Genomic DNA, 45,133 nt, shown 5'->3' with positions numbered 1-45,133 from the left:
GGGCATGTTTCTCTCCTTGTTCTTTTCCTCACACCTTTTTGGCTGTAGGGATGTCCTCATAGAAGCGACAAACTGCCTACCTCAACAACGAGCCTGGCAATCGCGGACTCTGGGAAGACATGATACAGCCGAAGTCCACATCGTCTACCACTTTACACACTTTCTGCGCGAGACTCAATGCGAGACCCAACTGCGGTAGATGATCGAGGCTCGATATCCACTACTCTACCTCAGGGATCCGGCTCTGGCTAGCGGGTGTATCTCAAACTGAGACAGAGCTCTCAAGCTGCAAGCTCCGGTGGGGATGGGCGGTACCGGACTCGAACCAGTGACATCCTGCTTGTAAGGCAGGCGCTCTACCGCTGAGCTAACCGCCCCCGAGGGATCCCAGTCCACCGAGTTTAGCATTCCCAAAGGACTATTTCCCCATACCCAAGCTCTGCGCCTTCTGGTACACCTTGCCCTCGGTCAGGAGGGAGGGGGCGATGCAGATCTCCACCTGCTGCATTTCTCGGAGATTGGCAGCCCCCAGGGTGGCCATGCTAGTGCGCAGAGCACCCCAGAGGTTGTGGGTGCCGTCGTCCAGGCGGGCGGGGCCGCACAAGATCTCTTCCAGGGTGCCGGTGGATCCCACGCGGATGCGGGTGCCGCGGGGCAAAACGGGGCTGGGGGTGGCCATGCCCCAGTGAAAGCCGCGACCCGGCGCCTCCTGAGCACGGGCCAAGGGAGATCCGATCATCACGGCGTCGGCTCCGCAGGCGATGGCCTTGCAAATATCCCCGCCGGTTACCAAGCCGCCGTCGGCAATGATGGGAACGTAGGTGCCACTTTCCGTCAAGAACTGGTCGCGGGCGGCTGCACAGTCGGCGATGGCGGTAGCCTGAGGTACTCCCACCCCCAGCACGCCGCGGGAGGTGCAGGCAGCGCCGGGGCCGATGCCCACCAGGACTCCTGCGGCTCCCGCTTGCATCAGCTCCAGGGCGACATCATAGGTGACGCAGTTGCCGACCACCACGGGAATGGGCATGGAGCGGCAGAAGGCGGCCAGATCCAGCTTTTGCATGCCTTCAGGCACCTTGTGGTGGACGGAAACCACGGTGGCCTGGACGAAGAACAGATCCCCGCCTGCTTCCGCCACCAGGGGGCCATATTCAGCTGCGTGGGCGGGCACACAGCTAGCGGCCGCGATGGCGCCGGCCGCTTTGATTTGGCGGATGCGCTCTTGGATCAGCTCCGGCTTGACCGGCTCGCTGTAGAGGCGCTGCATCAGGGGAACGAACTCGTCTTTGCCGACCGCGGCAATCTGATCCAGCACCTCGTCGGGATCGGCGTAGCGGGTTTGGATCCCGTCCAGGTTGAGCACGCCCATTGCCCCCAGCTTGGAGAGCAAGATGGCCATCTTGACGTCCACCACGCCGTCCATGGCGCTGGCGATGATGGGGATGGGCCGTTGGATCCCTCCCAGGGTGAAGTGGGTATCCACCAGGCTGGGATCCAGGGTTCGCCTGCCCGGCACCAGCGCGATCTCATCCAGCCCGTAAGCGCGTCTTGCCTGCCGATTGCGCCCCAGTTGTGCGTTCATTTCCCTCCCCTCTGACAGGATCCCTTCTTCCTATCATGCCGCCAACGTGTGATTTGAGACTAGCAAGAGCCGGGTTTTCCCTCCGGTTTAGCTTCGCTTGTCTCTGCCTCAACGGAAGTCTGGCCGGTCTGGCAGAAGCCATACCCTCGCCCGAGTTAAAGCCCTTGTGGAGTTTCCGGCGAGGAAACAGGGCTCTTCCCTTGCAATGAGGGGGGCAGGGGAGTGAAAATGTGGCCTTCTTGCAGGTTGCCGAAGCTGTGGCAGCGCTCGGATCCCCAGCGGAAGCCGTAGAGGGCGATGTAGGCGCACATTAAGGCATCGACTTGGTCTTCGTAGTTTTTGAGTTGGCGGCCCCTAAGGGATCCCACCTCCACTTGGAGCAGGGGCTCGTGGCCTTGCAGAGACGGATCGGCGCTGGCCAAGGCGCGCAGATGTTGCTGGTACAGCCGCCACGCCTGTTCTCGTTGCAGCCAGGTGCGGCGGGGACGCGCTTTGTAGGGGAGGCTGCGGCTGAGGCCAAACAGGCTCACCATGGCGCTGTGGGGGAAGACTTCGGTGATCTGCCGGGCCAGGGATCCCTGCTCGATGCTGGCCTGCTCGCGAAAGCCATAACGGGAGAGAGCTTGCACCAGGGCCTCCCCTCGCACCTGGCCGTTTTTGGCCAAGAGGCGGCGGTTGGCCGGGTGGGCGCCAGCGGCATAGGCGCGAAACACCCGGTTCAGCTCGGCTTCCGCCCGCCGCTGGCCGCTGGGGTTGGGGACGCGCAGGGGGGCATCCACCGCCACCAGGCAGGGATCCCCTCCCGCTTGGGCTTGGATGAAGTCCACAATCTCCTGGTCGGTTTGCAAGAGGCGGTTGTCCCGCAGGTGGCCCGTCAGGTTCGGGGCTTGGGGATCCCCGCTCTCAACCTCCAGCGTTGCCACGCCAGAGGGGTTGCGGGCCGACCAGGCCAGGTCTAGGCCAATGCAGATTAACCGTGCCACGCCGCCTTCTCCTTCCGTTAGTAGGATGGCTCGCCCTCACCCCCCGGACGCCTGGGAGAGGGAAATGCCCAAGAATAAAGGGATCCCAGCCGGGATCCCGGAAGATGGTTGCTCTGACAAGGCAGCAGACTTTCCGCTAGCTGGCGAAGCCTCTGCCTCTTCCTGCCCGAAGATTAGTAGTCGTAGTCATCCACGCCGCCGCCACCGCCAGCGGGCTTGTTGCTCTTGGGCTCCGGCTTGTCTACCACGATGGCCTCGGTGGTGAGCACCATGCTGGCAATCGAGGCGGCGTTTTGCAGGGCAGAGCGAGTGACTTTGGCCGGGTCAACGATGCCCGCCTCAAACATATCCACATAGGCGTCGTTCTGGGCGTCGTAACCCACCGTGAAGGGTTTCTCTTTCACCCGCTCCAGCACGATCGAGCCGTTCTGGCCGGCATTCTCGGCAATGCGGCGCAGCGGAGCGCCCAGCGCGCGGGCAACCAGCATGGCCCCTACCAGCTCATCGCCGGACAAGTTGGCCTGCGCCCACTCCGTTACCGCCGGCATCAGGTGCGCCAGGGTAGTGCCGCCGCCGGGGACGATCCCCTCTTCCACCGCCGCCTTGGTGGCGTTGATGGCGTCCTCCAGGCGCAGCTTGCGATCCTTCATCTCAGTTTCGGTGGCCGCGCCCACTTTGATCACCGCCACACCGCCGGAGAGCTTGGCCAGGCGCTCTTGCAGTTTTTCTTTGTCGTAGGTGGAGTCGGTTTCTTCAATTTGGCGACGGATTTGCTCACAGCGGGCTTTGACAGCCGCTTCGTTGCCTTCCGCCACGATGGTGGTGTGGTCTTTGGTTACCGTGACGCGACGGGCCGAGCCGAAGGAGTCGAGACGGGCGTTCTCTAGCTTCAGGCCGCGCTCTTCGCTGATGACCTCACCGCCAGTGAGGATGGCGATGTCTTCCAGCATGGCCTTACGGCGATCCCCAAAGCCAGGCGCTTTCACCGCCACCACGCTCAGCACGCCCCGCAGCTTGTTCACCACCAGAGTGGCCAGGGCTTCTTTCTCGATGTCTTCGGCGATGATCAGCAGCGGACGACCGGCGCGGGCCACTTGCTCCAGCACCGGCACCAGGTCTTGTACCAGGGTGATTTTCTTATCGGTAATCAGGATGTAGGGGTTTTCCAGAACCGCCTCCATCCGCTCCGTGTCGGTGACGAAGTAGGGGGAGATGTAGCCTTTGTCAAAGCGCATCCCCTCCGTCACTTCCAGCTCAGTGGTCATGGACTTGCCTTCTTCCAGGGAGATCACCCCTTCGCGGCCCACTTTGTCCATGGCCTCGGCGATCATGCGGCCCACTTCCTCATCGTTGCCGGCGGAAATGGCCGCCACCTGGGCAATGGCTTTGGAGTCTTCCACCGGGCGGGCATGTTCGGCGATCTTGTCCACCAGGAACTTCACGGCTTTGTCGATGCCGCGCTTGAGGGCAATCGGGTTGGCGCCGGCGGCCACGTTTTTCAGCCCTTCTTTAACCATGGCGTGGGCCAGGACGGTGGCGGTGGTGGTGCCGTCCCCAGCCGTGTCATTGGTCTTGGAAGCCGCCTGACGGATCAAGGAGACGCCAGTGTTTTCAATGTGGTCTTCCAGCTCGATCTCTTTGGCGATGGTTACCCCATCGTTAACAATTTGGGGTGCGCCAAACTTCTTCTCCAGGACGACGTTGCGCCCTTTGGGGCCGAGAGTAACGGCTACAGCTTCCGCCAAAATGTCCATGCCGTGTTCAAGGGCACGACGGGCTTCTTCGCTAAAAATGATCGACTTGGCCATACTCAACCTCTCAGACGTGAATGAACTAAGGGCGATGTAGAGGATCGATCGCTGAATGAACTAAGGGCGATGTAGAGGATCGATCGCTGAAGGACTGAAAATTACTGAACGATAGCGAGAATATCCCGCTCGGCCAGCAGCACGTACTCATCGCTGCCCAGCTTCACTTCCGTGCCGGCGTACTTGGAGTAGAGCACTCTGTCGCCGGCTTTCAGTTCCATCGGGATCAGCTTGCCCTCGTCGTTGCGCTTGCCAGGGCCAACAGCAACCACTTCCCCCACCTGGGGCTTTTCCTTGGCAGTGTCCGGCAAGAAGATCCCACCTGCGGTTTTCTCGTCCTGCTGAGCGATTTTGACCAGCACGCGGTCGCCCAGCGGCTTCAGGGTAGAGACGTTAAGAGCCACTGCAGCCATGACGAATGTCCTCCTCTTTCCATTAATTCCGCTTCCCGAGGGGAAGCGACTTAGCACTCTCGACTTACGAGTGCTAGTTTATCAGCCAACTTTCTGGCCTGACAATAGCCTTTGTCGGTGGGATCCCGCTTTTGGCGGGTACGGTCGGGGTGCGGATCCCCCTACTTTTGGTGCCGGTGTGGGATCATGGCCTGAGTTGGGCTGGGTTGAGAAGGTGTGGATCCCGTTGTTTCAGGTGGATGCGTTTACGGCAGTGCCTTTTGCAGGTAACCCCGCGGCGGTGTGTCTGCTGCCCCAGGAGTTGCCAGAGGCGCTGATGCAGGCCATTGCCGCAGAGAACAATTTGTCGGAGACGGCTTTTTTACTTCCCCAGGGATCCGAAGGCGAGGTTCCCCACTATGGGCTGCGCTGGTTTACTCCCACCACGGAGGTAGAACTCTGTGGCCATGCCACGTTGGGCAGCGCCTATGTGCTCTTGACCGAGATTCACCCGGAAGCTCAGGGGGTGGCCTTTTCCACCCGCAGTGGCCGGCTGCAGGTGCGGCGGCAGGGGGAGCGGCTGGCGATGGATTTTCCCGCCCAGTTCCCGCAACCCTGGCCGGAAGGCCAAGAGCAGGTGGCTGCGGCATTGGGGATCCCTCCTCTGGAGTTGTACCGCGGCAGCATGGGGGTAGCGGTGCTGACTTCGGCCCAGCAGGTGCAGCAGCTGCAGCCGGATTGGGAGCGGGTTCAGGCACTGCCTGTTTCTGGGTTGATCGTCACTGCCTCGGGAGGGGATCTAGAAGACCAGCCAGATTTTGTCTGTCGTGTTTTTGCCCCCCAGTTGGGGATCCCGGAGGATCCGGTGACCGGGTCTGCCCAGTGCCTGTTGACACCCTATTGGTCGCAGCGCCTGGGCCGGACTGAGCTCAAAGCCCGCCAGCTCTCGGCGCGGGGAGGCGAGCTGTGGTGTCGCGATCTCGGCACTCGGGTGGAGATTGCCGGGCAGGCGGTGCTGGTGATAGCGGGAGAGCTGAGGATTCCCTAAAAAAACACCCCGGCTGGCTCCGAGGTGCTGGGAAGACTCTCGCGAAGAATAAGTGCGCAAGCTAGCCCAAAAGTTCTGCCGCCTGGATGAGCTCCACTTGCTTTTTCTTGAGCACTAGCAGAAGCTGGGTGATGGCCACCGCTGCCAGGAAGGCCACCAACCACTTCACCCGTTCCGGGTTCTGCACCACCAGATCCCGCTCCACTTGGCCAAAGCCGCCCACGTTGGGGTTGTTGGTAACCGGATCCCCTTCTTGGACGCTGTCGCCAATGTTAACCACCAACTCCGGCCCCGGCGGCACCACCAAGTGCTTCAGTCCGCCTTCAGTCTCGAAGCTGAGCACCCGCGTGCCCGGCAACTCGTATTCGGGCGGCACCAGGGCGGCCAGCTCAGGCGGCAGATCGCTGAGGTCAGATTCGATGGTGGCGATGCTTGTCAGACGACCCGTGGCAGGAGCGCGGAAGACGTTGTTGTTGCTGAGGCTGCCATCGGGGTTGATCTGGCCACGACCGCGGTTGGCGCCAATGTAAACCCGATATTTCATGAAGGCCACGGAGGGATCCTCCTTCGGGTCAGGGGCGACCACCGGGAAGACGATTTCCTGGTGCTGCTCGCCGGGCAGGGGACCCACCAGGAGAATGTTGGGCTTCTCGTCGCTGTAGGGAGTGATGTAGGTCTCAGCGGTTTCCTGGCGCTGCTCCTCCGTCATCTCCTCCTCGGTGGCCAGGCGGAAGCCTTCTGGCAACACCACCACAGCGCCAACGTTCAAGCCGCCCTTGCTGCCATCCGCCAACACCTGTTGCTTGCTCAAGTCATAGGGGATCCCGACCTTGATGGTGAACACCTGGCCCGGGGTAACTGCCTGCGGCACTTCGGCACGGGCAGGCATGGCGTTCAGGTGGCAGTTGGCACAGACGATTTTCCCGGTGGCCTCGCGCGGGTTGTCGTAGGCCATCTGGGCGTAGTACGGATAGGCTGCTGCCGGACGGGATCCCGTCCCCAGCAACAGCAGCAGCGCACACAAGGCCAAGTAAATTCGCTTCATAAGTTAGCTCAGAATCTCAATCAAAATTCTCGCAAGCCCTTTGGGGCAATCTCCTCAAAGCTCACAACTCATGCTCTAGCCAGGACTAGCGCAGCAACCTCTCTGGCCTTTTCCCCCACTTCTGACCCGGCTGTGGCCCCTTACAGGGGTCTCTCTGGAGCCTATCGTAACGCCTCAGGCCTCGCGGAAATCGGGGCCTTGCCAGGGGCTGAAGCGAACGTTGTCGCCGTCCACCGTGGCGCTCACCAGCTCCAGGGAGCGGGGAGCCGGCCCCCGGATGACCTTGCCGTTGGCCGCGTACTGGGATCCGTGGCAGGGGCACTTGAACAGGTTTTCCCCCGCGTTCCAGGGCACCACACAGCCGAGGTGGGTGCAAACCGCGTTGAGGCCGTAGTTGGCCACCGCCCCGTTGTCGATCACAATGTAGGTGGGATCCCCCTTCAAGCCTTGGGCCAGCACGCGATCCGTGGCGGCGTGAGTGGCCAACAGCTCACTGACGCTGATGGGCTTGCCGAGAGCATCTTGAGCTATCACACCTTCTCCTGCCCCACCGGAAGAGGGCGGAATAAAATACTTCACCACCGGGTAGAGGGTGCCCACCACCACCACCCCCACCGAGCTGCTGAGGAGGGCATTCAGAAAAACCCGCCGGCTCATGGGGGGTGCCTCGAAGTTGCTAACCGCTTCCGTCATAATGGCCAGTACAAACCTGAGAAGTTTTAATGTTCGTTGACAAACGACATCATCCTAACCGAGCTCCTTGGCTAATATCATTAAGAAATGCAAAGCTAAAGGAAGTGCAAGGGAAGAGGCGGCGGTTTTTCTGCTGCGGCCCAGCTCAGTCCCAACCCAATCCGAGCCAGACCATGACGGGATCCGACTTTCAAGCTTTGCTGCGGGAGAAGTGGGGCTATTCCTACGACGTGCAACTGCGCCGCATGGGGGGCAGGGTGGTTCTGTTGGTGATGTGGCGCTACCTGGAGCAGCCCTCTTTCCCCTTGAGCGAGGCCGAGTATCTGGCTCGCCTGGAGTCTGTCATGGCCCATTTGCAGGCGTGGGGCGTGTGGGAAGCGGTGCAGCGAGAAATTGAGGCTACCCGTCAGAAACCCCGCATAGGCAAGGCGGTGGCCATTCCTTTGAATTTGCAAGGGGTGGGAGAGCGCGCCTCCGAGTGGCTGCTGTAGTCTTCCTCGCCCCCGGCTCTTCCCTGAAGGGGAGTTTGCAATTGCAGCAACCGACAGGTTCGTCCCTATGACGAAAACTCCAGACCTCAGCCGGCCTTCGGCTATCCAACTTCCACCAGGCCGGCCTGCAAGGCATGCAGGAACTGGCGGGCGGTGCGACCGGAAAAGCCGTTCTGCTGTTGCGCCCAGAGGAGGGCTTGGCGGCGCAAGGTATCTAAAGGGTGCGGGAGGCCCAGCCGTTGCGCCAGGTGTTCTACCGTGGCCAGGTAGTCAGCTTGGCTAAAAGGGGTGAAGGTAAGGGTAAGGCCGAAGCGATCCCGCAGCGACAGCTTTTCCTGCACCGTATCCCAGGCGTGGACCTCTTGATCTTGGGGACTGGGACGATCGCCAAAAAACTCGCGGATAAGGTGGCGGCGGTTGCTGGTGGCGTAGAGACGGACGTTGGGCGGTGGTGGAACAAGATCTCCTTCCAGGAGCACCTTGAGCTGCTTAAACTCAGTTTCGTCGGCCTCAAAGGAGAGATCGTCCACAAACAGGACAAAGGGCAGCCCCCACCCTCCCAGATCTGCCAAGATCTGAGGCAATTGACCCAAATCTCCCCGTCTCAGCTCCAAAAGGCGCAGCCCCTGGGAACCGTAGCGGCGCAGCAACGCCTTCACCAGCGAAGACTTGCCGGTGCCCCGCGCCCCATAGAGCAGCACATGCAACGCCGGATCCCCCCGCAGCAGGGCTTCGGTGTTGGCAGCCAACTGCCGTTTCTGCCGTTCATAGCCGTAGATCTCTTCCCAGTCGGGCAAGTCGGGAGTGGGGATCCCCTCTAGCCCTGCCGGCCCCCAGCGAAAGGCCCAATAGCGGCCACAGAGCCCCACCCCCGCTCGGCGGTAGTGGGCGATCAGCGCCTCCAGGCTCAGGCCCCAGTCGGCAAAAGAGCGCGGATCCCAGCCAGGGCTCTCCCCTTCCCCATCCGGCCAAGGGATCCCCAGGCCCAGCGCCCGCATCTGCTCGGCAATGGTCTCCTGGCTATCGGCCAGGATCTGCAGGCAGCGGAGATCGTGGCGGGCCGCTTGCACAAGGGGGGCTGGGATCCCTTGGGGTCGAAGCGCCGCCCGCGAGAAAGGGTTATCGGCCCAGCGGATCTCTCGGATTAGCCACTCCCGCCAGCTCAAGCCCTCCTGGGCCAAAAGCTCAAACCAGCGTCCGTAGGCTCTCCAGCAGGGCAAGGGATCCCCGCTCATCAACTCCTGGGTGAGCTCCTGCCAGGTCAGGGCCAAGGGGTGGGCGCAGATTTCCCGAAACACCAGCAGCTTAGCCGCCGCTTCCGCCGCTTCTTCGAGGGGGGTCATCGCTTCAAGTCGCTCTAACTTGGCGTTGTCAAAGGGGCTGGGGGTGAGGGCCGGCCCAGAGCGCTTAGCGGGCATTGTCCCGCCGGCCCAGCTCGTAGAGGCCACCGCCAACGCAGGCAATCAGACCCCAGGAGACGGCCCAGCTGTTGCCCAAAGAGAGTTCGGTGAGGGCCACCACCACCGCTGCTGCCAGCAAGAAAGGAAGGACGCTGAGCAAAGAGGCCAGAGCTCCGCTGGGATCCCAGGCCAACTGTTTTTCCCAACCCTCCTGCAGGCGGCGGTGCAGCGGCGACAAGCCCCACATCAGCCCCAGACTCCACAGGGCTGTGGCCGCCCACAACGAAGGGCGGATCGCCTCCAGTCCCCCCAGTTCAACCCCCATAGCATCCATCGGCCAGCTCCCAACCTTGCCTTTCTAGGCTAGCGAGATTGGGCCCACTCAGTGGCGGTGATGGTGGTGCCGGGAAATTGGATGGGATTGCCCAGGCTCTGGATCTGGGCCTGGAGAGCCGGCAACAGCCGCAAGTCCAGCAGCGGCTCGCGCAGGATCTCCGCCGGGATCAGATCCCGCTCCAGGGCAAAGTGGGCCGTGTGGCCGGCGGCTGTGCCGATGGCCCATTCCACCGGGTGCACCCGATAGGAGGCGCTGGCAATGCGGCTGGTGGCAATGTTCTTGTTGCCGGCCAAGAGGTTGTCGATGCGCTGTGGGATCAGGGCGCGCAGTGGGATCTGGTAGGGGTAGCTGGGGGCCTGGGCATCCTGGTTGTGGCTGGGGGGCAGGGAAAAATCCGGCAATAGACAATCGTGAAAGTCGATGGGGTACTGGCCCACCCCCACCGAGTCGTAGAAAATAAAGGGCCGCCCGCGATTGAGCTCCGATTCTCGCGTGGTGATATCCGACTCGTAGATGGTAAATCCCTGCGGGTAGGCAGGGCTGGGCCGACCGATGATGCGCCGCGACTCGCGAATGTAGGGGTACTTGGAAAGGCCGCTGGCAGTTCCCATGGGGCTATCGGGCCCCCGCAGGTAGGCATAGCGCAGGTAAAAGTCTTTTTGAAAGTCGGGATCCGCCTGCTGCAACAGAAAATCCGTCCGCCCCGCCACCAGCCAGTAGAAAAAGCCCTTGGCATGCTGCTCGGCCCGCCGCAGCGCCTCCACCCGCAAGCCCCCCATCCAGCCGCCGGGATCCAGTTGGCCTGAGGCTTGCAGTTGCTCGTGGGTGAGAATCAGGTTCATCTCCGGCCCGGTGATGCGCCAGTCGTTGCCCCAGGTCCAGTTTTGCATGGATTGATCCCCCACCCGGATGGCCTCTTCCCCAAAGCCAAACACCTGGCCGCGGATGCGGCGGTAGGTAAAGACCATCCCAAAGTTAAAGCGTGGATGTTCAAAGCTGTAGTAGGGGCCGTGCAGCGGGTCGTTGTAGAACTTGGGCTTGATGGGCACCTGCGGCACAGCAGAGCGCTCCATAACAAAGGTGTAGGTAAACCCCTGGGTGCAGTAGGGATCCCTGTAGGGCTTGGAGCTGGGCTCCCAGCGGCTTTCCCCATCCGTGCCGAGGCGGTAGGGCACCCGCGCCAGCGGCAGCAGCTCGCCGGTTTCGGTAGCATCGATAACCACCCAGGGCAGGGTTTTGCCTTGGCGTTCTGGCGGCGGCTCAAAGCGCAGGATCTCTTTGTCCCAATCCTCGGTGGGCTCTAGGCGGTAAAAATCCAGAAAGTAGCTGGAGAGATCCCCCCGATTCTCCGGCTGGACGCCGGCGTGTTTGGGGATGTTGCGGATGGCCTGCACGCTGCGGATTTGGTAATCCTCGATCTGCAAGTCCTTGACCACCGTCTCGGTAAACAGCCGCAACTGCCCCGACTGCAGATAGGGATCCACCATCTCCCGCAGGACCTGGTGGCCCACCTGGGGCGAGAAGCAGAGCACACTCACCCAGCACTTGCCGGGATTGGGATCACCGCCGTACTTTTCCCGCACCCGGCGGCGAAACTCTCTATAGCCCTGGGGAAAGATCTCGTTTTCCCGCTGCAAGGGCCGCTCATCCAAAGCCGAGACCCCCTGGGCGCTCACCTGGCCGCCAATCCAGTCGGTGATCTCGGTCATGCACACCTGTCGGCCCAGTTGCAGAGCCTCGTAGGCCGCTGCCACCCCCCCCAGCCCGCCCCCGGCGATGAAGATCTCACAGGGGATGCGGGTTTCCGACAAGGGCTGGGCCAGAGCCGCCCCGGCGCCCAGGATCCCGGCCCCCACAAGGCCGCCGCCCCATCCCTTGAGGTTGAACAGAAGTTTCATCCCACCTCCGCCCCGTAACTGGGCCTGTCGGACTTTCCGGCAACTTTTATCATGGGGGAAAGCGCTGCGAGTGCTCATGCCGAATTCCACCTTCGTCATCACCACGCCGATCTACTACGTCAACGCTGCCCCCCACATCGGCAGCGCCTACACCACCCTGGCGGCGGATGCCATCGCCCGTTACCATCGCCTGCGGGGCAAGGATGTGCTGATGGTAACGGGAACCGACGAGCACGGCCAGAAGATCCAGCGCACCGCCGAAGAGCGCGGCCTTCCCCCGCAGCAGCACTGCGACGAGATCGCGGCCCAGTTTGCCCAGCTTTGGCAGTTGCTGGACATCCGCTACGACCGCTTTATCCGCACCACCGACCCTCGCCACAAAGCCATTGTGCGGGAGTTTTTCCAGCGAGTGTGGGATCGGGGGGATATTTTCGTTGGCCGGCAGCAGGGCTGGTACTGTGTTGCCTGCGAGGAGTTCAAGGACGAGTCAGAGCTCTTAGAAGGCGGATTTTGCCCGCTTCACCCCAACAAAAAAGTGGAGTGGAAAGACGAAGAAAACTACTTTTTTCGCCTCTCTCGCTACCAGGAAAAACTGGAAGCCCTCTATGCGGAGCACCCGGAGTTCATTCAACCAGAAAGCCGCCGCAATGAGGTGATCAACTTTGTCAAGCAGGGCCTGCGGGACTTCTCCATCTCTCGCCCCAGCGTCTCCTGGGGGATCCCCTTCCCGGCGGATCCCAGCCAAACCCTTTACGTCTGGTTTGATGCCCTCATCAACTACCTCAGCGCCGCCGTGGATCCCGAGGACGAGCCGACGCTGGAAAACGCCTTGCGCCGCTACTGGCCCGCCGATGTGCACCTAGTGGGCAAAGACATTGTCCGCTTCCACGCCATCTACTGGCCGGCCATGCTCATGTCGGCAGGGCTGCCGCTGCCCAGACAGATCTTTGGCCACGGCTTTCTCACCAAAGATGGCCTCAAGATGGGCAAAAGCCTGGGCAACACGCTGGATCCCTTTGAGCTGGTGCAGCGCTACGGTGCCGATGCCGTGCGCTACTATTTCTTGACTGAAATTGAGCTGGGCAAGGATGGAGACTTTAGTGAGGGCCGCTTCATCGAGGTTCTCAACGCTGACCTAGCCAACGACCTGGGGAACCTGCTCAACCGCACCCTCAATATGCTCAAAAAATACCAGCCCGACTACCGCATCCCCGCCGTCGAGATCCCTGCGGATCACCCCCTCAAAACCCTGGCCGAGCGCCTGGCCCCGACAGTGGCCGACGCCTACGAGCGGCTGGATCCCAGCTCTGCCGCCCGCAAAGCTCTCAGCTTGGCCCAGGCCAGCAACAAATACCTCGACGAGCAGGCCCCCTGGACGTTGCACAAACAAGGGCAAAGCGAGCAGGTGGCCCAGATCCTCTACGCCGTTTTGGAAAGCGTGCGCTGGGTGGCCGTGGCCCTTTCGCCCATCATTCCCAACCTCAGCCTCAAGATCCTGCAGCAGATGGGGTTTCCTTTGCAGGATGTCGCACAACTGCGCTGGGATCCCGATGCCCGTTGGGGCCGGCTTCCGCCTGGGCAAGAGCCCCAACCTCCTGTGCCCGTCTTCCAGAGAATACTCAAGTAGCTCCTAAGAATTGGCGGCATCGGGTTGGGAAGGCTGGGATCCCTCTGGTGTTGCCTTGCCGGCGGAAAGACCCATATCTCCCAAGGAAATGCTTGGCACAGCAGCAGAGAAAGAACGGCCAGCCTGGCCCGAGCGCAGCTGAGAGTTACCCATGGCGGTGGGGGGAGTCTCGCTGGACAGCGCCTGCCAGGCCGCCCGTACCCCTGCCCAAAAGCTGCGGACATTGACCTGAGCGCCGCGGGCTTGCTTGCGGGCCCCTTCCAGGGAGCGGTTCACCTGCTTCACCACCTGTCCGGCCCCCTTGACCCCTTCGTCGAGGCTGTCGGCGATCTCGCTCACTTCCAAGCTGGTCAGACGCAGAGCCTCCAGCGTGGGCGGTAACTCCCGCAGCAGCGTGTCGAAAAAGCGTTCCACGCTCTGGGCGGCTCGACCCAATTGAATGACGGCGGGCAACAGGGTCAGGATCACCGCCAAAATGGCCACTGCCACCAGACCTACCGAGAGGCCCAACCAAAATACCGGCTCGGTCATCGCGCCGCCTCCTCCCGACCTTGGGCTTCTGAGTCGGCTTCCTCCCGGGCGAGGGGACGCAGGTTTTGGGCTTGCATCAGCTCTTGCCGTTTCTGCAACATGGCTTCCCTGCCCACCGCCACTGCCTGCTGCAGCCGCAGCAGGGCCTCATCCAGACTTTTTTGGGCGGAGTCGAGCAGCTTTTCCGATTGGTATTGCAGGCTGGTGGTCACGTCTTCTGCCACTTCCGGCAGGGCCTCTGCCGATTTTTTCAGCAGTCGCCGCGTCTCCCGTCCGCTGCGGGGAGCCAAAAGCAGACCGATGACCGTGCCCACCGCCGTTCCCAACAGCAGCCCGCCGACAAACGCGCCAGTCCGGTTTTCCGCCATGCCTTGCCAGGGTTGAGGGGGGATACAGGTGGCCCCCAAACCAGACTATCAAATGATGCTGTGCTTTGCCGTGGAGGCGTCGAATTGGCTGAAATCTCAGGGGTAGGGGGGATTGGCTGCTGCGGCTGCTCTCCGGGATCCTTGGGGCTAAAGTAGAGGTAGTGCTGTGGGATCTGGCAACTGATGCTCTCTCTGGAGCCCAAGGGCCTGGCAGACGGCCCGATCATGGCAGACGGCCCGATCAACTTGGCGGAGTACATCGACCATACCCTGCTGCTGCCGATGGTGACCCCAGAGGAGATCGACCAGGGGTGTGAAATTGCTCTGCGCTATGGCTTCCCCACCTTTTGTGTGCCTCCCTGCTACGTGCCGCGGGTGGTTGAGCGGCTGCACGGGTCGCCAGTACGGGTGAGCACAGTGGTGGGGTTTCCCCTGGGCACCAACACGGCGGAGGTCAAGCTCTACGAAGCTCAACTGGCGGTGGAGCAGGGGTGCCGGGAGCTGGATGTCCGCATCAACTTGGCCTGGCTCAAGGCGGGGGAGCTGGATCGCCTCCATGCCGAGATTGCCCAACTGGTGGAAGAAACGGGGGTTTGCGTCAAGGCCATTTTGGAAACTGCCCAGCTCACTGACGAGGAAAAAAAGCTGGCCGCCGAGATCTGCATGGACGCGGGAGTTGCCTTCTTGATGACCTCCACCGGCTGGATGGGAGGGGCGACACCGGCCGATGTGCAACTGCTGTGGCAGCTTAGCCGCGGCAGGGTGGGAGTCAAAGCTTCCGGCGGCATCCGCACCGTGGCGCAGGCGGAGGCGATGATCGCCGCGGGGGCGAGCCGCATCGGCACCTCCTGGGGGCTGGAGCTGATGCGAGAGCTGGAGGCTAGAGGAGCCGGCGGCCCATGAGCGGGGTCACCTACCGGGTGACGGGTATTAACCTCAAAGCGATGCCGCTGGGGGAGGCGGATCGGATTATTACTATTTTGACCCGCGAGCAGGGCTTGATTCGGGCGGTGGCCAAGGGATCCCGTAAGCAGCTTTCCAAGTGGGGAGGGCGGATGGAGCCCTTTGTTGTCAACGATCTGCTGGTGGCGCGGGGGCGTTGGTCGGCCCAAACGGATCCCTCGCAGTGTCTCCAGCGCATCGCCCAGGCAGAAACCCTGCAGAGTTTTCCCCGTCTTGGCCGCAGCCTGGCCCATCTGACGGCGGCGCAGTACTTGGCAGAGGTGGCCCTGCTTTTGGCCCTGCCCAACCAGCCCCAGGAAGAGCTGTTTGTGCTGCTGGTGGAGCATCTGGAGCGCATCGAGCAGGCCCCTGCGACAGAGGCCGTTTTGCCGCTCCTTGTCCATGGGCTCTACCACCTTTTAGTGGTGGGGGGGGTTGCCCCCTCAGTACAAGCCTGCTACTCCTGTGGGGAGGAGTTAGCAGGTGAGGCTTTCTTCTCTCCCCACGCGGGTGGCCTGGTCTGCGATCCTTGTCGGCTGGCGCAGCGGCTCAGCCCAGTTGCCTGGGTCTCCAGTTCTGTCCTGCAGGCCTTAGGATCCCTGCCCAACCCGACCTTGCCCTCGCTGGCCGAGCGTGCGCTGCCTCTGGCGAGTTGGCTGGCGGCAGAACGTCTGTTGCGGCGGGTTTTGGAGCTGCATGCCGACCGCGCAATCCGTTCCGCTGGCCTGCTGGCCAGTTGCTACTCTGTCCCTGTTGCCGAAACCCTCCCTCCTACCCCCAGTGGCCAGGGATCCCCAGTGGCGGCAGCAGCTTTTTCTGAGGAGGATTCCGAAACGCTTGGCAGCAACCTGAAGAAGTTGTGAAGGTATGTATCAAGTCGAGCAAAATAGCTGCACAATAAAGGGTTAAGGCGGGTTAGCAGCCGCTTCTGGATGATAAATTGGGTGGTAGAAAGTAACCTCTTAGTAACTTCTTACGAAGGCCTCTCAGGTTTGGCGGCGGTCGACCGGGGTAGCGTTTGGGGAGGAGTGCCACACCTGTGCTACCGAGCAGGAGCAAGTGAAGTTGAAGTTGGCGCTTTTAACAAGATTGAATCGACTGCCGGGCGAGCCTTCGGTGTTTGTTTTCTGAAGCTCCATCCTTGGGTTGCGGTTTCCGTTGCCGACAAACAAGGGTTTGGCAGCGTTGCAGCTCCCGGGGTGAGTCCACCCCTCCAGGAGGAGCCCCTGAGGAGGCTGCATCTGACCACCTCGAGTTCGCGCTCACCTCAATTTTTTCCAATCCTTTTCATTTAGAAGTTTAGGAGTTGCAGCACCGTGGAAGCCCAGCGCAAAGAACGGATTCTCGTGGTCGATGATGAGGCCAGCATCCGCCGCATTTTGGAGACCCGCCTCTCGATGATCGGGTACGACGTGGTTACTGCTGCCGACGGAGAGGAGGCGCTGGAGGTTTTTCGCAAGCAGGATCCTGACCTGGTGGTGCTGGATGTGATGATGCCGAAGCTGGATGGCTACGGGGTCTGCCAGGAGTTGCGCAAAGAATCCGACATCCCGATCATCATGCTCACGGCGTTGGGGGACGTGGCCGACCGCATTACTGGCTTGGAACTGGGGGCAGACGACTACGTGGTTAAGCCGTTTTCGCCCAAAGAACTGGAGGCCCGCATTCGTTCGGTGCTGAGGCGGGTGGCGCGGTCGTCCCATGAAGGGATCCCCAGCTCAGGGGTAATTCAGGTGGGGGATCTTCGCATCGATACCAACAAGCGGCAGGTTTACAAGCGGGACGAGCGCATCCGCCTGACGGGGATGGAGTTTAGTTTGCTGGAGCTGCTGGTCAGCCGGTCGGGGGAGCCGTTTTCCCGCGCCGAGATTTTGCAAGAGGTGTGGGGCTACACGCCGGAGCGCCACGTGGATACGCGGGTGGTGGATGTCCACATCTCGCGGCTGCGGGCCAAGTTGGAGGATGACCCGAGCAACCCTGAGCTTATCCTGACAGCCCGCGGTACCGGCTATCTGTTTCAGCGCATCGTTCCAAAAGGCGAGGAGTAGGACGGGATCCCCCTTAGTAGCTCTTCCAGGGCTGCCCGCACCTGTTGCAGCACACCAACCCAGTTGCCGCGGGCTTCTTGGCGGAATAGGCGCATCACCCTGGGGTACCAGGGGCTGTCTTGCCGCTGCAGTAGCCAGCGCCAATCAGCGGCAAAGGGCAGCAGCACCCACACCGGCTTGCCCAGCGCCCCAGCCAGGTGGGCAACGGCAGTATCGACGCTAATTACCAGATCCAACTGGGCAACTGCCCTAGCAGTATCAACAAAATTCCGGAAACGGGATCCCAGCTCCACCACCTGGTGCTGCTTGAGAAGGGGTTCTACCTGGCTTAGATCTTCACCCACCTGCAGGCTAACCCACTGCACCTGGGGCAGATTAAGGTACTCGAGGAAGAGGTTAAGAGAACAGCTTTTTAACCTCTGCACCCGGCTGAGGGCGAGGTCGTCGCGGCGGCCACTGGCCCACACCAGCCCCACCTTTATCCCCCTCTGGGGAAGCTCTGGCCAATCTTCCGGCCAGGCGGAGCTCCCATCGGGACAAACCAGATAGGGGATGCGGTCGGGAATTGTCTCCAGCGTGGTGCCCAGGCGATGGGGCAGGCTAAGCAAGGGCAGGTGCCAGTCGAAGGGGGGCAGGGGATCCGTATCGGAAATGACCTGGACTTGAGGAAAGGAGGCTCGCAGCAACTCGACTAGGGAGTGAGGGCAGCGGAAATAGAGGGAGGCCTGCGGATGGGCGGCGGCCAAAAGGGGCAGGTAGCGCGCGAACTGAATTGTGTCTCCCAGCCCTTGTTCGGCGTAGACAAGCAGCGTCTGCCGGCCCAAGGGGGATCCCGTCCACAGGGGCAAAGGGAAGCAGGGGTAGGCCGCTCCCTGGCGCTGCAGCCGCCACTCGTACTCCTGCCACCCCTCCTCGTAGCGGCCCAGGGTGAGCAGGGCCGTGCCCAGGTTGTAGTGGATCTCCGGCCAGTCGGGGGCCAACTGCAGGCCGCGCCGATAGGCCTCGATAGCGGCCTCGAGTCGGTTTTGCTCTTGCAGGACGGTGCCCAGGTTGTTGTGGGGCTGCGCCTCCCCTGGCAGCAGCGGGATGGCCCGTAGCAGACAGTCGGCGGCCTCCTCCAGGCGATCTTGCAGGTGTAGGCAGTGGCCGAGGTTGACGAGGATCCGCCCCTCCTGCGGCGCCAGGACAAGAGCGCGGCGAAACCAGGCTTCGGCTTCTGCAAGCTGGTTGTCGAATAGGAGGGCATTGCCCAGAGCTGCCAGCGCATAAGCCTGAGGAGGTTGGGCCGCTGCCGCCTGTCGCAGCACTGCAATCGCCTGCTCCCGTTTCCCCAAAGCCAGCCAACAACTGCCCAACCGGAAGAGCAGTTGCCCGTCGTTAGGGGCAAAGGCCAGCCCCTGCTTGTAGGCGCGCGCCGCCTCCTCCGGGTTGCCCAGCAGCATCCAGGCATCGCCCAGCTCCTGCCAGGCCGGCACCCAATCTCTCCGTAGGTGCAGCGCCAGTTGCAAAGGGGTCAAAGCTTGGCGGGGATCCCCCATCTGCAGATAGAGGGATCCCAGCAACGCCTGGGCGGCGAACAGGTGGGGATGGGCCCGGGTAAGCTGCCGGCAGAGGTGCAGTGCTGTCTCCAGATCCCCTGCTTGTCGGTGGCGCTCGGCCAGCGCCAGGGTCGCCTCTGGGGAAGGGAAGGGGGATAGACCGGAGCCTCTTCCTAGGCCTTTTGGCCCAGCCGTCTGCCGGTCGCCCTTTCCTCGCCCAAAGCCCTGTGGCACGGTTTTTCCCTTGGTGGATCCCTTTTTTGCCCTTCCCGCCGGTATTCAGCAACAGCGGGACATCTCCCTACTCAGGTTAACAGTTCAGGTGAATAGGACGTTCTTGACAGAGCGTTCCTACCCCCCCGCTCCTGAATCGGGCCATCCTCGGCGCTTGCCTTGCGAGGGCTCAGTTGCGGCGAAACAGGCTGTCTAAGTAAATACGGGCAGCGCGCCGATCCGTGTCTCCGCTCTGGAGCAGGAATAACGAGAGCGCTGCCGTTACGACCCGATCTTGATCCCAATCGGGGTGACGAGAGAGGTAGTTTTTGAGGGTGTCGTGTAGCTCCTCGGGAATTTCGCTCAAAATGCTGACGGTGGGAGAATCCATAGCCCAACCACCTACTCGGGGTTAACAGGGAAACCAAGAAAACCTAAGGAGCCGGCCAAAACCGGGCCTGCCCAGAAGGGAAAAAACAAGCCAACCCAGCTCTCTAACTTGGGTACGCCGGGGGCCGCATCGGCCCCGCCAAAAGCAAGACAGTGTGTAGAAGTTTGCCCCTAGCCCGTCCGGCAGCGACCAGAGGATACCAAACTGCCCCTTGGCCTTGTCTCAGGCAGGAGAAGGGATAGAGTTTTTGGGCAAAGGGTTCTTTGCCTCTGAGGAGAGCTGCCAGGAAAATCTCCCCCTCACCTCAGGTGCGGCTATTCTGCCCTCTGCCCCATGGGGGGTGTCAATCCTGGGCAGCGGCTCCAAGTTTGTTCAAGCCCGCCGCCGGCTTTGATGCCATCGGCAAAAACGGCGCGATCCCGTTGCGTTTCTCAAGGTGTATCCGTCTGAACTTTCCAGTTTGGACTTTTCCACAAAAACCCTCGCTGCCGTTTCCTGAGGTCACAGGCCTGTGGAAAACAGGCCTCCTCTCTGTGGAAAGTCTGGGGAAAACCTGTGGATTTCTGAGAAATCTAAATTTGTCCAAAAATTTTTCTCGCGAGCCCCCTCAGGGCCACTCGACCCGGTAGCGCAAAAACAGCTCCTTAGAGCCACGGTGGCACTCCAGCAGCTCCAGTTGGGGCGGGGATCCCTGCAGCTGCCAGCCCTCGATGCTGGCGGGCGCATCGGCATACCCACTCAGCAGCACCGGCGCCAGGGTCACCCACAGCTCATCCAAGGCCCCTGCCTGCAAAAACGCCCCCAAAAGCCGGCCCCCGCCCAGCAACCCCACCCGTTCGATGCCCAAACTGCGCAGGCGCGCCAGCCGTGCCGGCAGATCCCAATCGGCAGCCACCCAGATCTCTTCAAAGCCGGTTCGGTTCTGCCAAAGCCGGGATCCCTGGGGAGTTGTCCACAGCCAGCGGGTGAGGGGCTGGCGAAAAAACGGCAAATCCTCAGGAATCTCCCCGCTGCCGGAGCAGATGATCGTCAGGGGCTGAGGGGAGAGGCCCTGCTGGAGTCGGCGTTGGATGAGCTCGGGATCCCGGATGCGCAGGCTGGTGCCGTAGGCCCGCAGCGTGGCCGCCCCCATGATCAAAGCCTGTTGCCGGGCAGCTTGGGTTTCCAGGTGCTGGTGGTCTTCGGCGCTGGCGAAGTGGGGCCTTTGCCCGCGGTGGGTGGCGATCCTGCCGTCCAGACTCTGGGCCAGGATGGCAACCACGTGAGGACGAGCTGTTTTCAAAGGCAACTCTCGAACAATTGGCCAGAATGGAGTTAGAAGTTGTCGCCCCGGCTGCCGCTTCGGTTCTGGGGTCGCCTCAGCCGGATAAGTATGCTCGGGACATTCCAATCTTCCACCATCCGCATCGAGGTCGAGGCCAGTTCCTCGACCTTGCAGCGCTGCTTGACCGAGGTGGGGCTGTTGCAGCAGTGGCTCTGGCCGCAGCAGTTGCAGGGATCCCTGCCCGCTAGGCTGGAGCTGGGCAGCACCTTTGCCGTCCAGTGGGGCCCCGTCTCGATCACGCACCAGGTGGAAACCCTGCTGCCGAAACGGCTACGCCTACTAATGTGGGGCGGAGCCGATGGCTACTGCGACTGGATGTGGGGCAACGGCTGGGTACAGCTCCGGGTTGAGGCCGTCTCCCTCCTGCCCCTTGGACTGGGGCAGTTGCTGCTCCTGAGGCAGTTGCAACAGTTTGCCCGACGCCAAGAACAACAGCCCTCCTGAGCAGGAATTAACCAAAGCGGGCGCTGCAATAAAATCCGTGGATCCGCGGTTTATCGAGCTAACTTGTAGGTTTAAATCTCCCTTCCTCAAGGGTTTTCTGCTACGAGAGATGTACTAGATTTACTAGTCACAGCGAAGGAGCCCGATGAACCCTCCCCTAGCTGCAGCCGACCAGGAAAAGTTTGAGATCCGTTTGGGGGAAGCCCTCAACAAAGCGGGGTTGCTCACCCCCGCCCAGTTGGCTCAGGCCATGTGGGAAAAGGCGGATAACCCCTTGATGTTGGGGGAGCTGTGCATGCAGCACGGCTGGGTTGCCCCGCAAGATCTCTATCCCTTTATCCCGGTCGAGTTGGTGCGCATCGGCGAGATCCTGGTGCTGCATGGGTATCTGGAACTGGAGCACGTGTATCAAGCTTTGCTTCAGCAAAAGCACCACCCCGAGCGCAAGTTGGGGCAGATCCTGGTGCAGCAGGGCTGGGTGCAGCCCCACTGGTTGGAGTGGGCCCTCGACAAGCAGCAGCAGCTCCGGCGACGGCGAGGAGCTGCCAACAGTTGGGAAGTGATGCTGGAGCAGTGGTCCACCATTCCGGATCAGCCCCCCCTCTACGCTTCGCCGCTGCAGGTGGCGCAGCAAGTTCACAAAGCTACCGCGCAATACCAAGCCCAACTGGAGCGCTACCAAGAGCAGGTTGCCGCCCTAGAAGCGCAACTGGAGCGGGAGCGACAGCAGCTCGTTGAGTCTCAATCCCGCCAGCAGCAGCAGCAACAGCGCATTGCCGAGTTGGAAGCCCAACTGGCGGCTCAAATCCAGCAGGGATCCGAGCAACACAGGGCTGCCCAGCAGCGCATTCAGGAGTTGGAGGAGCAGCTCCGAGCGCAGCAAGATCGGGGATCCGCGCAAGTCCAGGCACTGGCCGAGCAGTTGCAAGCTGCCCAGGCCGAGCTGGAGACCCTGCGGCGCCACTCCCACGAGCTGACGGAATGGCAATCTCAGGCCAAGCTCAAGCTGCAAGAGTTGGGATCCCGGCTGCAGCAGCATCAGCAAGCTGAGGCTCAACTGCGCCAGGCTCTTGAGCACAAGGAAGCCGAATTGGCCGCTCTCAGCCAATCGCTGCAGGAGCAGCAGCACCAGCTTCAAGTGGCCCAATCGACGAAGGCCCGCCTCATTGCCGACCTGGCCCACGCCCGCCAAGAAGCCAGCCAGACCATCCACCGGCTGCGGGGGGAACTTCAGGAAGCCCAGACCCAACTCCAGGTAACTCAAGAACGCCTGCAGGAAGTCCAAGCCCAACTGCAAGCCACCCAAAGCCATCTGCAGTCCACCGAAGCCCAGCTCCAACAGGCCCGAGAGCAGGTGCGCCAGCTCCAGGCCCAAGTGCAGGCCAACCGGACGCCGTCGCCTGCCCCGGCTACCCAAACTGCGAGCGTGGCCGAATCGACCGCAGATGCCGAGCTGCCGCCTCAGGAGTATTTGGGAGAAGAAGATCTGGAAGCGCTGCAGCGGGCCAACCCTTGGGTGCGGCGGATCTTGACCCAGTTGCGCGCAGCCGGTCTCCTCGACAACGCCGGCATCGAAACCGTCCTCCACGCCTGGGAAACAGAGGGCGGCACTTTCACAGACGTGCTGACCCACCACAGCGGCCTCAAGCCGGAGACAGTCAAGTTTTTCAGCGAAGACGGCTACTCTGTCTACCTGGCAGGCGGACGGCACGTGGCCGACTACCTTAAGGCTTCGGGGCTGGTCAGCGCCGCGCAAATCCAGCAGATCCAAGAGCACCTACCCCCTGGGGGATCCCTCTGCCAGGCGCTTGTCGAAGCCGGGATCCTGTCGCAAGCCACCGCCCTCTATTTTGAGCGCCACTTCGGTGGCAAAAAGCCCCGTCGCTCCCTGCGGCAAGAGCTGATGTTGTGAGAGCGGATCGGGGATCCGCACCTCTTTCCCATCTCTTGCACCGGCAAGGGATCCAAAGGCAAATACGGGCTGCCGGCAGACCCCATGCGTCCACTGGAGACTAGGAACTAGAATGGACTCAGAATCAACAGCGACCGATTTTTGGCTGTTGAGAAAGTTGAATGTGACCTAGGTATCCAGATGTTGTCCTGAGTTCTGCTGCTATGACCACGGAAGCTCCCACTCGACCTGCTCAGCAGTCGTCTCCGTCGAGAACCCGGGTTCGCCAGCCCTACCCCCACTTCAAGGTGATCGTCTTGGATGACGATTTCAACACCTTTCAGCATGTTACCGAATGCTTGCTCAAGTACATCCCCGGCATGACCCTGCCCCTGGCACGGCAACTGACCGTGCAGGTGGATGCCGAAGGGCAGGCGGTGGTTTGGGTCGGCCCGCAAGAGCAAGCAGAGCTCTACCATCAACAGTTGCTGCGGGAGGGCCTGACGATGGCCCCCCTGGAGCCGGCCTGAAGCACGAGCTGCTCGTAGCTGCGCTCAACGGCGGCCAGTAGCTCTGCCTGGCCCCAGCCGGCATAGAGGCTGCTGACAATGGCCAGCCCACCCGCCCCCACCCCTTCCTTGACATAGCCCCGCTCGTAGGCCCGGAGGGGGGCATAGCGGCTTTGGGCAAAGCTGAGTTGGGTGGCCAAAAGGGGAACCTCGCCCAGCAGCTCCGCCAAACCCACCGTATTGCCCGAGGGATCCTCGGCCACCCAGCGGGTGGTACCTATGGCTACATTCTCCGGGGGCCAGGGGATCCCTTGCTCTTCCCCCCAGCGCCGCATCAGGGCCAGCACCGCCAGCATTTGGGTGCCGCCCGCCAGCAGCACCGGCCCCCGCTGGGCTGCCGCCATCGCCAGCCCGGCTACAAAAGGCTGCATCGGATCCCCCACAGCGGCCACCACCTCTGGGGCGGTAGCCCTGGCGGGAAGTCTGGCCAATCCCTGCCGGGCCAAGGCCAGCTTTTGGGCGTGGTTACAGACCGGGTGGCTGCTGTTGACCATGCCCTCTGCTTGCCAGCCCAGCCCCAACAACACTGCCAGCGCCGTGGTGGTGCCTCCCGCCACACATTCTCCGATGACGCAGTAGCTCGACTCCAGCCGGGATCCCCGCTCATACCCCTCCTGCCACAGGGATCCCACCTGCTCCAAAGACAGAGCCTGCCCTGTGCTCAAGCAGCGGGCTATTCCCCTGGCGCTGACCGTTTCTGCCCCCGGCAGAGGCTCCGGCAAACCACAGTCGAACACGCGACAGGGGATCCCCAACTCCCTCAGGACGGCGCGGCTGATCACCACCGGTGAAGGATAGCCATCGGGAGAGGTGGGCAGGCGGTGAGAATAGTCCCCCAGCAACACCTCTCCATCGGCAAGGGCCGTGTAGCGCCGCAAGGAGGGCGTGGCGCCGGCAGCCGAGATGCCGGGAATAAGGGCCGTTTCCGTAAACCCCAGGCAGGCCAAAAACAGCGGTCGGGATCCCTGCACCCGTTGGCACCACTGCTGGGCCAAAGACGGCTGCGTATAAGCCTTCACACCAGGAAAGGGGAACATAAGCGGGGCAGACAGGTCAAAACTCCATTCTCCACCCAAGCGAAGGACGGGATCCCGTACTGGCCGGAAAACGGCAGGGACTGCGACCCCCCAACCCGATCGGATAGGATGGGTATACCCAATGCAGTTTATTTAGGGCAGACGAAAGGCCATGAGCTTCTTCGACTCGGAGATCGTTCAAGAAGAAGCCAAGCAGCTGTTTCAGGACTTCCAAAACCTGATGCGACTTGGCGAGCGCTACGGCCAATTCGACCGGGAAGGCAAAAAAATCTTCATCGAGCGAATGGAAGAATTGCTGGAGCGGCAGCGCATTTTCATGAAGCGGCTGGAGCTCTCCGACGACTTTATGGCTCAGATGACCATCAAACAACTGCAAACCCAGCTTGGGGGGTTTGGGCTCACCCTCAGCCAAATGTTCGACCAAATGCACCAAACCCTAGAGCGCATGAAAGCCGAGGCCGACGCCGAGCGCTAACCTTGCTGGTGACCCCTCAGAACGAAAAGGGATCATGTCCTCCTCCCGCCAGACCCGCAGCCAAAAACTGATCCTGGAAGTCTTGAAGCAGAGCTTGCGGCCCCTCTCGGCCCAAGAGATCTTCCTGGAGTTGCGCAATGCCAACCATAGCGTTGGCTTGGCCACGGTCTACCGGGCTTTGGAGGCTCTGCGCAACGAGGGCAAGCTGCAAGCGGTCAACTTGGGAGATCAGCAGACCTACTATCAGGTTTTGCCCAGCAACGGCCACAACCGCCATCACCTCATTTGCACCGAATGTCGGCGGGTGGTGCCTCTGCCGGATTGCCCAGTGGGAGACCTGGAGGAGCAGCTTGCCAGCCGCTACCAATTTGTCATCGAGTACCATGTGCTTGACTTCTACGGCATCTGCGCCGAATGCCGTGGGGAGAGCAGCTCCAACCCTGGCTCACAGCGATCCTCTTGCCTTGAGGCCAAACCGCAATGATGAACTATCTCTGGACGCTGTTAATCGGATTGGCGGGCGCCCTGATTGCAGTCAAGCTGAGGCTGCCGGCAGGAGCTTTGGTGGGTTCGATGGTAGCAGTGGGTTTGGTCAATGTTTGGGGAGCGATCCCGATCCCCACTCCCCCAGCCGGGATCCGCTTTGTCATGCAGGTGGTGCTGGGCATTCTTTTGGGCAGCAAGCTCACCGCCGATACGCTGTTGGCCTTGAAAGATCTGTGGCGACCGGCCCTGCTCTGTACGGTGATTGCGGTGGGCACGGGAGTTTTGTCGGGGTACTTGATCTCCCGTTGGCTGGGGATCGAGCGCCTGACCGCCATCTTGGGCACCGCTCCGGGAGGCATTTCGGACATGAGCCTGATAGCCCTGGACATGGGGGCGCAAGCCAGCACGGTGGTGGTCATGCACCTGGCCCGCCTGATCAGCGTCATCGTGGTCGTCCCCTGGCTGGTACGGCTGCTGATCCAGCCGGGCACCAGCTAGGAACATCCCTAGAGCAGAGACATGGGGTGGGCTAGACTAAGGAGCGATACAGAACTTAACAACTCAACCTCCGCCTTGGAACTTTTCCCTTCTTCACTCACCTGCCATGGCGACGCTGCGGGATCCCCTTGGAGCGCTGCCCTCTGTTCTAACGTCTCCTCTGGCCAAGGCGATTGGTGGCCCCTGCAACTGTATTGGCAGGGGGAGGCAGATCCGCTACAGCCTGAGTTGGTGCAGGTGGATCCTGTGTTGCGCTTGCTGCTTTTGGGGGATGGCTTGACCACCCGCACTCTGGCTGCCTTGACCCAAGAGCCGATTCAGGCCCATCTGCTCGACACGGGCCGGGTCGAGCTGCTGGCAGAGCAGAGCGCCGCCCCCCAGTCCATGCAACGGCTGACCAAGGATCTGGCGCGGCTGGGATCCCCCTTGATGCGGCGGCGGGTTTGGCTGTGTGGAGCAACCTCTCAGCAGCCCTTGCTCTATGCCACCTCTTGGTGGAACTCCGACCATCTGGCCCAATACTTGCCCCATCCCGATTTGCCCATTGGCCAAAATCTGATCCAAGAAAAACTGGAGACCTTTCGCGAAGTGCGTCGCCTCTACTATGGCGAAGCCGAGCCAGTTGCCCGGCTGCTCAACTGTCGCGGCCCTTTTTGGGCTAGGCATTATCTTTTGCTGCACCGAGGCCAGCCTTTGACTGTTATTTACGAAGTTTTTTCTTCCCGCCTACAGGCCAGGGTCTTGTCGGGCTAGGGCGACATCCAGCGGCGCACGGCTGCGGTGACTGCGGCTGCCACACCCGGATCCGACTGGGCGCTGGCAGAGATGCGGTGATAGTCCTCTGGGGTCAGTTGATGGGCGGCGATGATCTTGGCGGCTGCGGTTTCAAACTGTTGTTCAATTTGCCGACGTTCCTCGCTGCCCTTGGCCTGCTGCAGGCGAGTTTGGGTGGCCGCCAGAAGGGGCTGCACCGCCAGCAGAGCGCGGGCGAAGCGGTCGACCTGCTCTGGGGAAGGCTTCAAGAAGTCTTCAGAAGGGGCGGCTGGGGCCGAGATCCTCCTTTCCGAGGCGTTGCCCGTCTCGGATGTCTGGGGGACGGTGGCCAGGGAGGGATCCGCGTTGCCGGACAACTGAGGGGCGCCAACAACAGCCGTTTTGCCGGCCACATCCAAACCTTGGGCCGGGATGCGAGCATTCCAAAGGGCCAAGCTTGCCAAACAGAGAGCAGCTCCGCTCAAGACAGCGCTCAAGAGGGCCAGCCAACCGGCAGGGGCCACGGTCGGCTGCGGCACCGGCAAAGGAGAAGGCTGGAGGCTGAGATCGTAGGCCCGGCGCTGCCGGCTGTCGCTGAGGACGCGGTAGGCCTGTTGGAGCTGAAGAAACTCTCGCTGGGCCAATTGCCGCAACCCCTCGGGGAGATCGGCAGGCAGACGATCCGGATGAATCTCGCGCACCCGCCGGCGGTAGACGGCTTTGATCTCCTCCAGGCTGGCTTGGGGAGAAAGCCCCAACTGTTGGTAGTAGGTGGGGAAAACAGACGGAGTAGACATGGAAGACTCAGCTAGAAAACCATCGCCTCGGCAAGTGGGGATCCCTCTCTGTCGCCCAGCATATCCTCCCCGTTTCGGGAAAGCTGCTGGCCCATGCGTGGGGGCTTGCGGACAGGCTTTCCAGGGATGATTCTGGGATCCAGAACAACTTTCTCAAGGGATCCCTGTTTAGAAGCCCCAGAAGCGAGGGGATATGGTCTCAGAGCGCCCACCCTGGCAGCAGCGGCATCGACCGGAGCGGCGGCTGAGCAGGTGCAGCGGCAGACCCACCCGCCTGGCGCGGGATCTCCTCACCGGCTGGAGCTGATGCCGCGCCATACCCGACGCGATTGCGATGGGGATCGGGTAGAGGTGGGCCCACAGTTGAACATCTGGGCGGGCGTTTGCAAGTACGAGCTGAAGAACTTGCACGATCCGGAGTTGCAATGGCTGGCCGCCGAGCTGGGCTGCTGGCTGCAGGTTTCGGTCGAGAAGAAGGTATAGCGGTTAATCCAAGTAGGCGCTCAGCTCCTGCTCCAGGGTGGGCAACTGCACCTCTCCTCGTTCCAGCTCCTCTAGGTCTTGCAGTTGCCTGCGCAGGCGGGCAATCCGCTCTCGTAGATACTCTTTGATGCCCTTGGGCCCCAGGCTGAGGCAACTGCGGCAGATCTCGCCGTAGATTTGGCCGCGGTCGTTATAGACCACCGCCAGCAACACCTGCTGCCCCTTTTTTGGGATAGGGGCGGCCCATCCACCGCAGACGATGCAGGGCACCCGGCCATTGCCCCCGTAAATGCTGCGTTCCCAGACAACTCTCACGCGCGGCCTCACTGCAACTTTCGCCCACCAGCATAAAAACTCAGGGGGATCCCTTGCCACCCCGGAGCGCTCACCAACTCCCCTCTCCCTTTGGGAGAGGGGTCGGGGGTGAGGGCTGGGAGAGGGGCCGGGGGTGAGGGTTGAAAAGGGATCCCTAAAGTCTAGGTGCCAGGCGAGGTGGGCCGAGAGCGATCGATGGTGCGATAGGTGAGGCTGGCCGCTACCTCCAGAGCTTTGGCGGCGTCGCGGAAGTAAAATCCCAGCTCCTCATCCTTTTCGGTGCGGTTGGGTTTATTGAACTTGGCCTTGAACTGCACATTGCAATACATGGCCAACCCCACCAAAACCTCCGACAAACCGTGCTGGTTGATCAGCCGCTCCACATCTGTAAGCAGGCTTTTGATTAGGGCATCGGCTACCGGTTCTGGCAAACTGTCCAGGTCGTGCATCGGGTTTCCTCAGCAAACGAGATGGAGAGCCGGTGGGTCTGGGATCCCGGCTCAACTTCTCCTGATTTTCCTGCATCTTTTTGGGAATGCCCAATCCTGTCGCTAACGCTGCTGCCCCTGCCGGAGCCCCAGGGTAACAACTGGAGGGCTCCCTGGCCGCCTGCTCCAGGCGACGGGCAAGCTCTTTGGAGCCGGGATGCCGCACGCGGTTCAGGTGAAGCAAATAGGCGTACGGCGCATCTGTTTTTGGAGCTTCCCCGCAAGGGACAATGCGAAAATAGGCCAAGCGCAGCGTAGAGTCCAGGTTTGGAGTGGAGCCATGCCGGTAGCTTCTGAATATGCCTTTCCCTTCGAGCACCACCAGAAGTTTTCCCTGGATAACCCCACCATCTCTAGCCCCGGCGTTTCCAAACGGGAATACGTGGCCAGCAGGGTGTTGCAGGGCATGCTCAGCAATCCCCAAACTGCCATTGGCAATCTCTCGCCTGAGCAGCGACAGGCTTTGGTCTACACGGCAGTGTTGTTGGCAGATGAGCTTTTGGCCGCCCTTAGTGCCCAGTGAGGGCTCCCGGCAAGGCTCAGGGCTGACCCAGCCACAGACCGCTAAACCCAAGGGTAAGCAGCGTCAGGGGCAGGCCAAAGCGGAGATGTTCCCCGAACGTTAACACATACCCCTTTCTAGCTGCCGCTTCGACGGTAATTAAATTGGCCACTGCCCCAAACAGAGTCAAGTTACCGGCCAGCGTAGAGCCGGCAGACAGCAACAGCCAGGCCGTCTTTCCCTGCAGCGGGAGCAGCGACTGCAGCAGCAGCACCGCCGGCACGTTGGAGATGAGGTTGGACAAGAGGGCGACAGCGGCCAGCAGCGCCAACGGGGATCCCGCCACCTGCTCCGCCCAGGGCCCCAGACTCGTTCCCCAGCCGGCCAGCAGCTCTCGGGTTGCCCGTGTCAGGATAAACAGCCCGGAGAACATCACCAGCAAGTTCCAGTCCACCTGCCCCAAAAACCGCTCCGGCTTCAGCCGGCGGGTAATCAGCAGCAAGGCCGCCGCCACCAGGGCCGACTCCGCTAGGGGCAGGCCGGCCACAAAGGCCCCAAACAGGCCCGCTGTAATGGCCACGCTCTTGCGCAACAGGGGGGGATAGAGGCGCAGCGGCGTCCAAGGCACCTGGGCGAAGGGCTGCAGCGAGCGCACCTCGGGGTAGTAGAGCCACAGCAGCCCCACCTCCAACAGCAGCCCCACCACGGCAATCGGGGTCATCTGGGCGGCAAACTCCAGGTAGCCGATCCCGGAGAAGGAGCTGATGAGGATGTTCTGCGGGTTGCCGCTCAGGGTGGCTACAGACCCTAGGTTGGTGGCCGCCGCCAAGCCCAAGAGGTAAGGAATAGGGTTCAGCCCCAGCACGGCTGTCACCTGCAACGTGAGGGGGGTAAACACCAGTGCCAGGGTATCGTTGAGGAGAAAGGCCGAGAGCAGCCCGCTGCCGAACACCAGCATGAGCAAAAGGCCAAAGGGACTGCGGCTAACCCGAATCAGGCCCAGCAAAGCTAGCTGGAAGGCGCCGCCCTGGGACAAGCTGGCGTTCACCACCATCATGCTGAGGAGAAAGACAATCGTGGTCGCGTCGATGGCTGCCCAAGCCTCCAGCAGCGGCACTGTTCCTAGGGCAATCAGCAAAGCGGATCCCGCCAGGGCAATCGTGGCCCGGTTCATGCGCAGCCTGGGCAGGGATCCCAGCCCCAGCCCGACATAGCTCAGGAGCAGCACCAGCCAAGACAGCGCTTGTTGCACCTGCCAGCCTCTTAGCCACCCCTAGAACTCGTAGCCAAATAGGCGCGGATCCGCCGGCTGCAAGTCCAGATCCGCCAGGCCGTATTCCGCCCAGCGGCGATCCACCAGACGGGCCACTTGCGGATCCGGGGCAAGCGGTTGCCGCCAGGGGGTGTCGGTTTCCGGGGGGATCTTGGTGGTGGCATCGATCCCCATCTTGCCCCCCAGACCCCGTTTTTCGGTGGCAAAGTCCAGGGCGTCAAAGGGGTTGTCCGGCAGAATAAACACATCCCGCTGCGGATCCACCCGCGAACACAGGCACCAGAGCACCTGCCGCGGATCCCGCACATTGATGTCCTTGTCCACCACGATGACGAACTTGGTGTAGCTAAACTGGGGCAAGGCGCTCCAAAAAGCCAGGGCCGCCCGCCGCGCCTGGCCGGGATAGGCCTTGTCGATGGACAGAATCGCCACCTTGTAGCCCAAGCCCTCCATGGGCAAAAAGAAATCCACGATCTCCGGCACCTGCTGCCGCAGAATGGGGGTGTAAATGCGGTTCAGGGCCAGCGCCATCATGTCGTTTTCTTTGGGAGGCTTGCCGCTGAAGGTGGTGAGGTAGATGGGATCGCGGCGGTGGGTGAGGCAGTGGAAGCGGATGAGCGGAGCTTGCTCGTTGCGAGGGCCGTAGTAGCCGATGTGATCCCCGGCAGGGCCGTCGGGGGCCACCTCCCCTGGCGTGATGGTGCCCTCCAGAACAATCTCGGCGTGGGCCGGCACCTCCAGATCCACCGTCTTGCAGCGGGCCAGGTGTAACCCTTCGCCGGCGTAGAGGCCGGCAAACAGCCACTCCGACAGATCCACCGGCAGGGGCGTAGCCGCCGCCAGGATCACGGCGGGATCCACCCCGATGGCCACTGCCACTTCCAGCTTCCGGCCCAGGGCCGCCGCCTTGCGCAAATGCCGGGTGGCCCCCCGCACCGACAGCCACTGCACCGTCATCGTGTTGCGGCTCTGGAGCTGCAGGCGGTACACCCCCACATTGGGAATGCCATTTTCCGGGTCTTTGGTAACCATCAGCCCCAAGGTCAGCACCCGCCCGGCATCGCCGGGATAGACCCGCAGCAGGGGCAGTTGGGTGAGATCCACCGCCTCACCCAGCAGCACCACCTGCTGACAGGGGGGGAAGAGATCCCGGCTGGGTCGAGCTTGGAAGACTCGGAACAGCGCCTGCCCCAGCTCCAGGGCCTGGGCAAAATTTTTGGGCGGGCGCGGCTGGTAGAGCAAGGCCAGTTTTTTCCCCAGCTCCTCCAGCTCCCGCGGCTGCTCCATCCCCAGCGCCCAGCAGATGCGCTCCACCGTGCCCAAAACGTTGATCAGCAGGGGCATCGAGGATCCCTTCACCCGCTCAAACAGCAGCGCCGGCCCCCCGCAGGCCAAGAGGCGATCGGCGATCTCGGCAATTTCCAGGTCGGGATCTACTTCTGCTGAAATGCGGCGAAGCTGGCCACGGGACTCCAGCAGGGCGATGAAACGGCGCAGATCTCTGGGCATGAAGGGAGCACTCGCGGGGATGAGGATCTCGCTAACTTACTTGTCGCGGCTGAGGGCCAGGCCGCTCATGAAAGGCTTTTGCAGGGCAATGAACACCACCAGCGGCGGAATACTGGCGATGATCGCCCCCAGCATCATGGGGCCATAGGAGGCGGAACTATCCAGGTTGAGCAGGGATTGCAGCCCCACCTGCACCACCTGCCGCTCCCGGCCTTGCACGATCAAGCGGGGCCACAGGTACATATTCCAAGCGTAGACGAAGTGAATCACCGCCTGGGCTCCGATGGCGTTCCAGCTCAGGGGGATCAGCACCTGGGTGAGAAACTGCAGCGGGTTGGCCCCGTCCAGTTGAGCCGCCTCCGCCAGCTCGCGGGGGATGTTGGAAAAATGTTGGCGAAACAAAAACGTCGAGGTGGCGCTGGCCAGAAAGGGCACGATCAGGGCGTAGTAGGTGGATCCCCAGCCCAGGTTGGTGACCAGCCGCAGCAGAGCGATGATCAGAATTTCTGTGGGCATCATCAGGGTAATGAGCACAAAGCCGAAGGCCAGCCCCTTGCCCGGAAAGCGAAAGTAGACAAAGGCCAGCCCCGCCAATAGTGACAAAACCGTTTTGCCCACCGTGATGGCCGTGGCCACGATGGCGCTGTTGACCATGTAATGGCCTAGGTGACGCGCCACCATCACCTGCTGCCAGTTAAAGGCCAACGAGGAGCCAAAGGTCAATTGATAGCGAAATACCTCGGCATTGTTTTGGGTGCTCACGATCAGCGCATACAGCACCGGAAACCCCAGCGCCAAACAGGCCAGCCACAGGCCTAGGTGAACATACCAGCGCTCCGGGATCCAGCGCCGCCAGGACAAGGGAGAAGCCTTTTGGCGCACGGGGCTGGGCTGGGCGGCTAGCGACTGCGGATCCTGCAACAGTTGAGCCATGACACCTCCAGGCAGGGGACGCTTTTGCCCTCTCTGTTGAGGATAATTCGTCAGGGTTAACCCCAGGCTAAAAAGGCCGATCTGACCTGGGTTTCCAGCTTGGCGGGTACTTTTACCGACAAGAGGAAAGGGGTAGAGTAGAACAGCAGTGTCTAGAAGAGGATCCCATGACCCGAGGCTTTGGTCCCTTCGGCAAAATCCAAGAAGCCCTCAAGAAGGCCCAAGAGGTGCGCGACGGCGCTCAAAGGCTGCAAAAAGAGCTAGAAGAAATGGAGATCGTCGGCGAGGCCGGCAATGGGCTAGTGAAGGTGACAGTGAACGGCAACCAGGAGCCCCTCAAGGTCTCTCTGGATCCCCAAGTGCTCCAGGAGCCGGTGGATGTGGTGGAGGACTTGCTCCTGACGGCGATGGTGAACGCCTACACTCAGTCCGCCGAGACGATGCGCAAGCGCATGGAGGAGCTGACCGGAAACATCAGCCTGCCGGGGTTGGGGTTGGGCTGATCCCGGCCAGCCTGGCTTCCTATGTACACTCGCCCTTTGGCTCGCCTGATCGAGGAGCTGCAGCGCCTGCCCGGCATTGGCTCCAAAACAGCTCAGCGCCTGGCCTTGCACTTGCTCAACCGGCCTGCTGGCGAGGTCGAGGCCCTGGCCAAAGCCCTGCTGGAGGCTAAGCAAACCGTTAAGCATTGCTCCATCTGTTTTAACTGGTCGGCGGAGGATCCCTGCGAGATCTGTCGCTCGCCGCAGAGGGATCCGTCGACCTGGTGCGTAGTGGCCGATGTCAAGGATCTCATCGCCATGGAGCGCACCCGCGAGTTCAAGGGCCTTTACCACGTTTTGGGGGGTCTGATCTCGCCCATGAACGGGATCGGGGCCGAGCAGTTGCGCATCCGCGAGCTGGTGGCCCGGGTGGCGCGGGAGAAGCCCCAAGAGCTGATCTTCGCCCTCAGCCCTAGCGTGGAGGGGGAGGTCACTATGCACGTGGTTAAAGATTACCTGAAGCCGGTTGCCCCCGGCCTGCGCATGACCCGTCTGGCCTTTGGCCTGCCCATGGGATCGGAGTTGGAGTATGCCGACGAGGTTACCCTGGCCCGTGCCCTAGAAGCGCGGCAGGAGTTTTAGGCCCAGGTAACTGCGGGCTGGGCTTGCCCAGAGCAAGGTGTCCAACCCTGAAGTTGTTGCTAAGGTGAGGACCACGGGTCTTGTCATGGGATCCCGGCACTTACCTGAGGTCAAGAAAGTTCAACCAGCAACGCGGAGAGGGCAGCGATGGCGGATACGGCACAAACTCACCTCAGCTCAGGCACCGTCCAGGGGCTGGACTATGTAGTTCTGGGAGTGGCCTCTTGCTTCCAACGGGATGAGGACGGTCGCCTCAGGGAGGTGTTGGTGGCCGAGCCGGTTCCCGCCGCCGCCCTGGATTGCCTGGCCCAAGAGCGCCGCAGCACTTCCTACTGCCTTCTCTACGCCACTACTTACGCAGAAGTTGTCGACAACGGGATCCCGACTTTGCCCGCCGATGTTTTCCCGCCAGGGGTGGTGCTGGGAGAAGATTTTGTGGAGCGGCTACAAGCGGCGGCCCGTACGTACCGCAGCAAGCCCCAATTTCGTCACATCCCTCTGCACCAGGTCTGCACGCCAGAGAGGGGGGTGTTCAAGCTCCATTTCAGCGCTGAGCCGCGGCGGATTCTCAATGCGGCAATGGAAGTGAGGGATGCCGACAACATCAAGCAGCACCCCCACACCCATCAGCATTTCTAAGCCCGCTAGCAGCTATCGCTACCACATCCCTGTTGCCGAAACTAGGCAAATACATCGAGTCCCACCTCAGGGCCTACCCTTGGAAGAGCAGTTTACAGTGGCTCTCCGAGCATGATCAGAGAGCAGGTGAGGCGTTCTAGGAGGCGAGTGGTCGTGTCGCTGAAGGATAGGCTCCCGCTGGGGTTGCGCCGACGAAAAGAGGGCAGCACCACCAGGTCAAATCCTTGGGCCTCCTGCAAGAGGGTTTTGACGACCTCGTCACTGGCCAAGACCTTGACCTGGACGGGGTAGCCCAAGTCTGGCTGTTGGGCTAGGGATAAAAGCTGCGCCTCCAGCCACTGGCGATCGCTTTCGGGGGTGCTGGCGAAGCAGATGTGAAGCAAGGTAACTTCTCCCTGGCTGGCGGCGGCCAAGATCTGGGCTAGGCGCACCGCCCGAGCCGTCTGCGAGCGAAAGTTTTCCAGCACCACCAGGATCCGCCGCAGCTTGTGGGGGGGATGGAGCAGGCGTGCTACGGCAACTGGGCAATGGGCAGCCCAGAGGACGCTGTTGATGACGCTGCCAAAGAGGCGGGCCTGTAAGCGGGTGGGATCGCTCCAGCCCATGACGATGAGGCTGGCGTTCTGCTCACGGCTGGCGTGGCTGATCCCCTGGGCCACGTGGCTGTCGATGCGGCAGAGAGGGGTGACCTCCACCCCAAAGGGCCGACAAAACTCCGTCGCCCGCTTGAGGAGGTGGTCTCCGTGCTCCAGGGAAGTTTGCAGCAAGGGAGAGTCCATGTGCAGGTGGCCGGTCGCCACCGAGAGGGGAACCACCCGCCCGCCCTCCTGCTTGGCCAGGAGGCAGGCCATCTCCAGCAGGTTTTCCTCGGTTTCGGGATTGGCCAGCGGCACCACGACCACGTAGGGCTGGGGAGGCGGCGCTGCGGAGGCGGGAGCGACTCCTGGTGGAGATGGGAACCGACTCTGTTCCTCCTCCATAGCCATTTGCGTGGCCGCCCGACTGGTCAAAATTGGGCCCAGGGTGGCCGTTACCAACATCAACACCACCACGCTGTTGAGCACGTCTGCATTGAGCAACCCCACGCGGTACCCCACCAGGGTTGCCGCCAAGGTAGCCGCCACCTGGGGCAAGGAGAGCGACCACATCATCAGCTTTTGGGTCGGGGTGTAGCGGTAGAGCCACTGACAGAGTTGGGCAGCAGCGTACTTGCTGAGGCCCAGCCCCAGCAGGATACTCAACAGCAGCCAAAGGGAGCTAAGGGTCTGCAAAAAAGCGCGTAGATCAAGCAACAGCCCTATATCCACAAAGAAGACGGGGATGAACAAGATGCTGCCGACAAAGACGATCTTTTCTTTGACAGAGCCCTCCCGCAGCACATCGTTCACGGCCAGCCCCGCCAGAAAGGCGCCGATGATCTTCTCTACCCCAATCCACTGCGCCCCCAGAGCCGCCACAAACAGAGCCAGCAGCACAAACAAAAATTGGTTGCCCTCTTCGCTGCCGGTGACCCGAAAAAACCGCTGCCCCAGCCAGTCCACCCCAAACAGCACAGCAGCCGCATACAGCAGCAGGGATCCCAGCAGCCGCACCAAGCTCCAGAGGGAAAACTCGCCGCCGTGGATGCCGACACAGACCGCCAAGACCAGCAGCGCGGCAATGTCGGTGAAGATGGTGCCGCCGATGGTGACCAGCACCGCCTCGTTTTTCACCAAACCGTAGCGGCTGACGATGGGGTAGCCCAGGGGGGTGTGGGAGGCAAACAGGGATCCCAGCAGGATGGCCGCGTTCCAGCCAAAGCCAAACAGCCGCCCAATGGCGGTGCCCACGGTTAGGGGAATGGCAAAGGTCAACAAGCCAAAGGTGGCAGAGCGGTTGCGGGTCTGCCGAAATTGCTCCAGGTCGATCTCCAGCCCGGCCACAAACAGCAAATAGACCACGCCGATCTCCGAGAGCAACTGCACCGTCGGCAGCTCTGAAGTCAACAGGTTCAGTCCCTGAGGACCCAGGGCGATCCCCGCCACCAAAAGGCCCACCAACCCCGGCAGGCGCAGCCGCTCAAATAGCGGCGGCACCACCAGGATCACCCCCAGCAACAGAGCAAAGGAGAGGATGGGCTCCTCTTGCACAAGTGAGCGTATGGCCTCCATCGGCTAGGCCCCCGGCTGGACGTCTTCCTGATTATGGAGGCAATCTGCCCAAAGGGCCGCAAGGAGATCTGGCCAGCCCCAACCCACCCTCTCTTGCCTGGGGAAGTTCCCGCTGGCAATACCGACTTGTGCCAGCTCTGGATCCTGCAGCAGGGATTTCTTCCAGAACTCGGCAAGCCTTAGAGAAACTGGTGGCTTTCCGGCTGCAACACCACCTCGTTGGGCACGGCATTGGCAGGCATCGTCAGGACAAAGCGAATCGCCTCGGCAGCCGTGGCAGGGCTGAGCATTTTGTCCCGCTGCACCTTGAGGCTGATGGGATCCCAGAAGGGGGAGTCGATGCCGCCAAAGTAAAACAGAGTAAAGCGTACCCCAAAGCGCTTCAGCTCGTCAGCCATGCACTTGGTAAAACCGACCACGCCAAACTTGGCAGCACAGTAGGCAGAGGCCATGGCCATGGGGTGGCGGCCCAGAATGCCGGGGAAGTTGAGGATGTGGCCGGATTTTTGCTCCCGCATGGCGTTGGCCGCCAGTTGGCTGGTGTAGAAGCTGCCCTTGAGGTTGACCGCCAGCATCCGCTCCAGCTCAACAGGGGTAATGTGCTGGGCAGGCTTGAGGATCCCGGCTCCGGCCAAGTTGATCACCACGTCGATCCGCCCGTGCCTTTGGAGGGTCTGGTTGACCAGGGCCTCCGCCTGAGCGTAATCCGTCACATCGGCAGGGATCCCCAGCCCGGAGGCAGCCCCCAGGGACATCGCTTTCTCCGCCAGCGTGCGCAAGGGATCCTCTCGCCGCGCCGCCAGCACCAGATGGGCTCCGGCCTGGGCCAGGAGAGGCACAAGGGCGCTGCCAATGCCCCCTGTGGCCCCTGTAATGAGAACAACCGCCTGGGACAATGAGGAAGACACGTTACGTTTTTTAAACTCTTCCTCTCATCATACCCAGGGAGTGGCCTTGAGGGACGATCCAGAGAGTTAAACGCGACGCAGCCGCAGTCGTTGCACCCATTCTTCCCCGAAGCGCAGCCAGTCTGCCATTTTTTCTGGACTCACCTGTTGGTCGTCCCGCCAAACAATAAGCTGCGGCCCGGATCCCTCAGCGCAACAAGGAGGATGCTGCTCCAAGAAGTTGAGGAAACTGGGGTGGAAGCGCAGGCGAATCTTAGCCTCATCTTCTCCGCGCAAAAGGTAGCGGCGAGAAAAGTCGGGATGGTTCTCGAAATTGATATCCTGCATGCCAAAAGCTTTAGCAACGTCGTGGAACAAGGGAACTTCTGGGTGCAGCCGAAAATGAGGTAGCCGTAGGTCTTCGCAATAGGCCCAGAAAACAGAAAAGTAATACCCTCTCTCTCTTCTTCTTCTTCTGGAAGCCTTCCAGCTGTAGTCAAAGATGGCGATTTCGGTTCCATCGTTCAGTCGTTTGAACATCGAGTTGTAGAAACGAGCGCCGCTTCGTTGGAATAGCTCAAAGCCAGCCTGAAGCAAGCGGGAGCGGATCCCTTCGGGTAGCTCTGCTGAAGACGACATGCCCAGGCTCCTGGCCACCTGCTCCAAAGCTTCCCGACGCTTCTTCTCTAGATAGTCACCTAGATAGACGACAAGCGCCAGAAGGCCTAAGAGAATAAGGACCCAAATAATAAGCGATCCCATCCAAACCCCCCCTGAGTTTGTAAACTCAGCACCCCCATCCAGAGTACCATAGCAGGCACAAAAAAGGGATCCCTCCAGCAAGAAGGGATCCCGTTCAAAAGCCTTGGTCGAGAACTAATGCTTTAGATGAAAACCTCGATTAGGCGTCGAAATAGAGGGCAAACTCGTAGGGGTGAGGCCGCAGATTAATGGGGTTGATCTCGTTGTCAATTTTGTACTCGATGTAGGCCTCGATGAGATCTTCGGTAAAGACACCTCCCTCCAACAAGAAAGCGTGATCCTTCTGCAGGTTTTCCAGAGCATCCAGCAGGGATCCGGGCGTGGAGGGGATCTTGGCCAGCTCGTCTGGCTCTAGATCGTAGATGTCTTTGTCGAGAGGCTCGCCGGGGTGGATCTTGTTCTTGATCCCGTCCAAGCCAGCCATCAGCATAGCCGAGAAGGCAAGGTAAGGGTTGCAGGTGGCATCGGGGCAGCGAAACTCCAGCCGCTTGGCCTTGGGATTTTTGCCCGTGACCGGAATGCGAATGGAAGCCGAGCGGTTGCCCTGCGAGTAGGCCAGGTTTACCGGCGCCTCAAACCCGGGCACCAAGCGCTTGTAGGAGTTGGTGGTGGGATTGGTGAAGGCCAGGATGGCCGGGGCGTGCTTGAGCAGGCCGCCGATGTAGTAGAGAGCCGTTTCGCTGAGATCGGCATAGTTGCCCTCTTGGTAGAACAGGGGCTGACCGTCTTTCCAGAGGGACTGGTGCGTGTGCATGCCGCTGCCGTTGTCATTGAAGAGGGGCTTGGGCATGAACGTCACCGTCTTGCCGTGCTTGCGAGCCACGTTCCGGATCACGTACTTGTAAATCATCATGTAGTCGGCAGCCGTGATCAGATCGGCAAAGCGGTAGCCCAGCTCCCCTTGCCCGCCGGTAGCCACCTCGTGGTGGTGCTTCTCGATAGGCACCCCCAACTTGGCCATCGTCAGCAGCATCTCGGTGCGGAGGTCTTGATGAGCATCGGTAGGCGGGACGGGGAAATAGCCTTCTTTGTAGCGCGGCTTGTAACCGAGGTTGCCCCCTTTCTCCTCCCGGCCTGAGTTCCAGCGGCCCTCAATGGAATCGACGAAGTAGTAGCCGGCGTTCTGAGTTTGGTCAAACCGTACATCTTCAAAGATGAAAAACTCCGCCTCGGGCCCAAAGTAAGCCGTATCGGCAATGCCTGTCGATTGCAGGTAAGCCACAGCCCGCATGGCCAGGCTCCGAGGACAACGGCTGTAGGGCTGGCCGGTGCGGGGTTCAATGATGCTACAGATGAGGCTGAGGGTGGGCACTTGGAAAAAGGGGTCGATCCAGGCCGTTTTGGGGTCTGGCACCATGTACATGTCTGACTCGTTGATCGCTTTCCAACCCCGGATGCTGGAGCCATCAAAGGGCAGCCCTTCGCTAAAAACTTGCTCCGTCAGCATTGAAGAGTGGAAGGAGACATGCTGCCAGGTGCCGAAGATGTCCACAAACTTGAGATCCACCATCTGGACATCGTTGTCCTGGATCATCTGAAGCACATCTTGGGGCGTGGATGCCATTACTCTCTCCTGATTGGGTTGCGGTTGAGACTGGGGTAATCAAAGGTAGACGGGATCCCCACGCTTCGACTTGAATGGGCCAAAAGCGCTCACCCATCCTAGAAAGGCCGATCTCAGCATTTTGTAGTTTCTGATACGAAATTGCCCTGGCTTTGGCCTTCTGCTCCAGAGGTTGGCCATCGCGCCTCTCAGCCAGGCGTTTCTGCCCTGTTGTCCTCCAGACAGAGACAAAACCCTGTCCCCCTAGCTAGAGGAAAGCGAAAATGGGACTAACAAGCTCCAGCCTCGCCGAGGGTACCAGCTCGTGTTAGGCTAAAACGTAGTCGTTATGAGTTTGGTTTAGTTTTCAGCAACAGCAAGGAGCGACATCGGATGACAGAGCAAAGTCGGGTTGAGAACGTGGTGATTATTGGTTCTGGCCCTGCTGGGTTTACGGCGGCCATTTATGCCGGGCGTGCCAACCTGAAGCCGGTTGTGTTTGAGGGGTTTCAGGTGGGCGGGATCCCGGGCGGGCAGTTGATGACCACCACCGAGGTGGAGAACTTTCCGGGTTTTCCCGAGGGCATCAGTGGCCCCCAACTGATGAAAAACATGCGTGCCCAGGCGCAGCGGTGGGGGGCAGAGCTTTACCCCGAGGACGTCACCTTTGTGGATCTGAGCCAGCGGCCTTTTGTGGTTCGCTCTGACGAACGGGAAGTGCGCACCCACAGCCTGATTATTGCCACCGGGGCCACGGCCAAGCGCCTGCACTTGCCCGGAGAGGAGATCTACTGGAACCGGGGCATGTCGGCCTGCGCCGTCTGCGATGGGGCCATGCCCATGTTTAGGGGGGTGGAGCTGGTGGTCATTGGCGGCGGCGATACCGCCTGTGAGGAGGCCACCTACCTGACCAAGTTTGGATCCCATATCCACATGCTGGTGCGCAGTGGCAAGATGCGGGCCAGCAAGGCCATGCAAGACCGGGTGCTCAACCACCCCAAGATTACCGTCCACTGGCACACGGAGGCGGTGGAGGTTCTGGGCGACGGCCTGCGCCTGACGGGGGTGAAGGTGCGCAACAACCAGACGGGCGAGATCCGGGAGATGGCAGTGGGCGGCCTGTTCTACGCCATCGGCCACAAGCCCAACACCGACTTGTTCAAAGGGCAACTGGAACTGGATGAAGTGGGCTACATTGTCACCCGCCCAGGATCTGTAGCCACCAGTGTAGAGGGCGTGTTTGCCGCCGGGGATGTGCAGGATCACGAGTTTCGCCAGGCCATCACCGCTGCCGGCACCGGCTGTATGGCGGCCATGCTGGCGGAGCGCTGGCTCTCCGAACACGGCCTGGCACAGGAGTATCACGTCGTCCCTCAAAGCCATCTTGAGCCCGCTTCTGCCTCTGCTGTCGAGGTAGAGCCGGAGGGAGACTCGGCTGTTGAGGAGGCCAGTTTTGAGCAGGAGGTGCAAGATGACCTCGACTTCAGCCAGACCTGCCACGAGGGGAGCTATGCCCTGCGGCGGCTCTACCACGAAAGCGATCGCCTGCTGATGGTCAAGTACACCGCCCCCACCTGTGCCCCTTGTCATGCCCTCAAGCTGATCTTGAACAAGGTCATCGAAGAGTTTGCCGACAAGCTGCATGTGGTGGAGATCGACATCGAGAAAGACCCGGAGATCGCCGAGGCAGGGGGGGTCACCTGCACGCCGACGGTGCAGTTTTTCAAAAACAAGGAGCTGGTGGCTCAGGTGGTGGGTGTCAAGCCCAAGTCCCACTACCGGGAGGTGATCCAGGCCAATTTGTCTGAGGCAAAATCAGCTTGAGGTAGTCCCCCTCACCCCCGGCCCCTCTCCCAGCCCCTCTCCCTGAGGGAGAGGGGAGCTAGGCGGCTAGTCGGCAAAGGCGCTGTAGTAGGCACCCTGCAGGGCGGCCAAAGAGACTGACAACAGGGGATCCCCTTCTGCAGTAGTCACCACCAAGGGATCCGCTGGCCCGCCCACCTCTCCTAGAAGCTGCCACTGGCCGGGAAGCTGCGACTCTAGGTAGGCTTCCCAAGGGGAGCGCTGGGCTGGATCGACGGAAACGAGGATGCGGCTGGATCCCTCGCCAAAGAGGGCCTGATCCCAGCGCAGGGATCCAGGAGCTAGGGAGACGCTGGCGCCGCGGCCCCCACTCAGGCAGGCTTCTGCCAAGGCCACCGCCAGCCCTCCCTCGCTGCAGTCGTGGGCGGAGCGCACCCACCCCTGGCGGATGCCGTGGCGGCAGGCCCCTTGCACGCGCTTTTCCAGCTCCAGATCCACGGGGGCAGGACGACCCGTGACCTTGTTGTAGATTGCCGCCAAATACTCGCTGCCGCCCAGGCTGGTGACGGCCTGGGATCCCAAGAGGTAGACGAGATCCCCTTCTTGCTGCCACCCCTGGCCACAGATGCATTTCAAGTCCGGAATGAGACCCACCATGCCGATGACAGGAGTGGGGTAGATGGCCTGGGATCCCTTCTCGTTGTAGAGGGAGACGTTCCCCCCGGTTACCGGCGTGCCCAGGGTGCGGCAGGCATCCCCAATCCCCCGACAGGCCAGGGCCAACTGCCAGTACACCACCGGATTTTCCGGGTTGCCGAAGTTAAGGTTGTCGGTTACGGCCAAGGGATCCGCCCCCACGCAGGAGAGGTTGCGGGCGGCTTCGGCCACCGCAGCTTTGGCCCCCTCATAGGGATCCAGGTACACCCAGCGACCATTGCCGTCTACGGTGGCGGCAATCGCCTTGCGGGAAGCCTGCAGGGGTGGCACTTCGCCTACGCCAAATTTCTGGGGGCGGATGCGGATGACTGCCGCATCTCCCTGTCCCGGCCAAAGGACGGTGTTGTTTTGCACCTGGTGGTCGTACTGGCGATAGATCCAGGCTTTGCTGGCCAGGGTGGGGCGGGCCAAAAGCTGCAGCAGCACCTCTTGCCAGGCCAGCGTTGCCTGACCTAGGTGAATCCCTTCGCGATCGCAGGGGGGTAGAGTGGCGGGATCCCATTGCCATGCCGCTTGCACATACTCCGGCGGCTCTGGCAACAGGGGGCGGACGTAAACAGGAGTATCCTCCGCCAAGGCCCGCGCCGGCACCCTCACCACGCAGGATCCCTGGTGCCAGATCTCCACCAGCGGCTCGGCAATGACTTCTCCGGCCACGCTGGCCTGCAGGCCCCAGCGATGGAAGATCTCCATTACCTCCGCCTCGCGGCCTTTTTGCACCACCAGCAGCATCCGCTCCTGGGACTCCGAGAGCAAGTATTCCCAAGCCGCCATGCCGCTTTCCCGCGCCGGCACGCGGTCGAGGTCAAAGCGGATCCCCACCCCTCCTTTGGCGGCCATCTCTGCGGTGGAGCAGGTGATCCCGGCTGCCCCCATGTCCTGGGCCGCCACCACCGCTCCCGTGGCAAAGGCCTCCAGGCAGGCCTCGATGAGACATTTGCCCAGAAAGGGATCCCCCACCTGCACCGCCGGCCGATCCTGCTGCGCGTCCTCCTTGAGCTCGGCGCTGGCAAAGCTGGCCCCGCGGATCCCGTCCCGCCCGGTGGTGGCGCCGACGTACAAGATCGGGTTGCCCACTCCCCGCGCTGCCGACTTCACCACCGCTGGCGTCTCCAAAAGCCCCAAAGCCATGACGTTGACTAGGGGGTTGCCGCTGTAGCAGGGATCCACGGCCACTTCGCCCCCCACCGTGGGCACCCCCACGCAGTTGCCGTAGTGGGCGATCCCCTCCACCACTCTGGCCATCAAGCGGCGGTTGCGGGGATCCGTCAGCGGCCCAAAGCGCAGGGAGTTCAAGAGCGCAATGGGGCGGGCGCCCAGGGTAAAGATATCCCGCAGGATGCCCCCCACCCCGGTGGCCGCCCCCTGGAAGGGTTCCACGGCGGAAGGATGGTTGTGGGACTCGATCTTAAAGGCCAGCCAGTCCCCATCCCCCAGATCCACCACGCCGGCATTTTCCCCCGGCCCCACCACCACCCGCTCGCCCGTGGTGGGAAAGTGCTTTAGCAGAGGGCGGGAGTTCTTGTAGCAGCAGTGCTCCGACCACATCACCCCAAACATGGCCAGCTCGGTGGGGTTGGGATCCCGGCCCAGTTGCTGCTGGATCTGGCGGTATTCCTCTGGGGAAAGGCCGTGGGCTTTCAGGTCTGGCGGGGCAGAAGCGGAGGTCATAGCGTTCAAGGTTTACCTAATTCGCCAGGAAGGCCTGCCCTGTACCCCCCTATATCCCCCCGTACACGGGGGGACTGGGGGGCCGGTCAGGGTCGGGATGAATGGCGAAGACACTCATGAACAGATATCGTAATCTCATGTGCGAATTGCCTACCAGTACCGCTTGCGCCCTACTTCTAGCCAAGTCGCCCTAATGGGTGAGTGGCTGGAGTTGTTGCGTAAACAGTACAACTATCGCTTGGCGGAGCGCTTCCGCTGGTGGGAGCAAAATCGCTGCGGTATCCATGCTTGCTCCTTAACGGTCTGTCATCTGCCTGAGTTGAAGGAGCAGCCCGACTTGTACTCGCAGCAGCGGGACTTGCCCAATACCAAGGCTTTGTTTCCTGAATACCGAGAGATTTATTCCCAGGTGCTCCAAGACTGCATACGGCGGGTACAAAGGGCCTTTGATAGATGGATCAAAGGTGACTCCAACGGCAAGCGGGCAGGAAGGCCGAGATTTAAGGGTGTTGGGCGGTACCGCTCCTTTACCTTCCCCCAAATGAAGCAGGACTGCATTCGAGGGAAGTTTATCCATCTGCCCAAAATTGGGCCGGTTAAGCTGATCCAGCACCGTCCTTTGCCCGACGGTTTTACGATCAAGACTGCTACCGTTACCCGCAAGGTTGATGGGTGGTACAGCCTGTTAAGGGCTCAAGGGGTACAATAGCAGCACTTAGCAAACC

46 protein-coding genes and 1 tRNA gene are annotated in these 45,133 nt (G+C 61.5%); 20 read left to right on the top strand and 27 right to left on the bottom strand.

Features of this window, described 5'->3' with window-relative positions; genetic code table 11:
* Positions 1 to 305: 305 nt before the first annotated feature.
* From NW855_RS10770 to groES, 5 genes are all read right to left on the bottom strand, one after another.
* Positions 306 to 377, bottom strand: a tRNA-Val gene (locus NW855_RS10770).
* A gap of 41 nt (positions 378 to 418) precedes the next feature.
* Complete coding sequence (locus tag NW855_RS10765; protein ID WP_414403000.1) at positions 419 to 1,582, bottom strand: GuaB3 family IMP dehydrogenase-related protein; 1,164 nt, start codon at positions 1,580 to 1,582, stop codon at positions 419 to 421.
* A gap of 155 nt (positions 1,583 to 1,737) precedes the next feature.
* Positions 1,738 to 2,565 carry a DUF429 domain-containing protein gene (locus NW855_RS10760; RefSeq protein ID WP_414403001.1) on the bottom strand — a complete coding sequence of 276 codons (828 nt, stop codon included), beginning with the start codon at positions 2,563 to 2,565 and terminating at the stop codon, positions 1,738 to 1,740.
* A gap of 173 nt (positions 2,566 to 2,738) precedes the next feature.
* On the bottom strand, positions 2,739 to 4,373 hold the full coding sequence (gene groL / locus NW855_RS10755) for a chaperonin GroEL (RefSeq protein ID WP_011430255.1): 1,635 nt from the start codon (positions 4,371 to 4,373) through the stop codon (positions 2,739 to 2,741).
* Between the two features lie 101 nt (positions 4,374 to 4,474).
* Positions 4,475 to 4,786, bottom strand: coding sequence for a co-chaperone GroES (gene groES, locus NW855_RS10750; protein WP_414508742.1), 312 nt, complete (start codon positions 4,784 to 4,786; stop codon positions 4,475 to 4,477).
* Between the two features lie 178 nt (positions 4,787 to 4,964).
* On the opposite strand from groES, the gene NW855_RS10745 reads away from it, so the two are divergent.
* Positions 4,965 to 5,813 carry a PhzF family phenazine biosynthesis protein gene (locus tag NW855_RS10745; RefSeq protein ID WP_414508741.1) on the top strand — a complete coding sequence of 283 codons (849 nt, stop codon included), beginning with the start codon at positions 4,965 to 4,967 and terminating at the stop codon, positions 5,811 to 5,813.
* Positions 5,814 to 5,874: 61 nt separating this feature from the next.
* On the opposite strand, the gene NW855_RS10740 is transcribed toward NW855_RS10745, so the two are convergent.
* Positions 5,875 to 6,858, bottom strand: a complete 984-nt coding sequence (locus tag NW855_RS10740) for an apocytochrome f (RefSeq protein ID WP_414508740.1) — start codon at positions 6,856 to 6,858, stop codon at positions 5,875 to 5,877.
* A 174-nt stretch (positions 6,859 to 7,032) separates the two neighbouring features.
* On the bottom strand, positions 7,033 to 7,551 hold the full coding sequence (locus NW855_RS10735; protein WP_011430251.1) for a cytochrome b6-f complex iron-sulfur subunit: 519 nt from the start codon (positions 7,549 to 7,551) through the stop codon (positions 7,033 to 7,035).
* Between the two features lie 173 nt (positions 7,552 to 7,724).
* Between NW855_RS10735 and NW855_RS10730 the strand changes: the two genes are divergently transcribed.
* Positions 7,725 to 8,042 (top strand): DUF3067 family protein, encoded by a 318-nt coding sequence (locus NW855_RS10730; protein ID WP_041439037.1) that lies wholly within the window; start codon positions 7,725 to 7,727, stop codon positions 8,040 to 8,042.
* A 101-nt stretch (positions 8,043 to 8,143) separates the two neighbouring features.
* Here NW855_RS10730 and NW855_RS10725 read toward each other — a convergent pair whose 3' ends face one another.
* The 3 genes from NW855_RS10725 to NW855_RS10715 are packed head-to-tail and all read right to left on the bottom strand — an operon-like array spanning position 8,144 to position 11,677.
* Positions 8,144 to 9,460, bottom strand: a complete 1,317-nt coding sequence (locus NW855_RS10725; protein ID WP_228375489.1) for an ATP-binding protein — start codon at positions 9,458 to 9,460, stop codon at positions 8,144 to 8,146.
* Positions 9,450 to 9,767 (bottom strand): hypothetical protein, encoded by a 318-nt coding sequence (locus tag NW855_RS10720; protein WP_041439036.1) that lies wholly within the window; start codon positions 9,765 to 9,767, stop codon positions 9,450 to 9,452. The genes NW855_RS10725 and NW855_RS10720 overlap by 11 nt, the downstream gene beginning before the upstream one ends.
* 38 nt (positions 9,768 to 9,805) lie before the next feature.
* Positions 9,806 to 11,677, bottom strand: coding sequence for an FAD-dependent oxidoreductase (locus NW855_RS10715; protein WP_041438306.1), 1,872 nt, complete (start codon positions 11,675 to 11,677; stop codon positions 9,806 to 9,808).
* Positions 11,678 to 11,753: 76 nt separating this feature from the next.
* Here NW855_RS10715 and metG point away from each other — a divergent pair, with 76 nt between their 5' ends.
* A complete protein-coding gene (gene metG / locus NW855_RS10710; RefSeq protein ID WP_011430246.1) occupies positions 11,754 to 13,304 on the top strand; it encodes a methionine--tRNA ligase in 1,551 nt (516 codons plus the stop codon).
* 3 nt (positions 13,305 to 13,307) lie between these two features.
* Here metG and NW855_RS10705 read toward each other — a convergent pair whose 3' ends face one another.
* Together NW855_RS10705 and NW855_RS10700 are read right to left on the bottom strand one after the other, a co-directional pair.
* Positions 13,308 to 13,835 carry a hypothetical protein gene (locus tag NW855_RS10705; RefSeq protein ID WP_011430245.1) on the bottom strand — a complete coding sequence of 176 codons (528 nt, stop codon included), beginning with the start codon at positions 13,833 to 13,835 and terminating at the stop codon, positions 13,308 to 13,310.
* Complete coding sequence (locus NW855_RS10700; RefSeq protein WP_011430244.1) at positions 13,832 to 14,203, bottom strand: YtxH domain-containing protein; 372 nt, start codon at positions 14,201 to 14,203, stop codon at positions 13,832 to 13,834. Before NW855_RS10700 ends, NW855_RS10705 begins: the two co-directional genes overlap by 4 nt.
* Before the next feature lie 183 nt (positions 14,204 to 14,386).
* On the opposite strand from NW855_RS10700, the gene deoC reads away from it, so the two are divergent.
* The 3 genes from deoC to rpaB all read left to right on the top strand — a co-directional run bounded on the left by deoC (position 14,387) and on the right by rpaB (position 17,193).
* Complete coding sequence (gene deoC, locus NW855_RS10695) at positions 14,387 to 15,106, top strand: deoxyribose-phosphate aldolase (RefSeq protein WP_414508739.1); 720 nt, start codon at positions 14,387 to 14,389, stop codon at positions 15,104 to 15,106.
* A complete protein-coding gene (gene recO / locus NW855_RS10690) occupies positions 15,103 to 16,008 on the top strand; it encodes a DNA repair protein RecO (protein ID WP_011430242.1) in 906 nt (301 codons plus the stop codon). Before deoC ends, recO begins: the two co-directional genes overlap by 4 nt.
* Positions 16,009 to 16,461: 453 nt before the next feature.
* Positions 16,462 to 17,193, top strand: a complete 732-nt coding sequence (gene rpaB / locus NW855_RS10685) for a response regulator transcription factor RpaB (protein WP_011430241.1) — start codon at positions 16,462 to 16,464, stop codon at positions 17,191 to 17,193.
* Here the strand turns inward: rpaB and NW855_RS10680 are convergent.
* The 3 genes from NW855_RS10680 to NW855_RS10670 all read right to left on the bottom strand — a co-directional run bounded on the left by NW855_RS10680 (position 17,163) and on the right by NW855_RS10670 (position 20,617).
* Positions 17,163 to 18,965, bottom strand: a complete 1,803-nt coding sequence (locus NW855_RS10680) for a tetratricopeptide repeat protein (RefSeq protein ID WP_011430240.1) — start codon at positions 18,963 to 18,965, stop codon at positions 17,163 to 17,165. The genes rpaB and NW855_RS10680 overlap by 31 nt on opposite strands.
* 169 nt (positions 18,966 to 19,134) lie before the next feature.
* Positions 19,135 to 19,335, bottom strand: a complete 201-nt coding sequence (locus NW855_RS10675; protein ID WP_011430239.1) for a DUF2811 domain-containing protein — start codon at positions 19,333 to 19,335, stop codon at positions 19,135 to 19,137.
* A 607-nt stretch (positions 19,336 to 19,942) separates the two neighbouring features.
* Positions 19,943 to 20,617: a RibD family protein gene (locus NW855_RS10670; protein ID WP_011430237.1), complete on the bottom strand. Its 675-nt coding sequence runs from the start codon at positions 20,615 to 20,617 to the stop codon at positions 19,943 to 19,945.
* Positions 20,618 to 20,707: 90 nt separating this feature from the next.
* Here NW855_RS10670 and NW855_RS10665 point away from each other — a divergent pair, with 90 nt between their 5' ends.
* The 3 genes from NW855_RS10665 to clpS all read left to right on the top strand — a co-directional run bounded on the left by NW855_RS10665 (position 20,708) and on the right by clpS (position 23,524).
* The gene (locus NW855_RS10665) at positions 20,708 to 21,103 is read left to right on the top strand and encodes a hypothetical protein (protein ID WP_099812140.1); all 396 of its coding nucleotides are present in this window, start codon (positions 20,708 to 20,710) and stop codon (positions 21,101 to 21,103) included.
* Positions 21,104 to 21,248: 145 nt separating this feature from the next.
* Positions 21,249 to 23,015 carry a hypothetical protein gene (locus NW855_RS10660; RefSeq protein ID WP_414402868.1) on the top strand — a complete coding sequence of 589 codons (1,767 nt, stop codon included), beginning with the start codon at positions 21,249 to 21,251 and terminating at the stop codon, positions 23,013 to 23,015.
* A gap of 203 nt (positions 23,016 to 23,218) precedes the next feature.
* Entirely contained in the window at positions 23,219 to 23,524 is a 306-nt protein-coding gene (gene clpS, locus NW855_RS10655) for an ATP-dependent Clp protease adapter ClpS (RefSeq protein WP_011430234.1), read from the top strand.
* On the opposite strand, the gene cobT is transcribed toward clpS, so the two are convergent.
* The gene (cobT, locus tag NW855_RS10650) at positions 23,473 to 24,600 is read right to left on the bottom strand and encodes a nicotinate mononucleotide-dependent phosphoribosyltransferase CobT (protein WP_011430233.1); all 1,128 of its coding nucleotides are present in this window, start codon (positions 24,598 to 24,600) and stop codon (positions 23,473 to 23,475) included. The two genes, clpS and cobT, sit on opposite strands and share 52 nt — an antisense overlap.
* A gap of 151 nt (positions 24,601 to 24,751) precedes the next feature.
* Here cobT and NW855_RS10645 point away from each other — a divergent pair, with 151 nt between their 5' ends.
* The 4 genes from NW855_RS10645 (at position 24,752) to NW855_RS10630 (ending at position 26,812) form a co-directional block, all read left to right on the top strand.
* Positions 24,752 to 25,075 carry a DUF1825 family protein gene (locus tag NW855_RS10645; RefSeq protein ID WP_011430232.1) on the top strand — a complete coding sequence of 108 codons (324 nt, stop codon included), beginning with the start codon at positions 24,752 to 24,754 and terminating at the stop codon, positions 25,073 to 25,075.
* Between the two features lie 34 nt (positions 25,076 to 25,109).
* Positions 25,110 to 25,559 carry a Fur family transcriptional regulator gene (locus tag NW855_RS10640; protein ID WP_011430231.1) on the top strand — a complete coding sequence of 150 codons (450 nt, stop codon included), beginning with the start codon at positions 25,110 to 25,112 and terminating at the stop codon, positions 25,557 to 25,559.
* On the top strand, positions 25,556 to 26,059 hold the full coding sequence (locus NW855_RS10635) for an AbrB family transcriptional regulator (RefSeq protein WP_228375487.1): 504 nt from the start codon (positions 25,556 to 25,558) through the stop codon (positions 26,057 to 26,059). The genes NW855_RS10640 and NW855_RS10635 overlap by 4 nt, the downstream gene beginning before the upstream one ends.
* Positions 26,060 to 26,134: 75 nt before the next feature.
* Positions 26,135 to 26,812, top strand: a complete 678-nt coding sequence (locus NW855_RS10630) for a chorismate pyruvate-lyase family protein (RefSeq protein WP_414508738.1) — start codon at positions 26,135 to 26,137, stop codon at positions 26,810 to 26,812.
* Here the strand turns inward: NW855_RS10630 and NW855_RS10625 are convergent.
* Complete coding sequence (locus NW855_RS10625) at positions 26,809 to 27,609, bottom strand: DnaJ domain-containing protein (protein WP_099812143.1); 801 nt, start codon at positions 27,607 to 27,609, stop codon at positions 26,809 to 26,811. The two genes, NW855_RS10630 and NW855_RS10625, sit on opposite strands and share 4 nt — an antisense overlap.
* A gap of 306 nt (positions 27,610 to 27,915) precedes the next feature.
* On the opposite strand from NW855_RS10625, the gene NW855_RS10620 reads away from it, so the two are divergent.
* Positions 27,916 to 28,092, top strand: coding sequence for a hypothetical protein (locus tag NW855_RS10620; protein ID WP_168174238.1), 177 nt, complete (start codon positions 27,916 to 27,918; stop codon positions 28,090 to 28,092).
* A gap of 3 nt (positions 28,093 to 28,095) precedes the next feature.
* On the opposite strand, the gene NW855_RS10615 is transcribed toward NW855_RS10620, so the two are convergent.
* Both NW855_RS10615 and NW855_RS10610 read right to left on the bottom strand, forming a co-directional pair.
* On the bottom strand, positions 28,096 to 28,407 hold the full coding sequence (locus NW855_RS10615; protein WP_011430227.1) for a hypothetical protein: 312 nt from the start codon (positions 28,405 to 28,407) through the stop codon (positions 28,096 to 28,098).
* A gap of 161 nt (positions 28,408 to 28,568) precedes the next feature.
* Entirely contained in the window at positions 28,569 to 28,856 is a 288-nt protein-coding gene (locus NW855_RS10610; protein WP_011430225.1) for a hypothetical protein, read from the bottom strand.
* Positions 28,857 to 29,175: 319 nt separating this feature from the next.
* On the opposite strand from NW855_RS10610, the gene NW855_RS10605 reads away from it, so the two are divergent.
* A complete protein-coding gene (locus tag NW855_RS10605) occupies positions 29,176 to 29,418 on the top strand; it encodes a hypothetical protein (protein WP_041438297.1) in 243 nt (80 codons plus the stop codon).
* Positions 29,419 to 29,434: 16 nt separating this feature from the next.
* Here the strand turns inward: NW855_RS10605 and NW855_RS10600 are convergent, their stop codons facing one another.
* From NW855_RS10600 to NW855_RS10590, 3 genes are read right to left on the bottom strand one after another with little or no spacing between them, the layout of a single operon-like run.
* Positions 29,435 to 30,649 carry an SLC13 family permease gene (locus tag NW855_RS10600; protein WP_414402737.1) on the bottom strand — a complete coding sequence of 405 codons (1,215 nt, stop codon included), beginning with the start codon at positions 30,647 to 30,649 and terminating at the stop codon, positions 29,435 to 29,437.
* A gap of 21 nt (positions 30,650 to 30,670) precedes the next feature.
* Positions 30,671 to 32,179 (bottom strand): UbiD family decarboxylase, encoded by a 1,509-nt coding sequence (locus tag NW855_RS10595; protein WP_099812145.1) that lies wholly within the window; start codon positions 32,177 to 32,179, stop codon positions 30,671 to 30,673.
* Between the two features lie 36 nt (positions 32,180 to 32,215).
* Entirely contained in the window at positions 32,216 to 33,112 is an 897-nt protein-coding gene (locus NW855_RS10590; protein WP_099812146.1) for a carbohydrate ABC transporter permease, read from the bottom strand.
* A gap of 167 nt (positions 33,113 to 33,279) precedes the next feature.
* Between NW855_RS10590 and NW855_RS10585 the strand changes: the two genes are divergently transcribed.
* The 3 genes from NW855_RS10585 (at position 33,280) to NW855_RS10575 (ending at position 34,875) form a co-directional block, all read left to right on the top strand.
* Positions 33,280 to 33,615 (top strand): YbaB/EbfC family nucleoid-associated protein, encoded by a 336-nt coding sequence (locus tag NW855_RS10585; RefSeq protein WP_011430218.1) that lies wholly within the window; start codon positions 33,280 to 33,282, stop codon positions 33,613 to 33,615.
* Positions 33,616 to 33,636: 21 nt separating this feature from the next.
* Positions 33,637 to 34,236, top strand: coding sequence for a recombination mediator RecR (recR, locus tag NW855_RS10580; RefSeq protein ID WP_011430217.1), 600 nt, complete (start codon positions 33,637 to 33,639; stop codon positions 34,234 to 34,236).
* Between the two features lie 147 nt (positions 34,237 to 34,383).
* Complete coding sequence (locus NW855_RS10575; protein WP_011430216.1) at positions 34,384 to 34,875, top strand: hypothetical protein; 492 nt, start codon at positions 34,384 to 34,386, stop codon at positions 34,873 to 34,875.
* A 92-nt stretch (positions 34,876 to 34,967) separates the two neighbouring features.
* Here NW855_RS10575 and NW855_RS10570 read toward each other — a convergent pair whose 3' ends face one another.
* The 4 genes from NW855_RS10570 to glnA form a co-directional block, all read right to left on the bottom strand.
* Complete coding sequence (locus tag NW855_RS10570; RefSeq protein ID WP_011430215.1) at positions 34,968 to 37,025, bottom strand: cation:proton antiporter; 2,058 nt, start codon at positions 37,023 to 37,025, stop codon at positions 34,968 to 34,970.
* 179 nt (positions 37,026 to 37,204) lie between these two features.
* Positions 37,205 to 37,933, bottom strand: coding sequence for an SDR family oxidoreductase (locus tag NW855_RS10565; protein WP_099834908.1), 729 nt, complete (start codon positions 37,931 to 37,933; stop codon positions 37,205 to 37,207).
* Between the two features lie 66 nt (positions 37,934 to 37,999).
* Positions 38,000 to 38,551: a hypothetical protein gene (locus tag NW855_RS10560; RefSeq protein WP_414402738.1), complete on the bottom strand. Its 552-nt coding sequence runs from the start codon at positions 38,549 to 38,551 to the stop codon at positions 38,000 to 38,002.
* Between the two features lie 262 nt (positions 38,552 to 38,813).
* Positions 38,814 to 40,238, bottom strand: a complete 1,425-nt coding sequence (glnA, locus tag NW855_RS10555) for a type I glutamate--ammonia ligase (RefSeq protein ID WP_414508737.1) — start codon at positions 40,236 to 40,238, stop codon at positions 38,814 to 38,816.
* A gap of 372 nt (positions 40,239 to 40,610) precedes the next feature.
* Here glnA and trxB point away from each other — a divergent pair, with 372 nt between their 5' ends.
* Entirely contained in the window at positions 40,611 to 42,041 is a 1,431-nt protein-coding gene (gene trxB / locus NW855_RS10550; protein ID WP_011430211.1) for a thioredoxin-disulfide reductase, read from the top strand.
* 66 nt (positions 42,042 to 42,107) lie between these two features.
* Here trxB and purL read toward each other — a convergent pair whose 3' ends face one another.
* Entirely contained in the window at positions 42,108 to 44,408 is a 2,301-nt protein-coding gene (purL, locus tag NW855_RS10545) for a phosphoribosylformylglycinamidine synthase subunit PurL (protein ID WP_414508736.1), read from the bottom strand.
* Positions 44,409 to 44,547: 139 nt separating this feature from the next.
* On the opposite strand from purL, the gene NW855_RS10540 reads away from it, so the two are divergent.
* Complete coding sequence (locus NW855_RS10540; protein WP_011430209.1) at positions 44,548 to 45,117, top strand: RNA-guided endonuclease InsQ/TnpB family protein; 570 nt, start codon at positions 44,548 to 44,550, stop codon at positions 45,115 to 45,117.
* Positions 45,118 to 45,133: the final 16 nt, after the last annotated feature.

This window comes from Synechococcus sp. RC10B2 (genome assembly GCF_047502635.1).
This window is presented reverse-complemented; position numbering and strand designations above follow the sequence as displayed.

Excerpts from the sequence above, each read along its gene's own strand:
- NW855_RS10645 (WP_011430232.1), top strand. The coding sequence starts at position 24,752 with ATGAGCTTCTTCGACTCGGAGATCGTTCAAGAAGAAGCCAAGCAGCTG.
- NW855_RS10705 (WP_011430245.1), bottom strand. The coding sequence starts at position 13,835 with ATGACCGAGCCGGTATTTTGGTTGGGCCTCTCGGTAGGTCTGGTGGCA.
- NW855_RS10610 (WP_011430225.1), bottom strand. The coding sequence starts at position 28,856 with ATGCACGACCTGGACAGTTTGCCAGAACCGGTAGCCGATGCCCTAATC.
- NW855_RS10625 (WP_099812143.1), bottom strand. The coding sequence starts at position 27,609 with ATGTCTACTCCGTCTGTTTTCCCCACCTACTACCAACAGTTGGGGCTT.
- metG (WP_011430246.1), top strand. The coding sequence starts at position 11,754 with ATGCCGAATTCCACCTTCGTCATCACCACGCCGATCTACTACGTCAAC.
- purL (WP_414508736.1), bottom strand. The coding sequence starts at position 44,408 with ATGACCTCCGCTTCTGCCCCGCCAGACCTGAAAGCCCACGGCCTTTCC.
- NW855_RS10765 (WP_414403000.1), bottom strand. The coding sequence starts at position 1,582 with ATGAACGCACAACTGGGGCGCAATCGGCAGGCAAGACGCGCTTACGGG.
- NW855_RS10605 (WP_041438297.1), top strand. The coding sequence starts at position 29,176 with ATGCCGGTAGCTTCTGAATATGCCTTTCCCTTCGAGCACCACCAGAAG.
- NW855_RS10575 (WP_011430216.1), top strand. The coding sequence starts at position 34,384 with ATGGCGGATACGGCACAAACTCACCTCAGCTCAGGCACCGTCCAGGGG.
- NW855_RS10660 (WP_414402868.1), top strand. The coding sequence starts at position 21,249 with ATGAACCCTCCCCTAGCTGCAGCCGACCAGGAAAAGTTTGAGATCCGT.
- NW855_RS10560 (WP_414402738.1), bottom strand. The coding sequence starts at position 38,551 with ATGTCGTCTTCAGCAGAGCTACCCGAAGGGATCCGCTCCCGCTTGCTT.
- NW855_RS10635 (WP_228375487.1), top strand. The coding sequence starts at position 25,556 with ATGATGAACTATCTCTGGACGCTGTTAATCGGATTGGCGGGCGCCCTG.
- groL (WP_011430255.1), bottom strand. The coding sequence starts at position 4,373 with ATGGCCAAGTCGATCATTTTTAGCGAAGAAGCCCGTCGTGCCCTTGAA.
- deoC (WP_414508739.1), top strand. The coding sequence starts at position 14,387 with ATGCTCTCTCTGGAGCCCAAGGGCCTGGCAGACGGCCCGATCATGGCA.
- NW855_RS10725 (WP_228375489.1), bottom strand. The coding sequence starts at position 9,460 with ATGCCCGCTAAGCGCTCTGGGCCGGCCCTCACCCCCAGCCCCTTTGAC.
- NW855_RS10735 (WP_011430251.1), bottom strand. The coding sequence starts at position 7,551 with ATGACGGAAGCGGTTAGCAACTTCGAGGCACCCCCCATGAGCCGGCGG.
- NW855_RS10620 (WP_168174238.1), top strand. The coding sequence starts at position 27,916 with ATGCCGCGCCATACCCGACGCGATTGCGATGGGGATCGGGTAGAGGTG.
- NW855_RS10585 (WP_011430218.1), top strand. The coding sequence starts at position 33,280 with ATGACCCGAGGCTTTGGTCCCTTCGGCAAAATCCAAGAAGCCCTCAAG.
- NW855_RS10665 (WP_099812140.1), top strand. The coding sequence starts at position 20,708 with ATGCTCGGGACATTCCAATCTTCCACCATCCGCATCGAGGTCGAGGCC.
- clpS (WP_011430234.1), top strand. The coding sequence starts at position 23,219 with ATGACCACGGAAGCTCCCACTCGACCTGCTCAGCAGTCGTCTCCGTCG.
- recR (WP_011430217.1), top strand. The coding sequence starts at position 33,637 with ATGTACACTCGCCCTTTGGCTCGCCTGATCGAGGAGCTGCAGCGCCTG.
- NW855_RS10675 (WP_011430239.1), bottom strand. The coding sequence starts at position 19,335 with ATGGATTCTCCCACCGTCAGCATTTTGAGCGAAATTCCCGAGGAGCTA.
- NW855_RS10720 (WP_041439036.1), bottom strand. The coding sequence starts at position 9,767 with ATGGGGGTTGAACTGGGGGGACTGGAGGCGATCCGCCCTTCGTTGTGG.
- NW855_RS10740 (WP_414508740.1), bottom strand. The coding sequence starts at position 6,858 with ATGAAGCGAATTTACTTGGCCTTGTGTGCGCTGCTGCTGTTGCTGGGG.
- trxB (WP_011430211.1), top strand. The coding sequence starts at position 40,611 with ATGACAGAGCAAAGTCGGGTTGAGAACGTGGTGATTATTGGTTCTGGC.
- NW855_RS10590 (WP_099812146.1), bottom strand. The coding sequence starts at position 33,112 with ATGGCTCAACTGTTGCAGGATCCGCAGTCGCTAGCCGCCCAGCCCAGC.
- cobT (WP_011430233.1), bottom strand. The coding sequence starts at position 24,600 with ATGTTCCCCTTTCCTGGTGTGAAGGCTTATACGCAGCCGTCTTTGGCC.
- recO (WP_011430242.1), top strand. The coding sequence starts at position 15,103 with ATGAGCGGGGTCACCTACCGGGTGACGGGTATTAACCTCAAAGCGATG.
- groES (WP_414508742.1), bottom strand. The coding sequence starts at position 4,786 with ATGGCTGCAGTGGCTCTTAACGTCTCTACCCTGAAGCCGCTGGGCGAC.
- NW855_RS10595 (WP_099812145.1), bottom strand. The coding sequence starts at position 32,179 with ATGCCCAGAGATCTGCGCCGTTTCATCGCCCTGCTGGAGTCCCGTGGC.
- NW855_RS10640 (WP_011430231.1), top strand. The coding sequence starts at position 25,110 with ATGTCCTCCTCCCGCCAGACCCGCAGCCAAAAACTGATCCTGGAAGTC.
- glnA (WP_414508737.1), bottom strand. The coding sequence starts at position 40,238 with ATGGCATCCACGCCCCAAGATGTGCTTCAGATGATCCAGGACAACGAT.
- NW855_RS10700 (WP_011430244.1), bottom strand. The coding sequence starts at position 14,203 with ATGGCGGAAAACCGGACTGGCGCGTTTGTCGGCGGGCTGCTGTTGGGA.
- NW855_RS10715 (WP_041438306.1), bottom strand. The coding sequence starts at position 11,677 with ATGAAACTTCTGTTCAACCTCAAGGGATGGGGCGGCGGCCTTGTGGGG.
- NW855_RS10730 (WP_041439037.1), top strand. The coding sequence starts at position 7,725 with ATGACGGGATCCGACTTTCAAGCTTTGCTGCGGGAGAAGTGGGGCTAT.
- NW855_RS10570 (WP_011430215.1), bottom strand. The coding sequence starts at position 37,025 with ATGGAGGCCATACGCTCACTTGTGCAAGAGGAGCCCATCCTCTCCTTT.